General features: G+C 66.0%; 50 protein-coding genes and 1 pseudogene (2 of these 51 only partly in view). 22 read left to right on the top strand and 29 right to left on the bottom strand.

Annotation, left to right across the window (positions count from 1 at the left end):
* From NDN16_RS17670 to NDN16_RS17645, 6 genes are all read left to right on the top strand, one after another.
* Positions 1-811, top strand: partial view of a hypothetical protein gene (locus tag NDN16_RS17670; protein WP_251114779.1) — the 3' portion only. It extends 272 nt beyond the left edge of the window; the window shows 811 of its 1,083 coding nt (coding positions 273-1,083); the start codon falls outside the window, past its left edge; it ends in the stop codon at positions 809-811.
* Positions 808-1,581 carry a hypothetical protein gene (locus tag NDN16_RS17665; protein ID WP_251114778.1) on the top strand — a complete coding sequence of 258 codons (774 nt, stop codon included), beginning with the start codon at positions 808-810 and terminating at the stop codon, positions 1,579-1,581. Before NDN16_RS17670 ends, NDN16_RS17665 begins: the two co-directional genes overlap by 4 nt.
* Positions 1,578-2,243: a hypothetical protein gene (locus NDN16_RS17660; RefSeq protein ID WP_251114777.1), complete on the top strand. Its 666-nt coding sequence runs from the start codon at positions 1,578-1,580 to the stop codon at positions 2,241-2,243. The genes NDN16_RS17665 and NDN16_RS17660 overlap by 4 nt, the downstream gene beginning before the upstream one ends.
* Positions 2,244-2,681: 438 nt before the next feature.
* Positions 2,682-3,314, top strand: coding sequence for a tyrosine-type recombinase/integrase (locus NDN16_RS17655; protein ID WP_251114776.1), 633 nt, complete (start codon positions 2,682-2,684; stop codon positions 3,312-3,314).
* A gap of 304 nt (positions 3,315-3,618) precedes the next feature.
* Positions 3,619-4,365 carry a hypothetical protein gene (locus tag NDN16_RS17650; RefSeq protein ID WP_251114775.1) on the top strand — a complete coding sequence of 249 codons (747 nt, stop codon included), beginning with the start codon at positions 3,619-3,621 and terminating at the stop codon, positions 4,363-4,365.
* Positions 4,366-4,702: 337 nt separating this feature from the next.
* The gene (locus NDN16_RS17645; RefSeq protein ID WP_251114774.1) at positions 4,703-5,512 is read left to right on the top strand and encodes a hypothetical protein; all 810 of its coding nucleotides are present in this window, start codon (positions 4,703-4,705) and stop codon (positions 5,510-5,512) included.
* A gap of 414 nt (positions 5,513-5,926) precedes the next feature.
* On the opposite strand, the gene NDN16_RS17640 is transcribed toward NDN16_RS17645, so the two are convergent.
* The 7 genes from NDN16_RS17640 to NDN16_RS17610 form a co-directional block, all read right to left on the bottom strand.
* Positions 5,927-6,115, bottom strand: coding sequence for a helix-turn-helix transcriptional regulator (locus NDN16_RS17640; protein ID WP_251114773.1), 189 nt, complete (start codon positions 6,113-6,115; stop codon positions 5,927-5,929).
* The gene (locus NDN16_RS17635; protein ID WP_251114772.1) at positions 6,112-6,504 is read right to left on the bottom strand and encodes a hypothetical protein; all 393 of its coding nucleotides are present in this window, start codon (positions 6,502-6,504) and stop codon (positions 6,112-6,114) included. Before NDN16_RS17635 ends, NDN16_RS17640 begins: the two co-directional genes overlap by 4 nt.
* Positions 6,505-6,986: 482 nt before the next feature.
* Positions 6,987-8,555, bottom strand: coding sequence for a S8 family serine peptidase (locus tag NDN16_RS17630; RefSeq protein ID WP_251114771.1), 1,569 nt, complete (start codon positions 8,553-8,555; stop codon positions 6,987-6,989).
* A gap of 26 nt (positions 8,556-8,581) precedes the next feature.
* Positions 8,582-9,922: a hypothetical protein gene (locus tag NDN16_RS17625; protein ID WP_251114770.1), complete on the bottom strand. Its 1,341-nt coding sequence runs from the start codon at positions 9,920-9,922 to the stop codon at positions 8,582-8,584.
* A gap of 7 nt (positions 9,923-9,929) precedes the next feature.
* Positions 9,930-10,511 (bottom strand): SCO family protein, encoded by a 582-nt coding sequence (locus NDN16_RS17620; protein ID WP_251114769.1) that lies wholly within the window; start codon positions 10,509-10,511, stop codon positions 9,930-9,932.
* Positions 10,508-12,301 (bottom strand): hypothetical protein, encoded by a 1,794-nt coding sequence (locus NDN16_RS17615; RefSeq protein WP_251114768.1) that lies wholly within the window; start codon positions 12,299-12,301, stop codon positions 10,508-10,510. The genes NDN16_RS17620 and NDN16_RS17615 overlap by 4 nt, the downstream gene beginning before the upstream one ends.
* Positions 12,283-18,858: a hypothetical protein gene (locus tag NDN16_RS17610; RefSeq protein ID WP_251114767.1), complete on the bottom strand. Its 6,576-nt coding sequence runs from the start codon at positions 18,856-18,858 to the stop codon at positions 12,283-12,285. Before NDN16_RS17610 ends, NDN16_RS17615 begins: the two co-directional genes overlap by 19 nt.
* A 572-nt stretch (positions 18,859-19,430) precedes the next feature.
* On the opposite strand from NDN16_RS17610, the gene NDN16_RS17605 reads away from it, so the two are divergent.
* Complete coding sequence (locus tag NDN16_RS17605) at positions 19,431-20,960, top strand: aldehyde dehydrogenase (NADP(+)) (RefSeq protein WP_251114766.1); 1,530 nt, start codon at positions 19,431-19,433, stop codon at positions 20,958-20,960.
* 153 nt (positions 20,961-21,113) lie between these two features.
* Here the strand turns inward: NDN16_RS17605 and NDN16_RS17600 are convergent.
* Positions 21,114-21,506, bottom strand: a pseudogene (locus NDN16_RS17600) (cell wall hydrolase); the annotation flags it as partial.
* A 273-nt stretch (positions 21,507-21,779) separates the two neighbouring features.
* Here NDN16_RS17600 and NDN16_RS17595 point away from each other — a divergent pair.
* Complete coding sequence (locus tag NDN16_RS17595) at positions 21,780-23,021, top strand: serine hydrolase domain-containing protein (protein ID WP_251114765.1); 1,242 nt, start codon at positions 21,780-21,782, stop codon at positions 23,019-23,021.
* 52 nt (positions 23,022-23,073) lie between these two features.
* Entirely contained in the window at positions 23,074-23,877 is an 804-nt protein-coding gene (thiD, locus tag NDN16_RS17590) for a bifunctional hydroxymethylpyrimidine kinase/phosphomethylpyrimidine kinase (protein WP_251114764.1), read from the top strand.
* Between the two features lie 6 nt (positions 23,878-23,883).
* Here thiD and NDN16_RS17585 read toward each other — a convergent pair whose 3' ends face one another.
* A complete protein-coding gene (locus NDN16_RS17585) occupies positions 23,884-25,788 on the bottom strand; it encodes a potassium transporter Kup (protein WP_251114763.1) in 1,905 nt (634 codons plus the stop codon).
* A gap of 239 nt (positions 25,789-26,027) precedes the next feature.
* On the opposite strand from NDN16_RS17585, the gene NDN16_RS17580 reads away from it, so the two are divergent.
* Positions 26,028-27,680 (top strand): putative bifunctional diguanylate cyclase/phosphodiesterase, encoded by a 1,653-nt coding sequence (locus NDN16_RS17580; RefSeq protein WP_285292801.1) that lies wholly within the window; start codon positions 26,028-26,030, stop codon positions 27,678-27,680.
* Here the strand turns inward: NDN16_RS17580 and NDN16_RS17575 are convergent, their stop codons facing one another.
* The 5 genes from NDN16_RS17575 to NDN16_RS17555 form a co-directional block, all read right to left on the bottom strand.
* Entirely contained in the window at positions 27,681-28,262 is a 582-nt protein-coding gene (locus NDN16_RS17575) for a TetR/AcrR family transcriptional regulator (protein WP_251114761.1), read from the bottom strand.
* Positions 28,259-29,269, bottom strand: a complete 1,011-nt coding sequence (locus NDN16_RS17570; RefSeq protein ID WP_251114760.1) for an NAD(P)-dependent oxidoreductase — start codon at positions 29,267-29,269, stop codon at positions 28,259-28,261. Before NDN16_RS17570 ends, NDN16_RS17575 begins: the two co-directional genes overlap by 4 nt.
* 68 nt (positions 29,270-29,337) lie before the next feature.
* Positions 29,338-30,213 carry a shikimate dehydrogenase gene (locus NDN16_RS17565; RefSeq protein ID WP_251114759.1) on the bottom strand — a complete coding sequence of 292 codons (876 nt, stop codon included), beginning with the start codon at positions 30,211-30,213 and terminating at the stop codon, positions 29,338-29,340.
* Positions 30,210-30,869: a GntR family transcriptional regulator gene (locus NDN16_RS17560; RefSeq protein WP_251114786.1), complete on the bottom strand. Its 660-nt coding sequence runs from the start codon at positions 30,867-30,869 to the stop codon at positions 30,210-30,212. Before NDN16_RS17560 ends, NDN16_RS17565 begins: the two co-directional genes overlap by 4 nt.
* A 2-nt stretch (positions 30,870-30,871) precedes the next feature.
* Positions 30,872-31,528 carry a GntR family transcriptional regulator gene (locus tag NDN16_RS17555; RefSeq protein ID WP_285292808.1) on the bottom strand — a complete coding sequence of 219 codons (657 nt, stop codon included), beginning with the start codon at positions 31,526-31,528 and terminating at the stop codon, positions 30,872-30,874.
* Positions 31,529-31,707: 179 nt separating this feature from the next.
* Between NDN16_RS17555 and dctP the strand changes: the two genes are divergently transcribed.
* From dctP to NDN16_RS17490, 12 genes are read left to right on the top strand one after another with little or no spacing between them, the layout of a single operon-like run.
* Positions 31,708-32,694: a TRAP transporter substrate-binding protein DctP gene (gene dctP / locus NDN16_RS17550; protein ID WP_251114757.1), complete on the top strand. Its 987-nt coding sequence runs from the start codon at positions 31,708-31,710 to the stop codon at positions 32,692-32,694.
* A gap of 51 nt (positions 32,695-32,745) precedes the next feature.
* Complete coding sequence (locus tag NDN16_RS17545; protein ID WP_353050227.1) at positions 32,746-33,255, top strand: TRAP transporter small permease; 510 nt, start codon at positions 32,746-32,748, stop codon at positions 33,253-33,255.
* On the top strand, positions 33,252-34,553 hold the full coding sequence (locus NDN16_RS17540; protein ID WP_251114755.1) for a TRAP transporter large permease: 1,302 nt from the start codon (positions 33,252-33,254) through the stop codon (positions 34,551-34,553). The genes NDN16_RS17545 and NDN16_RS17540 overlap by 4 nt, the downstream gene beginning before the upstream one ends.
* Positions 34,554-34,572: 19 nt before the next feature.
* The gene (locus NDN16_RS17535) at positions 34,573-35,010 is read left to right on the top strand and encodes a type II 3-dehydroquinate dehydratase (RefSeq protein WP_251114754.1); all 438 of its coding nucleotides are present in this window, start codon (positions 34,573-34,575) and stop codon (positions 35,008-35,010) included.
* Complete coding sequence (locus tag NDN16_RS17530) at positions 35,007-36,899, top strand: bifunctional sugar phosphate isomerase/epimerase/4-hydroxyphenylpyruvate dioxygenase family protein (RefSeq protein WP_251114753.1); 1,893 nt, start codon at positions 35,007-35,009, stop codon at positions 36,897-36,899. The genes NDN16_RS17535 and NDN16_RS17530 overlap by 4 nt, the downstream gene beginning before the upstream one ends.
* Positions 36,900-36,909: 10 nt before the next feature.
* The gene (pcaDC, locus tag NDN16_RS17525) at positions 36,910-38,082 is read left to right on the top strand and encodes a bifunctional 3-oxoadipate enol-lactonase/4-carboxymuconolactone decarboxylase PcaDC (protein WP_353050226.1); all 1,173 of its coding nucleotides are present in this window, start codon (positions 36,910-36,912) and stop codon (positions 38,080-38,082) included.
* Positions 38,079-38,801, top strand: coding sequence for a protocatechuate 3,4-dioxygenase subunit beta (gene pcaH, locus NDN16_RS17515; RefSeq protein ID WP_251114752.1), 723 nt, complete (start codon positions 38,079-38,081; stop codon positions 38,799-38,801). The genes pcaDC and pcaH overlap by 4 nt, the downstream gene beginning before the upstream one ends.
* 1 nt (position 38,802) lies before the next feature.
* A complete protein-coding gene (gene pcaG, locus NDN16_RS17510; protein ID WP_251114751.1) occupies positions 38,803-39,429 on the top strand; it encodes a protocatechuate 3,4-dioxygenase subunit alpha in 627 nt (208 codons plus the stop codon).
* Positions 39,430-39,437: 8 nt separating this feature from the next.
* Positions 39,438-40,172, top strand: a complete 735-nt coding sequence (locus tag NDN16_RS17505; RefSeq protein ID WP_251114750.1) for a 3-oxoacid CoA-transferase subunit A — start codon at positions 39,438-39,440, stop codon at positions 40,170-40,172.
* Positions 40,169-40,840, top strand: a complete 672-nt coding sequence (locus NDN16_RS17500) for a 3-oxoacid CoA-transferase subunit B (RefSeq protein ID WP_251114749.1) — start codon at positions 40,169-40,171, stop codon at positions 40,838-40,840. The genes NDN16_RS17505 and NDN16_RS17500 overlap by 4 nt, the downstream gene beginning before the upstream one ends.
* A gap of 1 nt (position 40,841) precedes the next feature.
* Positions 40,842-42,044: a 3-oxoadipyl-CoA thiolase gene (pcaF, locus tag NDN16_RS17495; protein ID WP_251114748.1), complete on the top strand. Its 1,203-nt coding sequence runs from the start codon at positions 40,842-40,844 to the stop codon at positions 42,042-42,044.
* A gap of 3 nt (positions 42,045-42,047) precedes the next feature.
* Positions 42,048-43,085, top strand: coding sequence for a 3-carboxy-cis,cis-muconate cycloisomerase (locus NDN16_RS17490; protein ID WP_251114747.1), 1,038 nt, complete (start codon positions 42,048-42,050; stop codon positions 43,083-43,085).
* On the opposite strand, the gene argE is transcribed toward NDN16_RS17490, so the two are convergent.
* The 15 genes from argE to NDN16_RS17415 all read right to left on the bottom strand — a co-directional run.
* Positions 43,027-44,220: an acetylornithine deacetylase gene (argE, locus tag NDN16_RS17485; RefSeq protein WP_251114746.1), complete on the bottom strand. Its 1,194-nt coding sequence runs from the start codon at positions 44,218-44,220 to the stop codon at positions 43,027-43,029. The genes NDN16_RS17490 and argE overlap by 59 nt on opposite strands.
* A gap of 13 nt (positions 44,221-44,233) precedes the next feature.
* Positions 44,234-45,160 (bottom strand): LysR family transcriptional regulator, encoded by a 927-nt coding sequence (locus NDN16_RS17480; RefSeq protein ID WP_251114745.1) that lies wholly within the window; start codon positions 45,158-45,160, stop codon positions 44,234-44,236.
* A 42-nt stretch (positions 45,161-45,202) separates the two neighbouring features.
* Complete coding sequence (locus NDN16_RS17475) at positions 45,203-45,877, bottom strand: DUF1028 domain-containing protein (protein WP_251114744.1); 675 nt, start codon at positions 45,875-45,877, stop codon at positions 45,203-45,205.
* A gap of 44 nt (positions 45,878-45,921) precedes the next feature.
* Complete coding sequence (locus tag NDN16_RS17470) at positions 45,922-46,338, bottom strand: RidA family protein (RefSeq protein WP_251114743.1); 417 nt, start codon at positions 46,336-46,338, stop codon at positions 45,922-45,924.
* A gap of 3 nt (positions 46,339-46,341) precedes the next feature.
* Positions 46,342-47,340: an NAD(P)H-quinone oxidoreductase gene (locus NDN16_RS17465; protein ID WP_251114742.1), complete on the bottom strand. Its 999-nt coding sequence runs from the start codon at positions 47,338-47,340 to the stop codon at positions 46,342-46,344.
* Positions 47,337-48,458: an ABC transporter ATP-binding protein gene (locus tag NDN16_RS17460; RefSeq protein WP_251114741.1), complete on the bottom strand. Its 1,122-nt coding sequence runs from the start codon at positions 48,456-48,458 to the stop codon at positions 47,337-47,339. Before NDN16_RS17460 ends, NDN16_RS17465 begins: the two co-directional genes overlap by 4 nt.
* On the bottom strand, positions 48,448-49,257 hold the full coding sequence (locus NDN16_RS17455; RefSeq protein ID WP_251114740.1) for an ABC transporter permease: 810 nt from the start codon (positions 49,255-49,257) through the stop codon (positions 48,448-48,450). The genes NDN16_RS17460 and NDN16_RS17455 overlap by 11 nt, the downstream gene beginning before the upstream one ends.
* Before the next feature lie 2 nt (positions 49,258-49,259).
* Positions 49,260-50,111, bottom strand: coding sequence for an ABC transporter permease (locus NDN16_RS17450; protein WP_251114739.1), 852 nt, complete (start codon positions 50,109-50,111; stop codon positions 49,260-49,262).
* Positions 50,112-50,172: 61 nt separating this feature from the next.
* A complete protein-coding gene (locus tag NDN16_RS17445; RefSeq protein WP_251114738.1) occupies positions 50,173-51,198 on the bottom strand; it encodes an ABC transporter substrate-binding protein in 1,026 nt (341 codons plus the stop codon).
* 209 nt (positions 51,199-51,407) lie between these two features.
* Positions 51,408-52,343, bottom strand: coding sequence for a 2-hydroxyacid dehydrogenase (locus NDN16_RS17440; protein WP_251114737.1), 936 nt, complete (start codon positions 52,341-52,343; stop codon positions 51,408-51,410).
* Complete coding sequence (locus NDN16_RS17435; protein ID WP_251114736.1) at positions 52,340-52,786, bottom strand: type II 3-dehydroquinate dehydratase; 447 nt, start codon at positions 52,784-52,786, stop codon at positions 52,340-52,342. The genes NDN16_RS17440 and NDN16_RS17435 overlap by 4 nt, the downstream gene beginning before the upstream one ends.
* A 26-nt stretch (positions 52,787-52,812) precedes the next feature.
* The gene (locus tag NDN16_RS17430) at positions 52,813-54,105 is read right to left on the bottom strand and encodes a flavin-containing monooxygenase (RefSeq protein WP_251114735.1); all 1,293 of its coding nucleotides are present in this window, start codon (positions 54,103-54,105) and stop codon (positions 52,813-52,815) included.
* Between the two features lie 126 nt (positions 54,106-54,231).
* Positions 54,232-55,512 (bottom strand): TRAP transporter large permease, encoded by a 1,281-nt coding sequence (locus tag NDN16_RS17425; RefSeq protein WP_251114734.1) that lies wholly within the window; start codon positions 55,510-55,512, stop codon positions 54,232-54,234.
* A complete protein-coding gene (locus tag NDN16_RS17420) occupies positions 55,512-56,003 on the bottom strand; it encodes a TRAP transporter small permease (protein ID WP_251114733.1) in 492 nt (163 codons plus the stop codon). Before NDN16_RS17420 ends, NDN16_RS17425 begins: the two co-directional genes overlap by 1 nt.
* Positions 55,996-56,636: the 3' portion of a maleate cis-trans isomerase family protein gene (locus NDN16_RS17415; protein WP_251114732.1), read on the bottom strand. 103 nt of this gene lie beyond the right edge of the window; 641 of the gene's 744 nt are visible here — the last part of the coding sequence; its start codon lies beyond the right edge, outside the window; it ends in the stop codon at positions 55,996-55,998. The genes NDN16_RS17420 and NDN16_RS17415 overlap by 8 nt, the downstream gene beginning before the upstream one ends.

Genomic DNA, 56,636 nt, shown 5'->3' with positions numbered 1-56,636 from the left:
CCTTGTCGTACAGGGTGATGTTTTCGACGGCATTTTGGTGTTCGAGAAAGCATATGAACCGCGCAATCTATCAATTCTGAGGATCGCGCCTGAGGCTGCCCATGATGTCTTACATGATGAGAGCGGCGACATTGGCCCCATCGCGGCTGTGCGAATGCGGGCCACGGAGGTCCTTGCCGATCCCGTTCGCTACTATGGCGAATTCACCAAAGCAGAGGTCGGCGGCGCGAACGCCCTCTATGCGGCAGGCTTGGAAGCGGCTCAGGAACGCGGCCTGCCCGCTGGCGAGATCCTTGTGGGCGACCCTGCAGCATTCGGGTTCGAAGTTGACGCCGGCGAGAACTCGATCGTGAGATGGCGGCGCGACGGAGTGATCGCGGCCGAAGCGGCGGGTTTTGGGCTCGGGCACTGGGACGAGGCGATGCAGCTTTACGCTGCTCACGGGCAAGAACTGGACCTCCAAGACCTCCAGCTTCGGGCAGAAGAGTGGAGCCACCGTGGCCTCAGATATGGCATAGCCATAATTTTTAAGGGCCTCCAGGATCCGCCAGTGGCGATCCCCATGGGTGCGGTGTTCCAGCAGCCATCGATAGGTTCTCCGATGCAGACACTGGGCATCGCCCAGCCGGCAAATGTCGTGGTGCCGGCCGGCGCTACGGTCCCGCTGATTCTCCCGGCTTACTGCCTCAACCCCTCGTTCTTGCCGCCAAATGGGCCCGTTGCCCCGACGCCGCTCCTTGCGTCCGCAGTGTCAGGTCCACAAGGTGCTGTCTGGGACGGCATCAGCCGACGCTACAGGGGACAATCATGAGCGGCGGACGGCCAACGGTCTGCGACCCGCAGATCGAAGCCTGCATCGCAACGTCAACAGCGGCCGGCCTTGCTGCCGTCGCGGCGCCTTACCGGCCCCGCATCGAGAGCCAATATGTAATCAAATACACAAATGCGAAATTTGGTGGGGCGTATCCGCCGTCACCCAACGCGAAGTCCGTGCCTGGCCTGTTTGTATCGCCTAGCCCAGGCTTTACCTGGGGTGACGGCATTTACGCCTGTCCCGTCGCCTATCCGATTTCTGGTGCGATCTATGGCCGCTGCGGGATAGTCGCCGAACTGCCCTCCACCGCTGGTTGGCGAATTTTCGACGCGACCAACTCCCATAACGCATGGCTGTATGTTCAGTGGATCCAACTGCAGCCAATCTACCCGATGCTCACCCTGACAGCGCATGGGCTATTCGCGAACCAGCTACTCCGAAACCTCTTCAGGACCCGTTTCAGCATCGACGTGGTGGTGTTTCATCCGGACGAGTTCCACGCAACCTACACTCAAATCGCTAGCGATCGGTGGCTGGCCATCACGGAGTGGACGCCGTCGGGCCGGATTGCGTCAGGCGTACCTGCCCATCGGCCAATTAGTCCGCGCTTAACGGTGATCCTTGCTGAGGAGTTTGAGCTCAAGAAGCATGGGATCCGCCGCCAGGCTTTGATCGGTCCTACCCCGGCTATTGCATCGATGACGCCGACGGCCAGCGACGTAATTAACGCATACACGGCCTCCAACTTGCTGTGGGTGGGCGCATGACGCTGGAGATCCTGCTCGCACGTCGGCTGCTCGAGGCGGCGGTAGATCCGGAAGCGCCGCGTGCGCTCGCCGAGGAAGCTGGGGCCGAGCTTGCCGAGATCGCGTCGCGCAATGCTGAGGGGGCCTATGGCTCGTTGCCGCTCGGCAACCTTGAGGGCCTGAAGTCAGACGATCTCTCGCCCCTGGTCTGGCTGCTCTTGCTCGACGGGCGCCGGGCGGGCGACGCTGAGGTGCCGCCCGAAATATTGGAGACGTTGTTTCTCGATAGCCATGACCCGGCGATTAGATTCCGGCTCGTCAGCGGGGCACTGGCGCAGCCTGGTGCTACAGCGAGCTACGAAGGATCTTTGGGCGCGGATTTTGCTCCCGAGCGCATCGAGGGTCTGCCCGTCACCTGGCCGTGGAAGCGATTGGATCGCATCCGGCAGCTTGCCGAGAGCCCCATCGGCGCTGATACTGCGGCGGCTAGCCAGCTGCTAGCGGAATTCATGCTGTACCTGTTGCAGGACGGGTCTGACGCGGCCTTGGCCTTGGCGGCCGGCGCAATCGCGCCAGCGGATAGCTGGCGCCAGCCTGCCCACGAGCTTGTACGCAACGCCGTGCGGAGCGCTGATCCAGATCTTTCCGGCTACGGCCGGGTTTTTCGGCGGGCACGCATTTAGCGGTTCGCGCTCCCGCCGCGAGGCCCGCTGCGGCGCTGGTTCGTCATCACGAGGGACTAACGCCGGTCGTTAACGAGCTGCTCCATTGGTTAGATCGCAACGGAGGTCCAATAGTTGGGTGTTCGGGGGCATATCTCGCAGCGTTGCCGTTTACCTGATCCGAGACATCTTCAGGGGGCGGAGCCAGACGATCGAATGTCCAGTCTTCGGCCGGAACCCAATGTCAGCTCATGGCGCGGTGGCGCCGCAAGGCGATCATAGCGACAATGTGTGAGTTGGGGTCGCAAGCCGACGAGGCAAACCTTGCCCAACGACGCGAAGCTAGAATGGCAGCTTACCGCCGAGCCTTTCCTAAAACCAGACCGTCCGGAATCGGCCCCCGAGCGGTAGTGCCTGCACTGTTTCTCCTTTGGCCAATCAAGGCCAAGGAGAACTCACATGGGTCACTCTCAATACGATTATGCTGGCCGCGAACGCGCGGCTTGGAATGCTGGAAAGAAGGTAGGAACCAAACGGCCGCTCACTCAGAAACAGATCTGGGCTGTCCGCTTCTGCCTCGATCGCGAGCGCCGCATTCGTGACCGCGCCCTGTTCGATCTCGCGATCGACAGCAAGCTGCGCGGCTGCGACCTCGTCAAGATCAGGATCCGCGATGTGGTCTCGGGGCCGGAGATCAGGACTCGCGCAATGGTAGTTCAGCAAAAGACAGGGCGGCCGGTCCAGTTCGAGATTACCAATGATGTCAGAGCCAGCCTGCTGGCTTGGCTCGAACGGCGTGGCGGCACGGTCGAGGACTATGCCTTCCCCAGCCGGGTCGATCACGCACACCACATGAGCACAAGGCAGTACGCGCGCCTTGTTGACGAGTGGGTGACTGCGATCGGTCTGCGTTCAGAGGAGTATGGCACGCACTCGCTCCGTCGTACAAAGGCATCAATGATCTATAAGGCGACGGGCAATATCCGGGCCATCCAGATCTTGCTCGGTCACTCCAAAATTGAGAACACCGTCCGGTATCTTGGCGTCGACGTGGAGGACGCGCTGCTCCTAGCCGAGCGAACCGAAATCTGACATTGAGCGGCCATCCGACGGAGCTTGGATGGCCGCTTTGACGCGCGGGAAATCTTGCCGTCCCGCTCATCATGGGGTGGAAAGCGGAATGGCGGCTTTTAGCTGGGGACTTATAGAAGCGGACCTTCATCGAAAGCTACCCACCTTCAGCTTCGCGCCCTCACTTCGCCCATTGAGGAAACTTGCTATCGCGCGGGCGGGGGCATCGTGGGTGAAAGAATTACGTCGCTGTATCGGAGACTAGGGTCGACAGACCGCTAGTGATATCGGTGAAACAATCGGCGATGGAGGGACAGGAGGGGAAATGGCCGCGAAAGATCGACAGCCAAAAGGACTGGATATTAGGCGCTACACATCGATACCCAGTGTGATCGACACACTGCGCAGACGCCAACTTTCTCTCCTTGACCCCCAGTATTGGGATGACAAAAACGACAGCTACTTCATGCGGCTCTACAAGGAATATCGTGGCGTCAAGGGTCTATATGCGATGTGCGCGGCCATGTGTCCAGAGACTTACCACCACTGGCGGATATTCACTGGAACTGGAAATGGCGGAGCATGCATCGTTCTGCGGCGCAACCTTGTAGAGGCGTATCTCAGAGACGTCAAAATGCCGACAGGCGAAAAGGTAAGGTTCGACGAGGTCGAATACCTCAAGCTTCCCGAAGCAAAAAAGCTTGGTCCCAAGGATGTCAAAAGGTTGCCATTCCTCAAGAGGGTCGGATTCGTTGACGAGGACGAGTATAGGATCGTCATAGAGTCCTCGAAGGATCAGCGAGGGGCGTACCAAGTGGACTGCCCTTTGGAGTGGATCGAACGCGTCTACCTTAATCCATGGCTCCCGGAATCTGTTGCCGACAGCGTAATTAATACTCTTCTTGAGCTCCCTGGTTGCGCAGACTTGGACATCAAGCATTCGCGCCTGATCGATAGCACGACGTGGAAGAAAGCGGGGGACCGAGTAGCAGGCAAAAAGACGGGGCAGCAGCTCAAGCTGTCGGCGCAACCGCGGAAAAGAGCCACTGGAGGCCGTAGCAAAGCACGTTAGGCTGTAGCGCGAACCCGCGATGCCCGTTCCCTTAGGCCTCAGCGGCGCGTACACCGCGGCGGGGATCGGGTGGTTACGGTCACTGCTCCGTCCGAGAGGGGATTAGGCGACTTGACTTGCAGGTTTGAGGCAACACCGCCACGAGAGTACCCGTGGCATAGCAAGGAGCTTGGGCGGCAACGCAGCATCTGAGGACCGACGTCTTTAATTCGGAACGCGGACGGGCAGGCGCCGCGACGAGAGCTAAGAGGTGCAGAAAACGAGTGTGTCTCTGGCAACCGTGTCATCTGACGCATGGTGACGTAAGGGCTTGAGTTTGTGCGTAGGCGAATATCAAATGCCCGATGAAGAGGGGCGTTCGATGACACTATGTATTGTGTGGCGCACAGAGCGGAGTATTCGTTATGCATCCGATTCACGCCTAAGCTTCGGTTCGACTTATGTGGACGCGGGCATTAAGATCGCCCGAGTGCCTTACAACGTCTATTCAGTAGGTGGTCCTGGCGAGCCGGATCCACTGCTGGTGTCAGGCGACCTCGGAATGGCTTTTGCAGGCTCGTCCGTCGTGGCGCTGATGGCGAAGGAGGCGCTTGCGGAAATATTACTTAACGTCCAGGGGGTGCCCGGCCATCATAGCGGCAGCATGGATGAGATCGCAGCTCTGATCCGAGCCGGATTTGAGGTCATCGCAAAGAAGATAAGCTACGCACTGCTCGAGAATGCAAGGACATGCATTGTCTTCGCTGGATACTGTGTGGCGCGGCAGACTCTTCGAGCGTTTCGCTTAGAGCTGACTTCGTTGAACGCCGTCACTCTGATCGAGGTACTGACGAAACCCGGTGAGATCGAGATATTTGGCTCAGGCGAACAGGCAGCACGTGCTCGACTTCCAACATCTCCCGGGCTCCGCGCCGTAATGGATGCTCTCCAAAGCATCATAGAAGATGCCTCTGTAACTGACGTCGGAGGCAATATCCAATTTGGGGAATTCAAGGATCGACAGTTTCAGCCCATGGGGGTCGCAGTCCTAGGAAATTCTCAAGCGGGTGTGCACTATTGGCGCGGACCTATTGATTTGAACGCAGATGAATTCAATTCAGCGCAAGGGCCTCTGCCGCGCTTCCCGCTCTTGGACAGGATCAGCTGATAGGCGCTTAGATCGCCTTTACTGTTTCGGAGTTAACGACATTGCTCCCTTCTCCGCGAGTCTACTACGTATGAATAGCGCATCTCGGCAGGATGACCGATCTGCGGCCTTGCACTCTTGATAGATGCCCGTCCGTTTCGTGCAACGCCGCCTTCCGCCCTGTTTCCCGCGACTGTCGGGTTTCGGGCGACGACGGAAGTACTTTGAACGACGACAATGGGGACGTTTGCTGAACGGCGTCTTTCCCCTATTCTTCATTGAAACCGGTCGGTCCGCTGTCGGCCCCGAACCATACGAAACAGAAACTGGTTGAGTGGGGTGGAAAGCTTCCGATCCGCTTATGGGGCGGATGAGCGAAAAGCTGCCAGTTGCGACTGCAACGAAATCTTTACGAAGGTTCGTTTTGAGATACCTTCACGGCTGGAAGATTACCTCGATTGGAAGGGCGAAGGCGGCGGAAATCTGAAAGGCGAGCGGAAGGGATGGGTTGTATCGCCCTGCCTCGATTGCGTTGACAGTCTGGCGCGATACCCCAAGCCGTTCCCCTAGATCGCTCTGACTCCAACCACGCTCCGCACGCAGTTCTCGTAGCCGATTATTCATCGGTAGCGCCTACTGGAAACGAGCCCTCCTGCGAACCATAGTGCGGCCATGATCGGCCAAACGCCAAATGCAGGGAGCTTCGGCGCACCGACGCCTTCGGCAAACCCCCAAGCGAAGGTGAGGAAGGCTGTTCCCACGAAAGCGAAGGCGAGAGCCTCGAACTGAACCCGGCGCTCCAGCTCGTCCATGTGCTGCACCGCACGCATCACAGCCCACAGCACGGCACCGCAGCCGGCCATAGGCGTGAGGGCTAGAATGATGAGAAGCACTCCGGATGGCTCCCAGGTGACCTGAGCCCAGATCGAAGCAACGAGGAGGGCGGCGTACAAACCGAGCCCAGCCGTGAACTCGTATGCGAAGCGCGTACGCCAATGCATGAAAGCCTCCATGGAAAGTATCCTTTCCATTCCCTCCCATGGATAGCTTTGTAATACAAGCTTTACATTCCTGCCCTACACTCGAACGACCGCTTTAGCGACATCGCCGGGCTACGTTGTACGGCACTAATGGGGTCGTGAGCGGACCAGGCAAACTTCGCCCGATGATGCGAACCCAGACGTCAGCTTACCGCCAAGCGTTCACCAGAACCGGACGGTCGGGAATCGGCCCCAAAACCGCCGATCATAAGTCTTCGGCCGTAGTAGCGCCTTCGTCGACAGCTTGAGGCCTTGGCCCTTTTAATGCATCGAGAGTCAAGGGCTCTGGCTATCGCACCTTGGTAGCTGGCGATGGCTCGAAATGTCACCACCCCGCTGATGAGGTGAGACACCTATTATTCCAATGGTCTACCAGCAGAGACACTACTGGAATTTAGAGGGCTATAGCGTAGATGTACCTGTCATCTTCACCCGGCGCGGCGCGCCACCCCTACTCAGGCCTGCCCCACGAGCTTCAACGCCGCCTCGGCGTTGACCAGCCCATGGCCCGTCGCCTGGTTGGGCAGCGGGCCTGCCGCCTCGACGCCGAAGAAGTTGCGCCCGATCGATACGGGCGTGGCGGAGCGAGCCAGGATCGACTTGAGACCCCCATTGTCCAGCACCTTGCCGAGCCGCCGCGCCTCGGCCACCAGCAGGCTGGCGACGCCGGCGATCTGTGCCGTGGCGGCGCTCGTGCCGCTGGCGCCGGCCCAGCCGTCCGACCTGTCCGTTTCGTCCGAATCAGGAAAGGCCGGATCCGCCGGACCTGTCGCGGCGACGGCCTGGGCGGCATCCAGCCGCGAGCCGGGCGGGCAGGGCAGCATCAGGTAGATGCCGCGCGGCGTCTGGCCGCAAAGACCGCAGACATCCGGCACGATCCGCCCCGGATAGCGGATGCTGGCAAAGCCGCTGGCATAGTTGCTGGCTTCGAGCCGGCCAGCCGGGTCGGCGTAGACGCCGCCCACGGCGACGACCTCGTTCATCGACGCCGGCCAGGCGCGTACGCCGTTGCCGGCGGCAAACAGCACGATCTTGCCGTCGGCCACGAGCTTCTGGATCGTTGCCCGCACCACGCCGAAGACCTGCTCTTCCTCGAAACCCCACGAGCAGGAAACGATGTCGACACCCATGGCGGCCTGGCCAGCGCGCTGCAGCGGCACATGGGCGGGCAGGGACAGGTCGTGCTTGAAGCCCTTTACCCTTGCGCCCGGCGCGACCGCGAAGACGTTGAAAGCCATGGCGGTGCCGTGGCCGACCTCGTCGATCTCGGGCGTATCGCCCGGCCGGGTCGATACGCGCTCGATATCGAGCCCGTTGGCCGCGAAATAGGGGTGGGGATAGAAGCCGGTATCGATCATCCCGACAACGGCGCCGGCGCCGGTATGGCCGGCCGGAACGTTGAGATGGCGGCGCACCGTGGCGATGTCGATGGTCGGATAGGCGCAGGTCGGCGCCGTTGCGCTGACCGGCTGGAAATAGAGAGGCGGCGGCTCGAAGACGACATCGTCGGCATCGTCGCTGAAATCGGCCGGCAAGCTCAACGAGCGATGCGGCGCTACGAAAAGCTCCTCCGGCAGGGGCGGCCCTGGATTTTGCCGGAAAATCTGCGTCGAGCGCAGCCGTGCAAGGCCCGCGCGCGCCTGCAGCACGAGCTCGACACCCAGCACCGAGCGCGCCAGCTCGGCCGGGCCGCGGGCGACCACGCCGAACCAGCCCTCGTCCAGCACCTCGAATCCCAATGCACGCAAGCGCATCGCCGTGCGGCCCTTCTCGTCTTCGCGCGCCAGCAGACGGTCGATGGGAGGCAGGCGCAGACTGCCGCGATAGGCCTGGATCCGCTCGCGCGAGATGGTGCGGGTGGTGACGGTGAATGTGACGTTCTGCGACAGTTGCTCGACCCGACGCAGCAGCCGGGCGGAGCGGTTCAGCATGGGCGCAAGCCCCTCTGCGATCTCCAGCGCCTTGCGCTCGCTGGCGAAGGACCGGGCGCCAACGCGAAACAGCCTGGTCGGGGGTCGGGGCATGTCCGTCTCCTTCGTGATTGTCGCGTTCAGGGTCGAAGCAGGATCGATGCCTCCTCGACCCTGACCTCCCGCGTGCCGGTCAACGGGTTCTGCCTGTAGTCCAGCCTGGGCCAGACGCCGAAATCCTGCGGGCCGATCCGCTCCAGCGCCTCGACCAGCCGGCGCCGGGTCACCGAACGGCCGGCCTCGATGGCCGCCTTGACGGCAAGTTCGGCCGCCACATAGGCGGCGCGGTCGGTGTCGAGCGGCTCGCTGGTGCCGGCCAGCCGGGCCAGTCGGGCGGCGTCGGGCCCGGTCTCGTCGGGCATGAAGCGGGTATCGCCGACCACGGCTTTCCAGCCGCAGCGCCTGAGCTGCGCCCCATCCATGCCGGCCATCACATCGAGCGCCCCGGCGATGACGGTGAAGGACGCGTCGCAAGTCGGCGCATCGCCCCCGCCAAGCGCCAGGATGGCCGCGCCCCGATGCTCGCCCGCCTGTTCGGGGCGCTCGACCAGCGCGATATCGCGAACTCGCAGCTCCAATTCGGCCGAGCGGCGGACCGAGCGGGCGGCGGCGTCGGCGCCGGCCAGGATCATCACCGCCTCGACGTGCAACTGCCTGTCCAGATAGTCGATCAGGGCGCGAGCGACATCGGCTTCCCCGGCGGTGAACCCGCGCACGCGGCGGCTGTCCTCGGCCAGGCCGATCGGCCGGATGGGCATCAGCTCCGGGGTCGCCTCGGCGTCCAGCCCGGCGGATGCATCGCCCCGGTCGAAGGTCAAGAGGGCGGCCAGCACCGGGCGCTCGCCCCTGGCAAAATCGGCCCGGCCGTCGAACCGGGCCAGGACGAGGCGGCGGCCATAGACGCCGCCATCGGCGTTGACCTCCGCGAAGATCGATTCAACCAGCATGGCGGCGCGGCGATGATGCGGTGCGGCGCGATCCGGCCGCGGCAGGATCATGCCGAATTCGAGCCTGTCGGGGTAGACGCCCTGGCTCTCCGGGTCGCCGACCGTGGCAAGAAGCTGGACCAGCGCCGCAACCTGGCCAGACGACAGGTCGTAACGGGGCATCGGCGCGGAAATGGCGGCGCCATCGGGCCGGATGCCGGTGGCCAGCAGGCGGCCCAGCGCGGCAGCATCGTAGGGCGGCCGCTTGCCCGCCCGGCGCGCCAGGCTGCGCCACTGGATGGACGGCATCTCACGCCCCTCTTCACGCCCGCCGGCTGCGTCCATGCCGTGGCAGCCGCTGCAGCCGGGCCGGGCCGGGCCCGTGCCGAAAAAGAGTTCGGACGTTTCCGTGGACAGGGCGGCGGCCGGTTGCACCAGCATCGTTGCCATGGCCAGCGCGCCGAGACGGCAGAGCGTCGGTCCGGTCCGGGCCATTCCCCGCCTATCCCCCGACATTCCTGACCAGTTCCATCAGGCGTTCGGTTCCGGCATTGCCGACGACGATGCGGATGAACTCGCCGCTGCCCCGATGCCTGACGACGATCAGGCCGGGATGCTCTTCCAGATTGCCGGAGCCGATGCCGAACACCCGCAGCGCGTCGAAAATGTCGGCGGGCGCGCCGCTCAGGAAGCGGTCGTCGTCGCGGGCATCGAGATTGTCGGCATGCAGGGCCATTTCGGCCAGCCCGTCACGTTCGGGGTCGATGGTCATCACCACCAAAGCCGTTTCCTGCCCCGCATCGTCCAGCTCGTGGGCGATCTTCATGGCCTGCGGCACCACGACCGGGCACAGGGAAGTGCAGTTGGTATAGGTGAAGGTCAGCACCAGCGTCTCGTCGAGATTGCCCAGCAGCCGGTCGAGGGCCACCTCGCCGCCGGTCTGGTCACGCACCATCACATGCGGAATGGGCTGCTCGATGCGGCTGGTCGACTCGGCCTGCGTGGCGGCATGATGCGCCCCATGGCCAAGGGCCGGGGTCACGGCCAGCGACAGGGTGAAGGCAAGCGCAGCGGCTGGTTTCATGGTCGTATCTCGATCTGGTCGACCGCCCGGGCCGTTTCGGTTGCGCCATCGCGGAGGGTGGCGCTGACGATGAACATGCCATCATGGGGAAAGCGCAGTGAAAAGCTGGCCAGGCCATCGCTCGACAGGCCGGCCGAGCGCGCTTCCTGAAAATTGTCGCCGGCCGACAGGACATGCAGGTCGATGGCGCCCCGCGCTGCCGGTGGCGCGCTGACGACGGCCGTCACTGTCTGGCCCGACGCGGCGTCTTCGGGGATCGTCAGGGTCAGGCGCGGCGGCGGCGGCGGTGCTGCCTGCGGCGGGCCGACATCGAAGGCCAGGCACGCGGCGGCCCTGAACAGGCCGGCCGAAATGACGGCCTCGTAGCGGCCGGGACGGGGGATGGAGACGCTGGTGCGGTAGCTTTCCCCCTCCTGCACGAAGCTGCGGGCCTGAACGCCGATCGCCGCGATCTCGCCGCCGCGGATCGCCACCGAGTTGGTGGGCGCGCGCATGCCGGGCTCGTGCGGCATCACATAGACCTCACGTGTGGCCGGCTGGGCCACCAGCACCGGGCCGAGCTCGCCCACGGTCGCCATGAGGGGCCCAGGAAAGGCGGATGGCGGCCTGCCCTGGTCGGCCAACAGGATCTGCGTCACGTTGGGTGGCCGGCCGGCCTTCAGGCTGTCGGTCGAAATGCCGGCGACGGCCCAGCGGTCTGCCAGGAGCACGGCCAGCATGTCGAATGTCGTGGCGATGCCGGCGATCCCTTCCGGAAACTGCAGGCCTTGGACCAGCCGCTGGGACACCAGATCCACAACATTGATAAGGCCCGACGCCGGGTCGTAGGCGATTGCGGCCTTGCGGTCGGCCGACAGCGCCAGCCGGGTGGCATGGCCCGACAAGGCGGCCCGCTGCTCGATGGCGGGGGCGTCGGCGTGGATGATGGCGAGGCTTGGCCCCCCCGCCAGCAGGAAGGCCGCGGCCGGCGCGCTGTAGGCCAGGGCAGTGGCGGCCGGCTCCAGTTCGTGCGTGGCAAGGGCACGCCCGTCGGCGGCATCGAAGATGAACAGCCGCTTGCCGCCGGCGGCCAGAACCGCAAGCGCTCCGCCCCCTTCGGCCGTGGCCAGCGCGTCAGGCACCGTGTCGAAACGCTGCGCGACGCGGCGTGCGGCCAGGTCATAGGCCAGGAAGCCGCCATCCGACTCGGCCGCATAGGCGATCCGCCCTGCCGCCGCGAAAGCCAGCACCCTGGCGCCCGGCTCCAGCCCCGGCAGGTCGGTGAGGGCGCCATCGGCGGCGTCCAGAAGGCGCGCTCGCCCGGCGTCGACGATCATCGTGCCGGATGACGCGTCGATCAGCGGCGGGGCCTTGGCCCCGGCCGGGGCCAGCCAGCGTATATTGGCCGAGGCAAGGTTCATGCTCGGGTCGACCGAAGCCAGCATGCCGTCTGCCTGTACGACCAGAAGCGCCACGCCGGACAGGTCGATGTCGCCAAGGGCGACGCGCCCGGTGGCGCGATAGGCCTGGGCCGCTTCCCGGCAATCGGGGCGGCGCGCGTCGGCGCGGCGGATGAAGCCGGCGGGGTGCAGGCCCGGAACGGGCTGGTTCGACACGAGGTCGATCATCCGCACCTCGACCTGCACCGTCTCACCCGGCCGGATCCACCCCCCGGCGGGATCTCTCCCGCCGATGAGCCGTATGTCCACCCGTTGCCCCGCTGCGTCCGGCGCATCCTGCGCAAGCGTTCCATGGCCCGCAGTGGCCATGGTCGCGGCCAGCAGCAGATGCCTCAGCGTGGCGGCGCGCATGTCGGCTCCAGCGCGTTGCCGCCCGCCGGCAAAATGTCGACCAACCCCCAGGCGCCGCCCGCCCACATCGGGCCGGGTCCATCGCGGTACATGCTGCATCCGGCGACGCCCGGCCGAGACTCGGCGCTGACCACGTTGCCGGGAGCCACCAGTGCGCTGTGGCCCGAGCCATAGCCGTGGCGGCCGAACTCGTCATAGGCGTGGCCGGCCAGCACGAAGGAGCGCTGGCGCGCCCGCCCTTGCGGCAACAGCACATAGGTGTCCATGCGTTCGCCCGCCCGGCCCTTGAGGAACGGCGTCGATACGCCGATGAAGGCCGGGTCGAAAAGCCGGCGAGGCATGATGACGGCATTGAGATTGCCGGGGCTGGCATCGTCATCGCCAGAGGGGCGCAGCGGGCCGCTTCCCCCGCCATCGATCCATTCCTGGCGCTCCCGGGTGTAGCGCAGCGGGTTGCCCAGCGGCGCGATGCGCGTAAACAGCGGCGCCGAGCGGTAGCCGATGGCCTTTTCGCCCCGGTCGTAGCTGTCGTCGCAGACATGGCAGTCGCCGACCGGGCGGGGCGTGCCGAAGCCGCGGTTCCAGTGCCAGAGATTGAGCCCGTCCTGATAGAAAAGAATGTTCTCGTGAACTGGCTCCAACGCGGCTTGGGGCAGTTCGGCCAAAGGCGCGTCGGGCACGCGGGCCAGGGTGATGCCGGCCAGCGCCCTGTTTACAGCGGCGTCATCGGGCAGGCGCATGGCCTGGAGCGCCGCAGCGGGACGCATGAGCACGCTGTCGTCCGGTGTCGAGGCCGGCCCGGCAAAGCCGGCGCGCACGCAATGGACCGGCGCGCTTTCGGGCGTCCGGGGCTCGAAGTCCCATTCGGTCGGCGGGTCGGCCAGCATGCCCAGGTCGTCCTCCGCCGACGCGTCGGCGATGCAGGGCGGATCCCACGGCATTGTCGAGCTTTCACCGAACTGCTCGGTCTGCGGGATGACGGTTCCGGCGGTTTCGACCAGGATGGAGCCGACCAGCCCATGCGAGGCATGGCCGATCGGATCGCTGACCGACTTGATCGGCGTCGCGCCGAAGGCATAGGGCGCCAGCGAGCAGGTTTCGACCGAAGACACGGTCCGCCCGTCCGGCAGCGTCAGCGCGCCAAGCGCGGCGTTGGGTCGGAAACGGCAGAAATCCAGATCCTTCGGCAGGTTGGGCCACTGGCCCGTCGTTTCCGAATCGGCCTTCAACTGCAGCGCCTTGGCCCGCAGGATGGCCTCTTCGTCATGCGCGACGGAGCCGATCCTCGTGCCGGCATAGAGCCAGGTGGCGGTGAGGCCGGTCGTTCCCTGGCCGACATCGCCGGGCGCAAGGGAAGCCTCCTTGCTGGCAAGCAGCGCCGGGTCGGCGGTGATGTTATGGCCGAAGGGGTAACTTTCGCGGCGCGCGTCCACCAGGCGGGGCAGGGCAGGCATCAGGGCCAGATGCGGCGTCGGCGCGACGCGCCCATTGGCGCTTTCATCGCGCTCGTCGACGTTCAGCCGCGCGATCTTGGGCAGGATGGCATCGCCCGGCGCATCGTGCATCGTCGCCGGCAGGCCGTTGAACACCGTCCACCGGATGCAGTCGCCGGCATTGACCCGCAGGACATAAGGTTCGACGCCAAAGCGCACCCATTGCCGGTTGACCCGCGCGCGGAAGCGCGCGGTGTCGACCCCGAGCCGCGCCGGTGTATCCAGCACCTTGACCTCCGACGGGTCGACGTGAACCAGCACCAGCGCGTCAGGGTCGTAGACGCCATTGTTGAGATCGTAGAACAGGCCTTCCTGCCCATTGCCCCAACGGCGATAGACCGCCCCGCCCGTGGCGGCGCCCGGCCATGCGCCGGCCCCGGCCAACGTGCCATCGGCATAGTCGCGCAAGGTGAGCGCCATCGCATAGGCATAGACGAGGGGCGCCCCTGCGGGGCACAGGCTGGCGACGTTGCGGCTGAACGGCCCGGACGGCGCCTGCGACAAGCGTGCCAGCGGCGCCAGCGGAAGCTGGTCCAGCGGCGCCTGCGCATCGCCTTTCATTTTTTCATGCGTGCGCGTCAGGCCCCAGGCGCCGTTCCACAGGGCGTCCATCGTGCCGAAATGGTAGAGCCCGTCCGCGCTGCCGCGCTCGGTCGCGGCCTGCGTGCCCGCAGGCGAAGGAGCGTTGATAAAGGGCAGCGCGGTGCTGGCCCCGGCCAGCCGCGCGGTCAGGCTGGCCTCGAAATGCTCGGATATGCCCACCTCCTGCGCATGCACCATCGCCCAGGGATTGATGCTTTGCTTCAGGATTTCGCGGCGGGTCAGGCGGTCCAGCCCGGCGTGGCGGTAGGCTTCGTCGACATTGCGCGGCCATGCCACGCCATCCACCGTGAATGTGTGCTGCACCTCCTGCGCGCCCTGGATCAGCCGCACCTGCACCGGGTCGTTCTCATAGGCCTCGATCAGCGGCGTGCAGGGGTCGCCATGCAGGTCGGAGCGGAAAACGCCGTCGATGCGGCCGGCCGCGCCGGGCTTCAATTCACTGATGCCGTCACCCGGCGCGACGGCCGGCAGCACCATCTCTCCCGCCGGGCAGCGGTCGTCCGGGCCGGTGCCCGGCCTGTCGCCCAGCCGCAGCGGGAAGGGCTCATGCTTGTAGTTGACCAGATAGGGATCGTGGTGGGTCTGCGAGATCGCCTCCGGCCGGAACGGCGGATAGACCGGCTGGCCATGGGCGTCGTGCCAGGCGGTCGTGGCCGCCGCCAGGGCGTCGCGGTCGGCGGCGACCAGCGTGTCCATCGTCACCGCGCCGCCGCCTGCCTCCGGCGTGAAGCGCAGCGGCCCGGCGGCCCCGGATTGCAACTGCCGCTGGCGCGCGGCGTCGGCAAGCCCTTGCACCGGCTCGTGGCAGGCACCGTCGATGGTGCAATCGGCCTGGCGCACCAACCGGCCCAGCCCCTTGCCATCCTGTCGCTCGCCCGTAGGGTCGTAGATCAGGGCAAAATCGGCAATGGCCAGCGCCGCCTCACGGGTGTCGCGATGGCGGATCCGCTCATCGATGCCGCTTTCGAGCGCCGATGCGTTCAACTGCTTCTGCGCATCGCTGAAGCTGGGCGCGGGCTCGTTGGCGATGATCGAGGCGATGGCCCCCACCGCGCCCGACGGGGGCACCCGCGTGTCCGGGCCGGCGCTGGAATCGGCGTCCGAACCGGCAAGGCCGGCACGCGCCAGCGGCGCGCCGCTATGGCTGTCGAACCAGGCGCTGCGCCACACCGAACGGTCGGGACCGACGCCGGCAGGCTCGACCAGAAGCGCGTTGTAGAAGCCATGCTGCTGGATCGAAGACGGACCGAAGTGATCATGTGTGAAAACGGTCCGCAGGGTGCGGTCGTGCCAGACGGTGCGGGCGTCCTGGCCGGGCTTCTGCTCATGATAGGCGGCGGTAAAGGGGTCGGCGAACCAGCGCTGGACGGTTGTCTGGTAACGGTCCCGCCGGGGGTCGAGATGGGCGCCGACAAAGGCCGCCTCCATCGCATGCGCGTCGTCGGTGCACTGGCGGTCGAGCATGCGGATGCCCATCGCGTCGACCGCGCCCTGGCCGCTGGCCTTGACCGCCGCGCAGATGCGTTCGTGGATCGCGCCCGGCGCCAGGGTGCCATCCTCGTAGTTCCAGCCATTGCCCGACCCGTCGGCGGCCATCACGTCGAATTTGACGAGGTGGATATGCTGGCCGATCGTGTCGGTGGGCGTCTTCACCTGAAAATCGTCGCGCTCAAGATTGTAGGGCGTCTCGTTGGTGTGGCGAAACTCGATGCAGTCGCCCGAATGGGCGCGGAAGAAGAACGGCTCGGCATCGCCCCGCACCTTGTTCTTGAAGGTGTCGACCTCGGCCGTCAGCACGTTGATCCGGCTTTGCGGATCGTGCCAGCCCGCCTTGTTGACGACCAGGTCCAGCTCGACGACCGACGCCTCGTAGCGGCGAAAGCCCGCCAGCATCGGGTCGGGCTGGAACAGGTTGGCGGCAGGGTCGAGCGTCAGCCGGTCGGGAATCTGCCTGAGCGCGCCATTGTCCAGCAGCGCGCCGGGGCTCAGCGGCGGCGCATAATGGCTGAGCACCCTCGGCCCGCCGCAGGGGTCGGCAAACGGGGCTCCCGCCTTGGGCGGTGCGCCATTGACCAGGAAGGGCGCGTTGCCGGCCAGGGCGGCAAGCTGATCTTCCGTCGGGTCGGGATCCAGATCGGCCACCGATGCGGTCGGGGCCAACTGCGCCGGCGCCGCGCCCGCCTGGCGGCCGATGCGCAGGCTGGCATAGGTGCCCTCCACGGCCGTCATCGGGTTGCCGCGCGCATCGCTGAGCAAGGGCATCTCGTCGACACCCTCCCCGCCGGAGTGGAATGCCATGGCGCGCCGTTCGAGCGGCGTGCCATCGGGAGCCTTGGTTTCGATGAAAGCCTTGTCGATATGCACGCTGAAATCGGCCAGCGCCAGCGCTCGGCGCACCAGCAGCTTGCCGGCGGCCTCCTTGCCGATGTCGGCGACCAACTCGGCCACCGGCTTGCCGGTCATCGAGCGCTCACCCGATTTGACGATATGGCGCGGCAAGCCCCCATCCATCGCCGTTCCATCGGCCGCCCGCGCCATGTCCATGGGTGGCTGCGATACGCGGTGGCCCGGCTCGGCGTCGATATAGAACGGATAGCCGGGAAAGCCCTTCTGGCCATAGGTGGGCAGCGGCGGCAGCGCATACTCGGGCAGGGGCACGAGCCCGGGCACCGGCGTGCCGGGGCCGGGGGCCCCGGTGGCGATGTCGGTGCCGCGCCGCGCCGGGCCGACATCGCCAAGGCGCAGCGAAAGGCCCTCGTGCGCCTGGCCGTCCGGCAACCTGCGCGACCCATCCTCGATCACGTCATGGACGCGCCACAACGCCCACATGCCCTGCGCGAAATGCGGGTAGAGATGGCAGTGGAAGATCGAATCGCCGGGTGTGCGGTTGCGATTGCCGGAGCCCAGGGCCGACCACCAGCCAAGGCGCTCGCGCGCCTGCGCGCCGGCCCCGTCCAGGCTGCGCCGGTAGGCCGCCGCCGGATTGTAGATCTTGTAGGTCATGCCCTGCTGGGGGCCGATGGTCTGCGAGTCGAGATAGGACCCGTATTCCTGGTTGCTGGCCATCGTGCCGTCGCCCGCCAGCCATTGATGGGCGTGCAGGTGGAAGACGTGGGTTTCCTTGCCGACATGGAAATTGCGAAACACCACCCGGTCATTGAGGTAGGAGTGGTGCACGTTGGACGGGTCGTCCGGAAAGCTCTCGCGCAAGGCCGGGTCGCCATTGGCCCAGGATTGCAGGAAGAACTCCTCATACACGCATTCGACGCAGTCGGCGGCCGGTCCCATGCCCTTGCGGTTGGCCAAGAGCAGCGAGCCCATGCCGCTGGCGCCGTAATTGATGGCGAAGCCGTCGCCGACGCCGGAGAACTGCGAATAATCCTCCAACTCCTTGAAGTTACGGCTGTAATAGGTCTTCAACTCGTCATGGAAAATGACGGTGAACTCGCGATAGGCTTTTCCGGCGCCGTCATACATGGCGGTTTCATCCAGCCCGCCGGCCACGTGCGGGGCATCCTGGGGTGGCACCACCACGGCGTTGAGATCGCCATGGACGATGCGGAACCCGCCCGCCCCTTCCTGCAGCAGGTTGAGAACCGGCACGCCCGCGACGCTTGCCTCATAGTCGAAGCTGGCGATGCGCGCGCCGTTGCCCCGGCCGGCATCCTTGCCCCATACGGCGTCGAAGGCGGTTTGCGTCACCTGGCTGCGGTACCAGCGGCTGCCCTCCGGCTCGACGATCAGCGCGCCGAAAAGACCGTGGATCGCCGATCCGGCATCGCCCTCGCCACCCGACGGTGCGGCAAAGCTGGAAAAGAGATGCGTACCCTCGCGCTCGATGGCGTAGCGGCAGACGAAGCTGCCGCCGGGCGTCACGGCGTCCAGCCCCCGGCAGGCCGGATGCGACCCTTCGGCAAGCTCGAGCCCCGGAATGACGAATGAAAGATTGCGCGTCGCCGGCCAGTCATAGTTCAGGCCGCCCTCGGGCGGCTCCGGCGGCTCGGGCGCGGCCTCGGGGTCGGCGATCTCGGCGCCCAGCGGGTCATGCTCGCCATCACCGGCGCACAGATAGGCGTATGGGGCGGTCGGCGCGCCCGGCTGCACGGCAAAGGCCGGGTTGCCCTGGCGGCAGAAATCCCTGGTCAGGCCGGGCAGGCGCGGGCGCAGCAGGTTTGTGACGGTGATTTCCAGCGTGTCGCCCACATTGGCGCGCAGCACCAGCGGGCGGGCGCGCTTGCAATCCTTGAGGCGGACTTTGCCGGGCACCAGCGCCTGGCCGCCGCTGCCGGCCCGCACCCGGTCGGCCACCGGTGTGTCGATGCCCTCGGCCCCGGTCAGGCCGGCGCAGGCCTCTGCCGTGTGGGCACGCACCGGCGCCACCCCTTGCTCGGATGAAGCAACGTCGCGGCCAAGCGCAAAGATCATCCCGAACGGGTTGAAGGAGCCGAAGCGATTATACACGAGCGGTTGGTCGAAGGCGACAATATCCGCCCTCAGAATACGACCGGCCGTAGTAGACGACTGTTGCTGAGACTGCGGATGCGCTTGCAACGTAAGCACAAGTGACGCCAGGGCGGTCAGGAGCCCGGTTCGTATAAGACGAGCGCGCATGCCATCCTCATCGACAATGAGAAAACAGGCAGAGTGTTTACGCTATGAACCGTTCCGACAGCAGCCGCGTAGTCGCGGGAAAGGTCTGTCACGCCTCAAACTAAATCCATTCCCGCTGAACGTCAATCTGTGGTGATAAGATGGCAACAAGGGACCATTTTTTGCACGTGGTGTCGGATCGCGGACTGGTATTCAACCGACGATGCAAAGTGAGATAAGCGTTTGTTGCCGACATCGCCGACAATTCTTGGTACGGGGGACGTGCCGCTTTCGCCGACCGCCCACGAACCGCCCACTCGCCCGGCGCCTTGACGCCGACCTTCCCTTGCGAAAGGTATGCGCCGTGGATTTGCACATTGTCTGCAAAATCCATTGTTTCGCCGCTTCCTGGCGAAAAGGATCGATTTCAAGGGAGAGCCCATATGCCGATTACCGGCGAAAACCTCATTGGCGGCAAGGCCGTGCGCGGCGCCAATGGCGAAGCCCGCGCCTTCGACCCCACCAACGGCACGACGCTCGAGCCTGCTTTCGGCGGCGCCACGCAGGCCGACCTGGAGCAAGCCTGCGCGCTGGCCGAGGCCGCCTTCGACGATTACCGCGGCCGCCCGCTGGAAGAGCGCGCCGCCTTCCTGGAAGCCATCGCCGACAACATCATGGCCCTCGGCGACGAACTGATCGAGCGCTGCGTGGCCGAAAGCGGCCTTGCGCGCGGGCGCATCGAAGGCGAGCGCGGCCGCACCGTCGGCCAGCTACGCTTCTTCGCAGACATCGTCCGCAAGGGAGACTTCCTGCGGAAGGTCAAGGATGCGGCGGACGAGACGCGCAAGCCCGCGCGCCGGCCGGAACTGCGTGCGCATATGATCGGCCTCGGCCCCGTGGCCGTCTTCTCCGCCTCGAATTTTCCGCTGGCGTTCTCGATCGCGGGCGGCGACACCGCCTCGGCTCTGGCCGCAGGCTGCCCGGTCGTGACCAAGGCCCATTCCGCGCATCTCGGCACGTCTGAACTGGTGGGACGTGCCGTGCAGAAGGCCGTGGCCGACAAGGGCATGCCGGCCGGCACCTTCGCGCTTCTGTTCGATACCGGCCGCACGATCGGCCAGGGCCTCGTGGCCGATGCCCGCATCAAGGCCGTCGGCTTCACCGGGTCTCGCGGGGGCGGCACCGCCTTCATGAAGATCGCGCAGGAAAGGCCGGTGCCGATCCCCGTCTATGCCGAGATGAGCTCGATCAATCCCGTGCTGCTGATGCCGGGCGCGCTGGCGGAACGGGGTGAGGCCATCGCCACAGCCTTTGCCCAGTCGGTCACGCTCGGCTCCGGACAGTTCTGCACCAACCCCGGCCTCATCCTGGCCGTCGAAGGCGCGGAGCTGACGGCGTTCGAGACGGCGGCAGCCGCCGCGCTCGCCGGCATCGCGGCGCAGACGATGCTGACGCCCGGCATCCACAAGGCGTTCGCGGAGGGCGTTTCGAAACTTGCCGGCAACGCGGCCGTCACGGAACTCGGCCGCGGGCAGCCGGGGCAGGGATGCCAGGGGCAGCCCGCGCTGTTCGCCGTTTCGGGTGCGGATTTCAAGGCCGATCCGTCGCTGCATGACGAGGTGTTCGGCGCCGCATCGCTGGTCGTTCGCTGCAGGGATGAAGGCGAACTGCGCGAAATCCTGGAGACGATCGAGGGCCAGCTGACCATCGCGCTGCATATCGCGCAGTCCGATGGGGAGCGGGTCAAGGCGCTGCTGCCGCTGCTCGAGCGCAGGGCCGGCCGGCTTCTTGTCAACGGCTTCGGAACGGGTGTCGAGGTGTCCGCCGCCATGGTGCATGGCGGGCCTTTCCCCTCGACATCGGACGGGCGCTCCACCTCGGTCGGCGGCATGGCCATCGACCGCTTCCTGCGCCCGGTCTCTTACCAGGACTTCCCGGAAGAGCTACTTCCGGTCGACCTGCGCGGCCTGTAGGGCCTGGAGAATGCCGAAGCCGGCGCCATTCCGGTTGGCCGGCTCCGGTTCGGGCGCAATCGACGTCACGATGGGGTTGCCGGCGGCCATGTGCGCCGCCTGCGCCTTGCGCGCCTCGCTCTGCGAGGTCATCCGCCGCCCTTCGCGCAACTGGCGCGACAGCCGCTGGTAAAAGGCGTTTCCACCCGCCACCGCCACGTAGTTCATGTTCGGATACCCGAAGCTGAGACCCGCGGTGTGGAAATACATGGCGTTGCCGACCAGCGTATGGCGCTCGCCCTCCAGAACCGCCTGCGCCACCCGCTCCGCGCGCTCCTTGCCGGCGGACATGGGGCGCGTCATCACGCCGCTCGCGAACTGGTTCTTCTGCCCGACGACGCCGCAGACCGATTCCGGATAGTTGCCGGATTCGACCCGGTTCATCACAACCGTTCCGACTGCCAGCATGCCCTCGTCACTGGACCGGTTGGACTCGAAATACATGGCGCGTGCCAAGCATTCCTTGTCTTTCGGATCGACTTGTTTCTTGGGTGCAAGATCAGCCATATCCGTGGATTGGCAGGCGGCGAGTGTGCATAGAGCAAGCATCGACAGGGCCCTGACGGCCTTGCTGGCAGCGACGTCCGATATGTTCATCTTATCCGTGAAAGCAATTGTCCCCACGTCAAGCGCTATTGGCCCCTTGCGGCGAGAACTGGGCAGGGGAACCCCGATTCTATCCTGTGCGACAATGGATCGCACACGCGACGCCTCTTGCAATGCCTGTGGCTTTGGTCTGGAAGAGGACAACCGATGGTTGATCTGCAGGAGGGGAGGCCGATGCCCGGACATCGATGCACATATCAGGGGCCGTCGCGGCGGATCGCCTTTGCCGGCCTGTTGGCCCTCGCCTGCGTCGTCTCTCCTGCATTCGCACAGGAGCGGGGCGAGGGTGCGCTCGACATCGGCACGGTGCAGGAAATCTATGACGGCAGGCTGATGCCGGACCGACAGGTCCGCACCTTCCGCAACATAGACCGGCTGTTTCCGACCCGCATCGTGGCGGCCGGCGGCCCGGTGCGCGACTTCGCGCGGTCGCAGCGCAGCCTCGACGGCCTCGTCATACCGTCCGGCGGCAAGAACTACGATCTCTACGACTACATGTCGATGAACCGCGTTGCCGGACTGATGGTGCTGAAGAACGGCGAAACCGTCTTCGAGGATTACGAGCTCGGCAACGACGCGCAGACGCGATGGATGTCGATGTCGATCGCCAAGTCGATCACCTCGACCCTCGTGGGGGCCGCCATCCGGGACGGGAAGATCGAGCGGATAGACGACCGCGTTGACACGTACCTGCCGGCGCTCAGGGGAACCGTCTATGACGGGGTGACGATCCGCCAGATCCTGCTGATGTCGTCCGGCGTCAAATGGAACGAGCGCTATACGGACCCGGCTTCCGACCGCCGCCGCATGCTGGACCTGCAGATCGGGCAGAAGCCGCATACCATCCTGCAATTCATGGGCTCTCTCGACCGGCTGGGCGAGCCGGGCACGGTCTGGACCTACTCGACGGGCGAGACGCATATATTGGGGGAGCTGGTCGCCGCGGCCACGGGCAAGCCGCTGGCCGAATACCTTTCGGAGAAGATCTGGTCGCGCGCCGGCATGGAGCAGGACGCGACATGGTGGCTGGAAGCCCCGGACGGGCTCGAGGTCGGCGGCAGTGGCCTGTCCGCGACGCTGCGCGATTACGCGCGCTTCGGCCAGTTCATCCTGGAAGACGGCACGATCGGCGGCGAACGCATCCTGCCGGAAGGCTGGGTGCGGCAGGCCGGCGCCCCGCACGAGATCGGCGGGCGCATGGTAGACTACGGCTACATGTGGTGGCCGGTTTCGCAGAATGACGGGTTCGAACAGGACGGCGCTTTCGCGGCCATCGGAATCTTCGGGCAGTATGTCTATATCAATCCGCGCCGGCAGGTTGTCATCGCCATGTGGGGCGCCCAATCCAAGCCCGAAGGCTCCTGGCCGGTGGACGAGTACGACTTCCTGGAGGCGGTGGCGCGGCATCTGGATTGACAGGCGTGGGCGGCCCCGCCATCCACGGCGTTCGAGTATCGCGGGAGGCCGAATGACTATCATCGCCATGACCATCGCAGGCTCCGATTCCGGCGGCGGCGCCGGTATCCAGGCCGACCTGAAGACCTTCTCGGCGCTCGGCGTCTTCGGCACGAGCGTGCTGACGGCGGTGACGGCGCAGAACACGCAGGGTGTGATGGCGATCGAGACGCTGTCGCCCGCCATCGTGGCGGCCCAGATAGATGCCGTCCTGGCCGACATGGATGTCGGCGCGATCAAGATCGGCATGGTCTCTTCCGCCGCGACGGCGGAGGCGATCGCCGACCGCCTGGCTGCACATGGGCGGCGTGCGGTGCTGGACCCCGTGATGGTCGCAACGTCGGGCGACACCCTGCTGGAGCCGGGCGCTGTCGACAGCCTGAAGCGCATGTTGCTGCCGCTGGCCGAGATCGTCACGCCCAATCTTCCGGAGGCGGCACTCCTGACGGGCCGCGAGCCGGCAGGGGACGACGAGGAACTGGCGCGTCAGGCGGACGGCATCCTGGCGATGGGCGCCGGGGCGGTGTTGATCAAGGGCGGCCACGGCAAGGGCGCCGAGTGCCGGGACATGTTGTTCCGGCCGGGCAGCGAGCCGCTGGCGCTGACGACGCCGAGGCTCCACACCACCAACGACCATGGCACGGGGTGCACCTTGTCGGCGGCGATCGCCGCGGGCCGCGCCAGGGGCGAGAGCCTGGTCGAGGCGACGGCCTCGGCGAAAGCCTATCTGCATGCCGCGCTGGCGGCCGCCGAGGGGCTCGGGGTCGGCAGGGGGCACGGGCCGGTCCATCACTTCCACCGCTGGTGGCCCGCCTGACTGCCGTCACAGGGTGACGTAGGTGCCCAGCTCTACTACGCGGTTGACCGGAATACGGAAATAGTCGATCGCGTCGTAGGAATAGCGCGACATCTTCTTGAAGAGCTTGCCCTGCCACCGGGGCATCTCGCTTTTCTGCGCAAGGCGGATCGACCGCCTTCCGACGAAGAAGGTCGTCGACATCACGTCGAACTTCATGCCCAGCGTCCGAAGCCGGATCATCGCATGAACGAGGTTCGGCTCTTCCAGGAACCCGTAATGCAGGGTGATCCGTTCGAAGGAGGGCGACAGGCATTCATAGACCAGCCGGTCGGCCTCGGCGACGTAGGGCGAGTTCGCCGTCTTCACCGTCACGATCACGTTGTGCTCGTGCAGGACCCGATTGTGCTTCAAATTGTGCAGCAGCGCGGTGGGCACGATCTCCGGCGTGCCGGTCAGGTACATGGCGGTGCCGGGCACCCGCGTAACCGATGTCGAGCCGGCCATGCTCTTGATGAAGCTGTGCATCGGCAGGCTGTCGCGCCGCGCCTTTTCCGTCAGAAGGCTGGTGCCGCGAACCCATGTGGTCATCAGAAGCACGATCAGCCCCCCGACGACCAGCGGCAGGTAGCCGCCATCGGCGAGCTTGAGCAGATTGGCGGCAAGGAAGGCGGAATCGATGATGAGGAACGGAACCATCGTCGCCACCGCGAGGCCGAGACCCCATTTCCAGCCATAGGCGAGAACGACGATGGCCAGGAGGCTGGTGACGATCATCGTGCCGGTGACGGCGATGCCGTAGGCAGATGCCAGCGACGATGAATCCTGGAAGAAGAGGATGAGCGCCAGGACGCCCGCCAGCATGAGCCAGTTGACGGTCGGAACATAGATCTGACCATGCTCGGTTTCCGAGGTGTGCTCGATCTGCAGTCGCGGCAGCAACCCAAGCTGAATAGCCTGCTGCGACAGGGAGAATGCGCCTGTGATGACGGCTTGCCCGGCGATGATCGTGGCCAGCGTGGCCAGCAGCACGAGCGGCAGCCGCGCCCATTCGGGCGCCGACAGGAAGAACAGGTTGGGCAGGGCGGTCGGATCGCTGAGGGCGAAGGCGCCCTGGCCGAGATAGTTGATGAGCAGCGCAGGGCCGACCAGCCACAGCCAGGCCAGCCGGATCGGCCGCTTGCCGAAATGGCCCATATCCGCATACAGCGCCTCGGCGCCGGTGACCGACAGGAAGACCGAGCCGAGAACGGTAAAGCCGACGATGCCGTGGCTCGTCATGAACCACAGGGCATGCAGTGGGTTCAACGCCTGCAGGATGGCCGGCGCGTCGCCGATGTGCAGCAGCCCAATGGCCGCCAGGGTGACGAACCACAGCGTCATGATGGGTCCGAAGAATACGGCGACGCGGCCCGTGCCGGAACTCTGGACGAAGTAGAGCGCGATGATGATGGCGATGGAAATCGGAACGATGAAGGGATCGAGCGCCGGAACCGTGACCTTGAGCCCCTCCACCGCGGACAGCACGGAGACGGCCGGCGTCAGGATCGCGTCGCCGTAAAACAGCGCCGCGCCGACCATGCCGAGGGCCATGACGATGCGGCTCGGACGGACCAGCGCCTTTTGCGCCAAAGCCATCAGGGAGAGGGCGCCGCCTTCCCCCTCATTGTCGGCACGCAGGATGAGGACGACGTATTTCACCGTCACCACGAAGATGAGGGACCAGACCAGCAGCGAGACGATACCCAGGATTTCCGCCTGCGACGGCGCATGGCCGACATGCAGGAGAGATTCCTTCATGGCGTAGAGGGGGCTCGTGCCGATATCGCCGTAGACGACCCCGATGCTGCCGAGGGTCGTGGCCATCAGGCTCTTCTTCCGCAGCGCGCGCGGATGCTCGCGCGGCGGTTTCGCGACGGTGGCTTCGCTCATTCGGAGGAATGCGCCTTCTGCACGGTTGCTATGGCGGCCCGGACGCCGGAACGGGCCCGTATACTCCTGTGGCGAGATTATGAAAAGAAGTCCTTTGCGACACGTTGCCGCAAACGTGGCGGACTGCTTCGGCGCTTATTGGAACTCTTCCAGAAAACGACAGATATGCGTGGAGGCTGCCAGCCATTTTCCGGCCGCCATCCCGGTCTGGTAGGCAATGAATGGAACCGTCGAGCGGAATGATGCCGGTGATCGAGCGCCAGGACAGGCAATTCCGGCTGCTCGTCGAGGGCATCACGGACTACGCCATCTACATGCTCAGTCCGGACGGGACGATCGTCAGCTGGAACACAGGTGCGGAGCGCGCCAAGGGCTATCGTTCGGGCGAGATACTTGGCCGGCACTTCTCGATCTTCTATCGCGACGAGGACCGCCAGGCAGGCGTGCCGGAGACGGCCCTGCGCGCAGCCTTGGTGGATGGCCGGTTCGAGGCCTTCGGATGGCGAGTGCGCAAGGACGGCACCGAGTTCTGGGCCGATGTCGTCATCACGCCGGTCTTCGACGCCAGACGCCGGCATGTCGGCTTCGCCAAGATCACGCGGGACCGGACGGAGCACAACCGCGTCATGCAGCAACTGGCGCATCTTGCGCGACACGACGTCCTGACCGGCCTGCCCAACCGGCTGGCGCTTGCCGCGTGCCTAGACGATGCGCTGACCCGGGCGCAGGGCGATGGCGGCCTGGTCGCGGTCGTGACCTTCGATCTCGACGGGTTCAAGGTCATCAACGACCTGCAGGGCCATGATGCCGGCGACATGCTGCTGAGTGCGATCGCATTCCGCATCGGCCAATGCCTCCGGGAAGGGGAACTCGTCGCGCGTTATGGCGGCGACGAGTTCGTCGGTTTTACGCCTTGTCGCTCCTGCGAAGAAGCGCAGGACTTCGTGCGCAGGCTACAGACCGCCATATCGAGCCCGGTCACCCTGCCTCATGGCCGCATAAACCCCTCCGCAAGCTTCGGGATCGCGCTGTATCCGACCCATGCCGACAACAGGGAAAGCCTGATCAGCAATGCCGATCTTGCGATGTACCGCGCCAAGAGCGCCACCAAGACGCGCGTCAGGATCTATGAGGCGGAGATGGACCAGGTGGCGCGGCGCCGGCGTACGCTGGGCCTCGACTTGCGCATGGGGGTCGGGCGCGGCCAGTTCGTCCTGCATTACCAGAAGCAACTCGATCTGAAGAGCGGGGGGCATCGGGCCTGCGAGGCGCTGCTGCGCTGGAACCACCCGACATTCGGCATGATCTCGCCGGCGACCTTCATCCCGATCGCCGAGGAGAACGGAGAGATCGCCAGGATCGGAGCCTGGGTCCTGCGGCAGGCCTGCCGCGATGCGCACCGCACGGATATGGCGAGGGTCGCCGTAAATCTTTCGGCGCGCGAGGTACAGGATCCGCAGTTTCCGGACCTTGTCGAGCGCATCATCGAGCGGGAGCGGATCGAGCCCGGCCGGCTCGAGCTCGAGATCACCGAATCGATGACGATCCAGGATATCGCCGTCGCGTCGAAGAACTGTCGCAGGCTGAAGGACATCGGGGTCAGCTTTGCCCTCGACGATTTCGGCGCCGGCTACTCCACCTTCGATGCGCTGCGGGCGCTACCCCTCGATGTGATCAAGCTGGACAGGAGCCTCCTGCAGGATCTGGGCGTCGACATGCGCGCGGGGGCATTCGTCCGGGGTATCCTGGCGATGGCGCGGGCCGTCGGGCTGAAGGTGCTGGCGGAGGGGGTGGAAACCGAGCAGCAGCTGGGTTTCCTGCGCGCGGAGGGCTGCGACTATGCCCAGGGCTATTTCATCGGCCGGCCGGAACCGTTGACCGGCTCGGGCTGATCATTCCAGGGCTCCGCCGATCAATGCCGCGAAGCCTGAAATGGCCTTGCTCTCGTCGCATCGCCCTTGCACCATCGCTCCAGCCAGGGCCTCCCCGGCGCCGACGAGGCCTATGCACCGACGCTCGAGCTCTTCGGCATCCAGCGTCGTATGGGGTTTCAGCACAGCGACGAACATGCGGACGCAGTTGCCGAGCAGTTCCTGGAAAACCTCCGCCTTCTCGTCGCTGCCGGCAAGGGCCGCGCCGACGGCGTGGAACGCGTCGGTCACGTTTCCGGCGCAGAGTATGTAGGCCCTGGCCAAGGCCTGCACGGTTTCCAACCGCGTGCGCGTACCACCCGACATCGATGCCTGGAAGGACGCCACCCGTTCGGTATCGATCATGCGATAGAGCGCGATCAGAAGGTGCGAACGCGTGCCGAAATGATCGTAGACGACCGGTTTGGAAACACCCGAGCGTTCCGCCAGATGCCCCAGCGTCAAAGTGTCGGCCCCTTCCGTCTGCACGATGACGAGCGCGGTTTCAAGCAACTGCCGACGGCGGGCTTCCTTCGGCAGGCGCTTCATGGCGATCTCCGTCATGCGATGGGCTCGAGTTCGACGATCCGGCCGCCGGCGTCGTTCAGCCGCTTCAGATAGACGTCTTCGTCGAGCAACTGGTACGGGAAATAGAGCCCGGGCGCGGCCGGCGCCTGGCCGTCGAGGCCGGCCAGCCGCTCCAGGATCATGGACGTACCCAGCGCCGTCAGCGGCGCGGCGCCCCCCGGATGAAACACGCCATGTCGGGTTCGAAGCGGGTTTCCGCGCGTGTCCCGACCCTCCAGCTCGATGATGATCTCGGTGGATCTGGCATCGCCGCGTCGGCGCGAGGAGCTCACCCCCTTTGCCAGGTCGAAGCTGACGTTCCGCGCTCCGGTCGCGGTCGCAAGGCCGGCGACGTCGATGGACGAGAAGCCCGTCGCTTCGACGGCCGTGCCGTCGATCGCATGGAACCGGGATCGGGCCTCGTCGCCGCTGCGCCAGATATAGGCGCCGTCCCGCCGCGTCAGCGCGGCCGGCATCATACGGGCGAGACGCTCGAAATCCTCCGCCACCGCCGGGCCGCCGCCATCCTCCTCGTCGACGAGGGCGCCGATCGAGATGGTGTCGACCCGCGCGAAGCGCCTGGCGCAGGCAAGCGTGGCGATGGTGGTCGCCCCGACGAGCCATTCGTAGCCGAGCACGATGGCGGCAGCCTGCGGCGCGTTCATGTAGGTCGCGACCTCGGGCGCGATCTCATAGATGCCGGACGAGATGCCGAGATGGGGAATGCCGCGCGCATGCGCGTAAGACAAGCCGGCGAGCCGCTCGTCCGAATAGAACACCGCGACCGCGCCGATCTTCCGTTCGCCGAGGCCGAGATCCTCGGCACGGGAGTCGATCGCCACGCCCTGCGCATTGCCGAGTTCATGCGCCGTCGCTTGGCTTTTCCCGGAATCGCGCCCGCCGATCAGCAATGGAGCTTCGGGATGGGACGCACGCAGCGCCTGCGCCGTCAGTCTGCCGATGGCGCCGGAGCCGCCCATGAGAAGAATCGGGTAATGCGTCATGATATGGAACCTCTGCCTGCCGAAATAACCTACGATTGGTAGCTTAAGTAAGCTACCATCAGTAGGTTTCAAGTGGCGGGCACATTTCCGGTCAGCTCGGCAAAATGCGCCTGCATCCGGCGGCTATCGGGAGCGATCGCAGTGAACAGCTCGAAAGCCTCGACCGCCTGGAAGACGGCCATTCCGCCTCCGTCGCAGACCCGGCATCCCATGGCGCGGGCGGCCTGGAGCAGTTCCGTATCGAGCGGAACATAGACGACATCGGCTACCCACAGGCTCGGCCTCAGCAGCTCCTGTCGAAGCGGAATGCCGGGATAGGCGGCCATGCCCACGGGTGTGGCGTTGACCAGGCCGTCGGCCGTGGCGAGCGCTTCGGCGGGGTCGTCCGCAACCTGGATCCGGCTTTTGCCGAAGCGTTCTGCAAGTGCGCGCCCGGCGGCGGCGCTGCGTGTCGGCTGACGGTCCACCAGGGTCAGACGTTCGGTGCCGAGCGTCAGCAACGCGTGCGCGACGGCCAGGCCTGCGCCGCCTGCGCCCAGTTGCACCACCTCGTGCAGCGCCGCGTCCGACAGTTGCCCGGAAAAGCCGCGTGCGAAGCCCGTGCAGTCGGTGTTGTGTCCGGTGCGCCGGCCATGGCCGAAGACGACGGTGTTGACCGCGCCCAATGCCTGGGCTTCGGGTGACAACGCATGGAGATGGTCGATCACCGCCTGCTTGAACGGGTGGGTGACGTTGACGCCCGCGAAGCCGCGCCCCTCCGCTTCATCCAGCGACGCCTTCAATGCCGCGTCCGGGTCTGCCGCGCCGGCGAGGTCGAAGCGCTCGTAGCTGTAGTCGAGGCCGTTGGCGGCGCCTGCGGCTTCGTGCATCGCCGGAGAGAGGGAGCCGCCGATGCCGGTTCCGATCAGTCCGACCCTGACCCGGCGTCTTTCGGTTGCGCTCATGCGCTTATCGTCCCGGTTCCGAGGGCATGGGCGACACCGCCGCGAACGTGGACCTGCAGGATATCGCAGGCGCGCCGCCAGTCGCGCTCGAGCGCGCAGTCCAGCATCTCCCGGTGCTCGGCGGCGGCGACATCGCCGCGGAAGCTGAGCGCGATCATCTGGTAGCGAAGATACTTGTCGAAAACGAGGGCATGAGTGTCCTGCAGGATCCGCGATGCGCAGGCCGAGATCAGCGCCTGATGGAACTCCCAGTCACGCTGCTTCCAAAGGTAGACACTGTCGTCCTGTCCGTCGGCCACGGCGTCCTCGGTGCGGGCAAGCATGTGATGGGCGGCCACGACGCGGCTTTCCCAGGCGGTATCGCCATTGGTGAAGGATTGCTCGATGGCGCTGCATTCCAGCAGCAGGCGCAGGTCGGCGATCTCGTGAAGATTGGCGATGGATACGGCCGCCACCTCGAATCCGCGCTGGCCTTCCGCGACGACGAAACGCTGGGAGGCCAGGCGGCCGAGAACCTCGCGCAGATGGCCGGTGCCGACCCCGTACCTGTCCTTCAGCGCATCGAGCCGAAGGCGCTCGCCGGGGGCGAGGACGCCGCGTATGATGTCGTCGCGCAGTCGGTCGTAAAGGGGTTTGGGCACCCCGCCGGAAGCCATGTTCACCGCAGCACCCCCAGGCCCAGCGTATGGGCGACGCAACCATCCACGTGGCGTTCGATCAGGGCGACGCCGCGCCCGGCGTCGCGCGCCAACGCGGCTTCCATCAACTCCCTGTGCTCGCCGGACGCGACCGACCCCCGGAAGACGAAAGCCACCATCTGGTAGCGCAGGTAATGATCGTAGACCCCGGCATAGGAGTCGATGAGCTCCTGCGAGCCGCAGGCCGAGATGAGAGCCAAATGGAAAGAGCGGTCGTAATGCTTCCATACCGTCCGCTCCACCGCCTCGCCCGCCATCATGCGCCGTTCGATCACGGCAAGCTTATGATGAGCCGATACGATTTCGCCCTCCCATTCGAGGTCGCCTTTTGCGAATGAGCGTTCCAGTGCATGACGCTCGAGCAGAAGGCGAAGCGCCGCGACATCCGCCAGATGCCTGGCCGATACGGCCGCGACTTCGAAGCCGCGCTGGCTCTCGGACCGGATGAACCCCTCCGAGACAAGGCGTTGCAGGATCTCCCGGAGGGTCGAGACGCTGGTGCCGTAAAGCGCGACGAGCTCGTCCAGCTTCAGCCGGCGCCCGGGCTCCAGCACGCCGAAGACGATGTCGCCCCGGATCGTATCGTAGCGGCTGTCAGCGACGGCCGGTGCCGTCATGGCGATTGTCACGGTCCAACTCCCTGCTCCTGCCCCGGATCGATACCACGCTTCCGACGGTCAAAGTAGGATATTTTCAAAAATCTCCTACAAAATGCATTTCGCCCATTGATTATTGAAACATCCGATCGGATAGTTGGGCCAACGACCTGTGGGAGCGGGTCGATGGGAGGAACGACATGACCATCACTCGACGTGCGGCCCTGGCCGCAACAGCGCTGGCTGCATTCGCCGTCCTTATTCCCGGAGCCGCGTCGGCACAGGATGGCACGACGCTACGCTTTTCCGCCGTGTTCTCCGAGCAGGACATACGGGCCGAAATGACGAAACGGCTGGCCGAGGCCGTCGCGCCGGATTTCACGCTGCAGCCCTACTATGGCGGCAACCTCTTCAAGCAGGGTACCGAGCTGGTCGCCATTCAGCGCGGCAATCTAGAGATGGGCAATATCGCGCCCCAGGATATCGCCAACCAGGTGCCGGAATGGTCTCTCCTGACCTCGGCATACCTGTTCCGCGACGCGGATCATCTGCAGGCTTTCTTCGACAGCGAGGCAGGCGCCGAGATGAAGCAGCTCGTGGAGGACAAGCTCGGCGTACATATCCTGGCGCCCACCTATTTCGGGGCGCGGCAGGTGGGTCTGCGGCTGGACCGGGAGATCAACACCCCCCAGGACATGGCCGGCGTCAAGCTGCGCATGCCGGGCGGCGATTCCTGGCAATTCCTCGGCCAGGCCATCGGCGCCAATCCGACGCCGATGGCCTATGCCGAGGTTTATACCGGCCTCCAGACCGGCGCGATCGACGGGCAGGACAACCCCCTGCCGAATGTCGAGAACATGAAATTCTACGAGGTGATGTCGCAGATCGTCATGACGTCGCATCTCGTCGGCTTCGACGTGCTCGCCATATCGAGCAAGGTGTGGAACGAGATGAGCGAAGAGCAGCGCACCGCGTTCCAGGCTGCCGTCGACGAGGCGGTCGGCTGGAGCACGCAGCAGCACGTCGATCAGGAAGCGGCGCTCGCCAAGGGGTTCGAGGAGCGTGGATTGAAGATCCATACGCCCGATATCGACGCCTTCCGCGCCTATGCGCAGGAGCAGTATCGCAATTCCAGCCTGTCGCAGGACTGGCCTGACGGAATGCTCGAGACGATCAACGCGATGTAAGCCGAGCCGGGCGGCCCGGCGCCGCCCGTCCGAACCCGTGCGGAGATGGCCATGCGACTGACCGGCATCGCCCGATGGCTCTATGCGCGTGCCGAAAACATCCTGGCCCTCATGCTGGCCGTCATGTTTTTCGGCTTCGTCGCGCAGATCGTCTTTCGGTACTTCCTGAACTTCCCAATCGGCTGGACCTCGGAGCTCACCGTCATCATGTGGCTGTGGCTGGTGCTCTGGGGCGCGGCCTTCGTTGCCCGCGAGGACGAGGAGATCCGGTTCGACCTCCTGTTCGATTCCGTGGGGCCGGCCCTCCGCCGCCTCATGGCGGTCGTCGGCGGACTGGCCGTCGTCGGGCTCTATACGTTCTCGCTGCCGGCCACGGTGGACTACGTCACCTTCATGAAGGTGCAAGAAACCGCCTATCTCGACATCCGCTACGATTATCTCTTCTCGATCTACGTCGTGTTCGCGGTCGCCGTGATCTGCCGATATGCGTGGCTGGTCTGGAGAGCAATGCGCAGGGCGCCGAAGCAGATCGACCCCACGCACAAGAGTTCCGGCCTATGAGTTTCTCCGATCCCTTCACGCTGTGCATCGTGACGCTGGTCGCGATGAGTATTCTGGGCGTGCCCATCGGCCACTCGATGATCTGCGCATCGATCCTCTATCTGTTCGCCGCCGGGCTCGACATGGGCACCGCTGCGGAGCAGCTGTTGAATTCGATGATGACCAGCTACACCATGCTGGCCGTGCCGCTGTTCATCCTGGCCGCCGAGCTGATGAATTCCGGCTCGATGACCATACGGCTGCTCAACTTCTGCAATGCGATCGTCGGCCGGTTCCGCGGCGGGCTGGCGCAGGTCAACGTGCTGCAGAGCCTCATCTTCGCGGGGATGTCGGGATCGGCCATTGCCGATGCCGCCGGCATGGGCAAGATGATGCAGAAGATGATGACGCAGGACGGCAAGTATACGCCAAGCTACGCGGCCTCGCTGACGGCCGTCTCCGCCGTCATCGCGCCGATCCTGCCGCCGTCGATCCCCCTGGTGATCTATTCGCTGGTCTCGAACGCTTCCATCGGTTTCCTCTTTCTCGGCGGCATCCTGCCGGGCCTGCTCATCTGCGTGTCGCAGATGGGGATCGTCGCCTGGACCGCGCGGCGGAAGAACTTCCCGACGGAGGAACCCGTACCGCTTCGCCGAATCCCCGGCATCACGATCCGCGCTTTGCCGGCTCTGATGCTGCCGGTGGTGCTGTTGGTCGGGTTGCGCGGTGGCGTCATGACGCCGACGGAAGCCGCTGCCGTCGCCGCGCTCTATGCGCTGCTCGTCTCCGTCGTCATCCACCGCGACGTCGGCCTGCGGCAGTTCTACGGCTCCCTGCTTGCGGCAGGTCGCATGACGACGTCGGTGGGCATGCTGATCGCCGGCGCGATGGTGTTCAACTACGTCATCACCGTCGAGAACATCCCCGCATCCATCAGCGCGTTCCTCCTGTCCTTCGAGCTGACGCCGCTGACATTCCTGCTGATCGTCAACGTCGTCCTCCTGCTGCTCGGCTGCATCCTGGAAGGCACGACGATCATCCTCGTCGTCGTACCAGTGCTGGTGCCGACCGCGCAAGCGCTCGGAATCGACATGGTGCATTTCGGCGTCGTCGTCGTCTTCAACGTCATGCTGGGGCTCATCACGCCGCCATATGGCCTGCTGCTCTTCATCGTCGCCCGCGTATCCGGCGAACCCTTGCGGGCAATCGTAAAGGACACGCTGCCCTTCCTTGCCGGGATGATCGTCGCCCTCATGCTCATCACCTTCTTCCCCTCGCTCGTCCTCGGCGTGCCGCGCATGTTCGGCTACACGGGCTGAGGCTTTCAGGATTATGGCCATGCCTGCACCGATCCACGTCCTCAACGGCCCCAACCTCAATCGCCTGGGCAAGCGCGAGCCCGAAATCTACGGTACGGCGACGCTTGCCGACGTCGAGGCGCTGTGCCGGGATGCGGCGGGCGACCACCCGCTCGTCTTCCGGCAGACCAACGCAGAGCATCAGCTGGTGGATTGGGTGCATGAGGCGATCGACGCCGACGCGGGGATCGTCATCAACCCGGCCGGCCTGTCCTTCCGCTCGATCCCGCTTCTCGACGCGCTGAAGATGGCGCGGATGCCGATCCTGGAGCTGCATATCTCCAACATCCACCGCCGGGAGGAAATCTACCAGACCTCGCTGGTCTCCCGCGCGGCGCGGGCCGTGATCGCGGGGCTCGGCCCGGCCGGCTACGCGACGGCCGTCGCGACCATGCGCGGCTGGCTGGCCCAGCCATGAAGACGTCCATCGCCACGGTCTCGATTTCCGGAAGCCTTCCGGAGAAGTTGGAAGCCATAGCGGCGGCCGGATTCGACGGGATCGAGATCTTCGAGCAGGATTTCATCGCCAACGACGCCGCCCCGCGCGACGTCGGACGCGCGATCCGCGACATGGGGCTGGAGATCACCCTGTTCCAGCCGTTCCGGGATTTCGAAGGATTGCCGGAGCCGCTCCGCCGCAAGGCCTTCGAGCGTGCCGAGCGCAAGTTCGACCTGATGGGGGAGCTCGGCACGGACCTGATGCTCGTCTGTTCCTCCGTGCATCCCGACGCGCTCGGCGGCATCGACCGCATGGCCGCCGACTTCGCGGAACTCGGGGAGCGCGCTGCGCGGCGCGGCCTGCGGGTCGGCTACGAGGCGCTGGCCTGGGGGCGCCATGTCAACGATCACCGCGATGCATGGGAGGTCGTGCGCCGCGCCGACCATCCATCCATCGGCCTTATCGTCGACAGCTTCCATACGCTGGCGCGGAAGATAGATCCGGACACGATCAGGCGCATTCCCGGCGACCGCATCTTCTTCGTGCAGCTTGCCGATGCGCCGCAGATCGACATGGACCTGCTGTACTGGTCCCGCCATTTCCGCAACATGCCGGGCGAGGGCGACCTCGATGTCACGCGCTTCATGGCCGCGGTGGCCGCGACCGGATATGGCGGCCCCGTCTCGCTGGAGATTTTCAACGACCAGTTCCGCTCGGCCAGCCCGCGCACCATCGCGGCCGACGGATACCGCTCCCTCGTCGCGCTGGTCGACGACGTGCGCAGGCTCGAGGATGCGACCGCGCTGGAGCCGGCCGCCATGCCGCCCCGGTCGATCGTATCCGGCGTCTCCTTCGTGGAATTCGCAAGTGCCGGCGGCGAGGCGCACGCGCTCGGCCGGACGCTGGGGACGCTCGGCTTCTCGGCCGTCGCGCGCCATATCGGCAAGAAGCTTACCCTGTTCCAGCAGGGCGATATCCGTATCGTGCTCAACGAGGAGGGCGAGGGCCACGCCCACAGCGCCTGGCTCGTCCACGGGACCTCTGTCTGCGACGTCGGCTTGTCGGTCGCCGATGCGGCGGCGACGCTGGAGCGGGCCGGGCATCTGGGCGAAACGCCGTTCTCGCAGCCGCTCAGCCCCGGAGAGCTCGACATTCCGGCCATCAGGGGGCTTGGCGGCAGCGTGCTGCATTTCCTGGACGATGGCTCGGGCCTGGCGCGCGTCTGGGACGTCGAGTTCGAGCCGCTGGCGCCGGATCTGCCCCGACGCGACTGCGGCCTGACCCGCGTCGATCATCTGGCCCAGACCATGAGCTACGACGAGATGCTGAGCTGGTCGCTGTTCTATACGACGCTCTTTGACATGGGGAAGTCGGCGATGGTGGATGTCGTCGACCCGGACGGGCTGGTGCGCAGCCAGGCGCTGGCGACGGCCGACGGCAGCTTCCGCATGACGCTGAACGGCGCCGAAACGCATCGCACCATGGCCGGCCATTTCCTGCGGGACAATCTTGGGGCGGCCATCCAGCATATCGCCTTCGCCTGCGACGACATCTTCGCCACTGCCGCGGCCTTCGCGGCAAACGGCTTCCGGCCGCTCCCGATCCCGTCCAACTATTACGACGACCTGGCTGCCCGGCTCGACGTCGAGCCGGCGCTCCTGGCGCGGATGAAGGCTGCCCAGATCTTCTATGACCGCGACGGCGAGGCGGAATTCTTTCAGATGTACTCTCGCCTCGAAAGCAGCGGGTTCTTTTTCGAGATCGTGGAGCGGCGTGGCGGATATTCGGGCTACGGCGCGCCGAACGCGCCATTCCGCATCGCCGCCCAGAAGCGGCTGATGCCACCCAAGGGCATTCCGAAACTGTAGGAGAAACCGGATGCAGTTCGCGCAAGTCGGCGACCTGACCCTGCACTGCGAATTCCGGCCGGGGCCGGGGCCGGCGCTCGTCTTCATAAACTCGCTCGGGACCGATTTTCGCATATGGGACGGCGTCGTGGCCGCGCTGGGCGCCGGGCAGGCGCTGCTGCGCTACGACAAGCGCGGCCATGGACTTACCGGAGATGGGATCGGGCCCGGAAGCATCGATGCCCATGTGCGCGACCTTGCCGGGCTGATGGAGCATCACGCGGTCACCGGCGCGGTCGTCGTCGGCCTCTCGGTCGGCGGCATGATCGCCCAGGGGCTGGCGCTCGCACGGCCGGACCTCGTCTCGGCCCTCGTCCTGTCGAACACCGCGCACAGGATCGGAACGCCGCAGAGCTGGTCCGAGCGGATCGACGCCGTTCGTGCCGGGGGGCTGGAAGCCATTGCCGACGGCGTCATGGAAAAGTGGTTCACCGCAGGTTTCCGGCAGGCCGGCAACCCGCCGTACCGGCTGTGCCGGACCATGTTCGAGCGGTGCTCGCCCGCCGGTTACATCGCGACCTGCGAGGCCATCGCGGCCGCGGACTTCACCGAGCGGGCCCCGGCCATCACGGTGCCGGCCCTGTGCATCGCCGGCAGCGACGACGGATCGACACCGCCGCAACTGGTGCATGCGCTGGCATCGCTGATCCCGGGCGCCCGCACGACGGTGATCGATAATGCCGGCCATCTGCCGAACGTCGAACGGCCGCAGGCCTACGCCGATACCCTGCGGGGCTTCCTGGCGGAGCTCGCGCCCGAAGCGGGCGCGTTCGAGGCCGGCATGGCCACCCGCCGCCAGGTCTTGGGCGACGCGCATGTGGACAGGGCGAGCGCGGCGATCACCGACTTCGACCGCGCCTTCCAGACCTTCATCACGGAAGGGGCCTGGGGGACGGTCTGGACGGGGGCGCAGCTGACCCGGCGCGAGCGCTCCCTCGTCACCATCGCGCTGCTGGCGGCGCTCGGCCATGGCGAGGAGGTGGCCATGCATGTGCGCGCCACCCGCAACACCGGCGCCAGCGAGGCCGATATCGCCGAGGCGCTCATGCATGTGGCCGTCTATGCCGGCGTGCCCGCCGCCAACAGCGCGTTCAGGATCGCCAAGGCGACCATCGGCGAGATGAGGAAGGAGCCGACCGCATGACCGGTTCGTATTTCCAGCGCGATCATGCCTGGCACCCGCCGGCCCTGACGCCGGGCTACAAGACGTCCGTGTTGCGGTCGCCGCGCCACGCGCTCCTGTCGCTGCCGACGACGCTTTCGGAGGAGACTGGCCCGATGTTCGGGCACGACAGGCTGGGTCCGCTCGACGACGACCTGATCCGCAACTTTTCCACCGATGGCGGCGAGGCCATCGGCCAGCGCATCATCGTCCAGGGCCGCGTGCTGGACGAGGCGGCCCGGCCGGTTCGCGGCGCGCTGGTGGAATTCTGGCAGGCGAATGCCGGCGGGCGCTATCGGCACCGCAGGGAAACCTACCTGGCTGCGCTGGACCCCAATTTCGGGGGGTGCGGCCGCTGCATCACCGACGAGGACGGGCGTTATGCCTTCCGCACGGTCAAGCCGGGCGCCTATCCATGGCCGAACGGCGCCAACGACTGGCGGCCCGCGCATATCCACTTCTCGATCTTCGGGCATGCCTTCGCGCAGCGCCTGATCACCCAGATGTATTTCGAGGGCGATCCGATGATCCGCCAATGCCCCATCGTGCGGACCATTCCCGACGAAGCCGCCATCGACCAGCTTGTGGCGGCGCTGGACCGCAACGCCACAATCCCGATGGATGCCCTGGCCTACAGGTTCGACATCGTGTTGCGCGGCCGCCGTTCCACGATATTCGAGAACCGCCCGGAGGGAAACTGACATGGCCCAGCCTCTCGGCTATCTGAAGGAGTCGCCGTCGCAGACGGCCGGCCCCTATGTCCATATCGGCACCAACCCGAACTGGGTGGAGATCACCGGCGTCTGGCAGGAGGATCTCGGCCTCGTCCTTGTCGGACCCGAGGCGACGGGCGAGCGGATCGTGCTGGAGGGGCGGATTCTCGACGGTGGCGGCAGCCCGGTGCGCGATGCGCTGGTGGAGATCTGGCAGGCCGACGCGGCCGGGCTCTACAACGCGCCGTCCGAGACGCGCGGCAAGGCGGACCCGCATTTTTCTGGTTGGGGCCGGCAACCGATTTCGGAGGCCGATGGCGCATTCCGCTTCGAGACGGTGCGCCCCGGGCGCGTTCCCTTTCCGGACGGCCGCCTGCAGGCGCCGCACGTGACGTTCTGGATCGTCGCGCGGGGCATCAATCTGGGCCTGCATACGCGAGCCTATCTCGGCGACGAGGCGGAGGCCAATGCACAGGACCCCCTTCTCTTGCGCATTGCGGAACCGGCGCGCCGGGCCACATTGGTGGCGGCCCGCTCCGACCGCGACGGGATCGCCGTCTTCACCTTCGATATTCGCCTGCAGGGCGAAGGCGAAACCGTTTTTCTGGATATGTGATGGGACCGATGGACAAGACCGTTTCCAGCCTGGCCGATGCCGTAGCGTACATTCCGGACGGCGCTACCGTGATGATCGGCGGATTCGGCGGTTCCGGCGCGCCGATCGAGCTGATCCATGCGCTAATCGACCGGTTCGTCGCGACCGGCCACCCGACCGGGCTGACCGTCGTCAACAACAATGCAGGCAACGGCCATGTCGGACTGGCGGCGCTGATCGAGCAGGGCATGGTGGCGCGGCTGATATGCTCGTTCCCGCGTTCGGCAGACCCCCGTGTCTTTACCGAACTGTATCGGGCCGGCCGGATCGAACTGGAACTCGTGCCGCAGGGTACGCTGGCCGAACGGATACGTGCGGGCGGAGCCGGCATCCCAGCATTCTACACGCCGACCGGCTATGGCACCGCGCTGGCCGAGGGCAAGCCCGTCACGCAATTCGATGGCCGGCCCTATGTCCAGGAGCGATGGCTGAAAGCCGATTACGCACTGGTGAAGGCGCACCGGGGCGATACGCTGGGCAACCTCGTCTTCAACAAGGCGGCCCGCAACTTCAATCCGCTGATGTGCATGGCCGCCGGAGTAAGCATCGCCCAGGTATCCGAGATCGTCCTGCCCGGTGCAATCGACCCGGAGCATGTGGTGACGCCCGGCATCTTCGTGCAGCGGGTCGTGGAGGTGGCCATGCCTGCACAGGAAGAGGCGCTCAATCGTCAGGACGCGCGCTACCCGGAGGCGGTTGTATGAGCGCCCGGCTCACCCCGGCGCAGATCGCCTGGCGCGCGGCGCAGGACATCGAGGATGGCGCTTATGTCAATCTCGGCATCGGCCTTCCGGAGATGGTGGCGCGGTTCCAGCCTCCGGGCCGACAGGCGATCTTCCACACCGAGAACGGCATCCTCGGTTTCGGAGAGGCGCCGCCGGACGGAGAGGAGGACTGGGACCTCATCAATGCCGGCAAGAAGGCTGTCACCATAAAGCCGGGCACCGCATTCTTCCATCATGCCGACAGCTTCGCGATGGTGCGCGGCGGCCATCTCGACGTCGCGATCCTCGGGGCCTACGAGGTCGCCGAGACGGGAGACCTTGCCAACTGGTCGACCGGGCCAGGGGGCGTGCCGGCGGTCGGGGGAGCGATGGACCTCGTCCATGGGGCAAAACGCGTGGCGGTCATCACGGATCACATGACGAAGGACGGCAAGCCGAAACTGGTGACGGCGTGCTCGCTGCCGCTGACCGGCGTCGCCTGCGTCACGCGGGTCTATACCAGCCTCGCCGTCGTCGATATCGAGGGGGGACGCTTCATCCTGCGGGAAAAGCTTCCCGCCGTGTCCCTGGAAGACCTGCAGGCGGCAACGGGCGCGACGCTTATCCTGCCGCCGACGATCGCCGACCTTACCGCTCCGGAGCTCTGACATGGCCGAAGCCTTTATCTGCGCCTATGTGCGTACGCCCGTCGGTCGCTTCGGCGGCGCGCTTTCGGCCGTCCGGGCCGACGATCTGGGTGCGGTGCCGCTGAAGTCGCTTATGGAAAGCCATGGCGGGGTGGACTGGGCGGCGGTGGACGATGTCGTCTACGGCTGCGCCAACCAGGCCGGCGAGGACAACCGCAATGTCGCGCGGATGTCGGCCCTGCTGGCCGGCCTGCCGGAAGGCGTACCGGGTACGACCATCAACCGGTTGTGCGGCTCGGGGCTGGATGCGGTCCTGACGGCCGCCCGCGCCGTCCGCGCCGGCGAAGCCGAACTGGTGGTCGCCGGCGGCGTCGAATCCATGAGCCGCGCGCCCTTCGTGATGCCGAAAGCGGATGCGGCCTTCTCGCGCCACGCCGAGATCCACGACACGACGATCGGCTGGCGCTTCGTCAACCCCGTCATGAGGGCGCAATACGGCGTCGATGCCATGCCGGAGACCGCCGAGAACGTGGCGGAGGCGTTCGGCGTCGAACGCGCCGACCAGGACGCGTTCGCGTTTCTTAGCCAGCAAAAGGCTGCGGCTGCGCAGGCAAGTGGCCGGCTGGCACGGGAGATCGTCCCAGTCACCGTGCCGCAGAAGCGGGGCCTGTCGAAGACGGTCGATCGTGACGAGCATCCGAGGGAGACGACCATGGATGCGCTGTCGACACTGCCGACGCCCTTCCGCAAGGGCGGCACGGTGACTGCCGGCAATGCATCCGGCGTCAACGACGGGGCCGCGGCGCTGATCCTTGCCTCGGAGGCGGCGGCGCGCCGCCACGGCCTGACGCCGATGGCACGGGTTCTCGGCGGCGCGGCGGCCGGCGTCGCGCCGCGCGTCATGGGTATCGGCCCGGTACCCGCCACACGGAAACTGCTGGCCCGGCTTGGCCTTTCGACTACGGATTTCGACGTGATCGAGTTGAACGAGGCGTTCGCCAGCCAGGGGCTGGCGTGCCTGCGCGAACTCGGCATCCACGATGACGACGACCGCGTGAACCCCAATGGCGGGGCGATCGCATTGGGGCACCCGCTCGGCATGTCCGGCGCGCGGATCGCCGGCACCGCGGCGCTGGAACTGGCGCTTGCGCGGAAGCGGCGGGCGCTTGCCACGATGTGCATCGGCGTCGGGCAGGGCATCGCCGTAGCGCTGGAAAGGGTCTGACGCATGCGCTCCCTGCTGGATGTCCTGACGGGCGATGCGGAGATCGCCGGCTTCCTTGCACCCGAAGCCGAGATCCAGGCGATCCTGCGGTTCGAATCGGCGCTTGCGCAGGCGACGGCGGAGGCGGGGCTGATCGAGCCCGCCGCCGCCGCCGCCATCGAAAGCGCCGTCGCGGCATTCGTTGCGGACAGCGACAGGCTGTCGGCGGGGCTCCGGCGAGACGGCGTCATCGTGCCCGAACTCGTTCGGCAGGTGCGCGCGTCCATCCGCGACCCGCATGGCGTTGCGCTTCACCTGGGTGCGACCAGCCAGGACGCGATCGACACCGGGCTGATGCTGCGGCTGAGCGGTATTCTCGACGTGCTGGGCAAGCGGCTGGACCGCCTGATCGACGCCGTCGACGCGGCAAAGCGCACTGACGGGCAAAAATCGTTGATGGCCCATACCCGCATGCAGGCGGCGCTGCCGATCACCGTTGCGGACAAGCTGGAAGGCTGGAGCAGGCCGCTTATCCATCACCGCGAACGGCTTGCAGACCTCAAAGCGGACCTTGCCATCCAGCTCGGCGGGCCGGTCGGCGACGGAAGGGGGTTCGGGGGCAAGGCCCCGGAGGTCCGGCGCCACCTTGCCCGGCAGCTCGGCCTTGCGGACGCCGCGCCCTGGCATACGGACCGTACCCGCATCCTCGATGCGGCGCAGGGGGTTGCGCTTCTCACCGGCACGCTCGGCAAGGTCGGCCAGGACATCGCATCGATGGCCGAGCGCGGAGCGGTCACCCTGTCGGGCGGGGGCGCGTCATCCGCGATGGCGCACAAGAACAACCCCGTCGGCGCCGAGTTGCTGGTTGCGATCGGCCGGCTGAACGCCGGTCTGATGGGCACGCTCCACCAATCCATGATCCACGAGAACGAGCGCTCCGGCGCTGCCTGGACACTGGAATGGATGATCCTGCCGCAGATGGCCGAAGCGGCAGGCGCCGCGCTCAACCATGCCGCAACCTTGCTGAAGGGTGCGCGCCTCGGTCAGCAAGCATCGCCGTGATGGCGCCCAGAAGTCGTTCGCATTCGGCGAGCTGGTCTTCGTCGACGAACTCGTCCGGCCTGTGGCCCTGGGCCATGTGGCCCGGGCCGCAGATCAGCGTCGGTATACCCAGCGCTTCGTGGAACAGCCCGCCCTCGGTGCCGAAGGCCACCTTGATCGGGGGATCGCCGCTGTCGAGCATCGATTGCAGCAACCCGACCGCCGGCGTATCGGCGGGCGTATCCAGCCCCGGATAGCCCGAGACCTCCTCGACATCGATCCGGGCATGCGGAAACCGCCCGCGATGCCTGGCGGCGATCGCCTCGGCATCGGCCACGACGCCGGCGATGATCGCGTCGGGATCGTCGGCGGCGACATTGCGCAGCTCGAACTCGAGGTCGCAGCGCCGAGGCACGATATTGAGCGCCGTGCCGCCATGCATCGTGCCGACATGCAGCGTCGAATAGGGAATGTCATAGGCATCGTCGCGCGCGCCGGCTGCCTCCAGCGCCGCCTGCCGGGCCTGCAGGCGGGTCACGAACTCGGCGCCGAGATGCAGCGCGTTCAACGCCTCGGGCGCCAGCGCCGAATGGCCTTCCTGGCCAAGGCAACAGGCGCGCAGGGCGCGCTTGCCCTTGTGCCCGGTAGCGATGCGCATTCCCGTCGGCTCGCCGATCAGGCAAAGGGCCGGCCGGGCCGGGTGCATCCGGCGCATGTCCAGCATGCCGCGCACGCCGAGACAGCCGATCTCCTCATCATAGGAAATGGCGAGATGCAGGGGCAGGCTCAACGTCTCGCCGGCGGCGTGCAGCATCGCCCGGATCGCCACCGCGAGAAAGCCCTTCATGTCGGCGGTTCCGCGCCCGTAGAGACGCCCTCCTTCGAGCCGAAGGAGGAACGGATCGCCGGACCAGTCCTGCCCCTCCACCGGCACCACGTCGCAATGCCCGGACAGCACCACGCCGCCGGCGATGTCTGGCCCGACGCTGGCCCACAGGTTGGCGCGGGTGCCGTCGTCGCTGGCATAGCGCTCGAGACGGATGCCGGCCGGGGCCAGCAATCCCTCGACGTAGTCGAGAAGCGCCAGGTTCGATTGCCGCGACAGGGTCGGGAAGGCCACCAGCCGGGCAAGGATATCGGTTGTCTCGGGTATCATGAGGGCATGTCCGTCAGGCCAGCAGGCCGGGCAGGCTGCCCGAATCCGCGGCTTCGTGGCAGTGGTCGATGAAGGCCTGGATGGTGCGCGACACGTGGGCGGCGCGCGAAATGGCGATGCCCAGTTGCAGCGGCGGCACCGGCGTATGCAGCGGTATGAACTTCAACTGCTTGCCGTCCATCGAGATGTCGGAGACCGTGCGCATGTTCGATATGCCGAAACCGAACCCGTTGGCGACCAGGCTGCGCTGGATCGAAATCTCGCAGGTGCGTTCGGCGATGCGCGGACGCTGTCCGAAGCCCCGGAACAGCGACAGGAAGTAGTCGGAGCTGTGCGGCATATCCAGAAGCACCATGCCGTGCCCCAGCAATTCGTCGGCCGTCAGGCTGGTGCGGCCGGCCAGCGGATGATCCACATCCACCATGACGTAAGGAGGCAGGGTGCGCAGCGGCTGGAAGTCGATGTCGCTGGGCAGCGCGATGTCGTAGGTCAGCGCCACGTCGATCCGGGCCGACCCGAGTGCATCGAAGATCTGCGCCTGGTCCAGTTCGACCTGGCTGAACTCCACGCTGGGATAACGGCTTTCGAAGGTGCGGCGCAATTGCGGTACCATGAGCTGCACGAAGGTTCGCAGGCAGCCGATCCGCAGCGAGCCGAGGACGCTTCCGGTATAGATGTTGGCCAGATCGTTCAACTTGGCCGCGTTTTCCAGGACCACCCGCGCCTGCTCCATGAAGCGTTCTCCCGTCGGCGTCAGGGCCGAGCCCTGAGCGTGGCGACGCGTGAAGAGCTGGACGCCGAACCCCGCTTCGAGCTGCGCGATGGCGGACGACATGGACGGCGCGGTGACGTTCACCTTCTCGGCGGCCAGCGCGATGCTGCCGGCTTCACCCACGGCAATGAAATATTCCAGTTGTCGCAGGGTGAAGCGAAGCGGCATGGCAATCCCTCGAAGAACCTCGTCCGGACGCGGCGAGGTTAGTCACTCATCTCCCGGAACGCCATAAGACGGCGCCTGGCGCGGGTCCAGCGCGCGGGTGACATAGGCGGCCATCTGGGGCTGGTAGACCGACCAGGCCTGTTCCAGCGCCGCGATCGGGCACGCGTCGCTCCAGTCGATCCGAAGCTCGGCCAGCGGCCAGCTTTGCGCGTCGACGAGCAGCAGCCCGGCCGAGTGAACGGGTCCTGCCTCGCCGCCGGCATCCAGGCCGGCGCGCAACGCGCCCAACAGGCGCTGCCCGAGATGGCCCTCGGAGTTGCTGAAATGCTGGACCATGACTTCGGGCACGCCGGCATCGGCAAGTAGATTGCCGGCCGCGGCGGTATCGCGGCCCTGGGCTTCGGACCACATGCCGAGCACCTCGGTGCCCGAATAGATGGCGCTTTCGCCCGAGCGTCCGACCGCCAGGACCTGCCGGAACGCCATATGCGCGCCGCTGCGTTCCAGGATCGCCAGGGCTTCGCGCGGGCTGGCCCCCCGCTCCATGAGGTCCAGCGCATGCGGGCCGAGCCGCGGGTCGGTCACGTTCTGCGTGGCGACGGCGCCCACGCCGGCCCGTGCAAAGGAGCAGCGCGCGGCGACGGCCGGCGACGAGGAGGATATGGCGACACCGAACATTCCCGTTTCCGGGCAGTGGCCGACGATCGAAAAAGTCATGGAAACTCCCTGGGCATCCGCCCTTTCCGTCTTCTGGGGTGCGCTCAATCGGGGATGACGGCGGTCGCGTCGATCTCGACCAGCCATTCTGGACGGGCCAGGGCCACCACGGTCAAACCCGTGCAGACCGGAAAGACGCCCCTGATGTATTCGCCCATGGTCCGATAGACGGCCTCGCGGTGGCGCACGTCGGTCAGATAGACGACGAGCTTGGTCACATGCTCCATCTCGCCGCCGCACTCCTGCACCAGCTGGCGGATGTTCTGCATCACCTTGTGGGTCTGCTCCACCGGGTCGCTGCTGGCGATGTTTTCGGCGGTGTCGAGATCCTGCGGGCACTGGCCGCGCAGGAAGATGGTGGTTCCTCCCCGGGCCACGACGGCCTGCGACAGGTCGTTATCGAGCTTCTGCTCGGGATAGGTGTCGCGCGTGTTGAACTTGCGATGTCGCAAATGAGCCATGGTTCAGCTTCTTTCCCTCGTGGTCAGTACGATCTTTCCGAAATTGTCGCCGCCCTCCAGCAGCGCATGGGCCCGCGCCGCGTCGGCAAGCGGGAAGGTGCTCGACAGGACGGGCCGGACCTTGCCGGGCCCCAGCAGTGGCAGCAGCGTTTCACGGACGTCGGCGGCGATCGCGGCCTTTTCTCCGTCGCTTTTGGGCCGGAGCGTCGACGAGGTGAGCCAGAGCCCCTTGCGCATCAGCAGGCCGAGGTCGACCGGCGCGATCATGCCGGTCATGAAGGACAGGCCGACATGGCGTCCGCCGGGCGCCATGCAGGCAAGATGGCTGTTGACTGCATCGCCGCCCAGGATGTCGAGCACCACGTCCACGCCGCGCCCGTCGGTCAGGTGCAGCACTTCCGCGGCCAGATCCGCCTTGCGGTAGTCGATCGCATCGGCCCCCATGGCGGCGAGGCGCGCGCATTTTTCCGATCCGCCGGCCGTGACGATCACCTTGGCGCCCATCGCCTGCGCCAGTTGCGAGGCAAGGGTGCCGATGCCGCTGGCGCCGCCTTCGATCAGTACGGTTTCGCCGGGCCGCAGCGCTCCACGCTCGAACAGATTGTGCCGGATCGTGAAAAGCCCTTCGGGCAGCACGGCGGCCTCCTCGAGGCTCAAGCCGTCCGGTACGGGCAGGCAATGGGCGGCCCGAGCCACGGCAAGTTCGGCGTATCCGCCGGCCTTCAGCAGCGCCATCACCGTCGTGCCGAGGGCGGCAGGATCGACATCGGCGCCGATGGCGACGACTTCCCCCGCAACCTCCAGCCCCAGCACGTCGGAGACGCCGGGCGGCGCGGGCAGAGCACCGGAGCGCTGCATGATGTCGGGGCGGTTCACCCCGGCGGCGGCAACTTCGATCAGCACCTCGCCGTCACCGGGCGCAGGAACGGGGCGGTCCACCAGCGTCAGCACGTCCGGTCCGCCGGGCCGTGCGGCGATCACGGCTTTCATCGTGCGGGTCAAAGGGCATCCTCCCGGGCGTAGATCGCGGCGCCCTGTTCCGGCAGGGCGATCCCGACCGCGACACCCGGCGCGAATGCCCCGGCCGCCGGAACGCGCAGCATCACGCGTCCGGACGTCGCGGCCGGACAGTCGAGGTAAAGTTCGGCGTAGCTGCCCTGATAGACGGACAAGGCGACGCGCGCCGGGATGGACAAGGGGTCGCCCGGCTCGGTCAGGCGGCACTGCTCCGGACGGACGAACACCGTCACCGGACCCACGGCGGGCACTTCATCCTGGTAGAGCGTCAGCTTCAGGGGCGTATCGCCGATCTCGACTTCGGCGGTGGAGTCGAATCTCTTGCGCAACGTCGCCGAAAACAGGTTGGCGTCGCCCACGAAGGTGGAGACGAAGAGGCTCTGCGGCCTGTCGTAGATGTCGGCCGGGCTGCCGATCTGGCGGATATGCCCGCGCGACATGACGGCGATGCGGTCCGACATGCTGAGCGCCTCGTTCTGGTCGTGCGTCACGAAGACCGTGGTCAGCCCGAGCCGCGTCTGGATCTCGCGCAGTTCCACCTGCATCGCGCCCCGAAGGTTGCGATCGAGGGCCGAGAACGGTTCGTCCAGCAGCAGGACGCGCGGGCGGATCACCAGTGCCCGGGCCAGCGCGACACGCTGCTGCTGGCCGCCGGACAATTGTCGGGGGCGCCTGTCGGCGAAATCCTGGAGCTTCACCAGCGCAAGCGCCTCTCGGACGCGCTCGGCGATCTCCGCCTTGGCGACACGGCGGGTCCGCAAGCCATAGGCGACGTTCTGCGCGACGCTCATATGCGGAAACAGCGCGTAGTTCTGGAAGACGATGCCGATTTCGCGCTTGTGCGGCGGAACCTGGGTGACGAGCTCGCGCTCGATGAAGAGTTCGCCTGCGTCGGCTTCGAGGAAGCCGGCGATCAGGTTCAGCAGCGTGGTCTTTCCGCAGCCGGACGGCCCCAGCAGCGTCATGAACTCGCCGCGCCGCATCTTCAGCCAGATCGGGTCGAGCGCCATGATGCCGGAGAAGGACTTGGCCACGCCATCCAATTGGACGGCGGCGTCCGGCATGTCCGAAGACGCTGCGGGAATGGGCATCTCACTCGACATTGAGAACCTTTTCGAGGCGGAAGATCTTGTGGACGATCAGGAGGATGGCGGCGACGACGACCACGTAGACCACGGACAGCGCGGCCAGCGTCGGGTCCGCATACTCCCGAACGTAGTTGTACATGGCGACCGGCAGGGTCTGCGTGCTCTGGTTGACGACGAAGAGCGAGGCGGTGAACTCGTTGAACGACAGGATCGCGGCGAACAGGCCGCCCGAAACGAGGCCCGGCACCAGAAGCGGCAGGGTGATCGTCAGGAGGACGTGCAGCGGTCCGCCGCCGAGGCTTTCGGCCGCCTGTTCGTAGCGCCGCTCGAAATTGCGCAGCGACACGTAGACCGAGCGTACGACGAAGGGGAAGACGATGATGACGTGCACCGCCACGACGAGCCAGATCGAACGGGGCAGGGAGGCAGCGGCCGACAGGATCAGCAGGCCGAGGCCGATGGTGAAGTTGGGGATGATCAGCGGCGACATCAGGATCGCGTTCAGGATGCTCCTGCCCCTGAACTCGTATCGGTCCAGCACATAGGCGAAGCCGGCGCCTGCAACCATCGCGATGGTTGCGCCGACCGCCGCCACCTTCAGGGAATTGACGAGGCCCGCCCCGAAATCCCGGTACTGGAAGGCGTTCGCATACCAGCGGAAAGACCAGCTCCGGGGCGGAAAGGACAGGATCGCGCCATCGTTGAACGAGGCGATCGCAACCACCAGGAACGGCATCAGCACGAAGCACAGGATCGACGTGACGAGGATCGCCCCACCCCAGTCCAGAATGCGGTCGGACACGCTTTTCTTCATGGTCAGTGCGCTCCGATCCGTTCGAGCCGGCCGAGTCCGGCATTGAAGAAGGCGAGGACGGCGAGGGTGAAGAGCAGTCCGACGAGCGACAGCGAGGCAGCCAGCGGGAAGTTGAAGGACGCGAAGCCGACCTGATAGACCAGCGTCGAGATGGTCTGTACCTGGCCGCCGCCGATCATCTGCGGGGTGGCGAAGGCGGAGAACGTCCATGCGAAGGCCGTCGATGTCGCGGCGACGATGCCGGGCACCGACAAGGGCAGCGTCACCGTCAGGAAGCTGCGTATGCGGCCCGCGCCGAGGGAGCGCGCCGCACGCTCGAGGTTGCGGTCGATGTGCGACAGGGCGGCGGCCAGCATCACGACCACGATCGGCAGGGTGAAGTGGACAAGCGCGATCACCACGCCCGTCATGGTGAACATCAGGTTCAACGGTCGGTCGATCAGGCCGATCTGCAGCAGGAAGGCGTTGAGGAAGCCCCGGTTGCCAAGCACGATCATCCACGAATAGGTGCGTACGATCTCGCCCAGGAAGAGCGGCGTCAGCGAGATCAGCAGGATCGCGCTGCGTAACCTGGCGGATTTGGCCCGGATCATCGCGTAGGCCAGCGGATATCCGATCAGCAGGGTAAACAGCGCCGTCCAGAGACACAGCAGAACCGTGTTCAGGAAGGCCTGGCCGTAGACCGCCTTCAGGAGCGTCGTGAAATTGTCGAGCGTCAGGCCGCCGGGATCCAGAGATCCTGGGATATGGGCGCGGAAACTGTACTGGACGATGGCCAGGAACGATGCCGTGATGCCGAACGCGATGAGGATCGACGGAGAGGCGAACCAGCGAAGGAATGGGCGCTTCGACATGCGGCGGACCAGATCGGGAAGGGAAGAGGCCCCGCCGCCGATGCGGCGGGGCGATACGGGCTCAGTTGCCGGCGGTCATGTTTTCCGAGAACCACCGACGCCATTCTCCGGTCTTCTCGGCGCGCAACTCGTGCGGGATTATCAGCGTCTGGCTTTCCCACTGTTCGGGCGTCGTGAAGATGCCGGGCAGGGACGCCAGCTCTTCCGGCAGCTGGACGTTCGATACGACCGGGCTGCCCTTCTTGATTTCGGCGATCCGGGCCTGGACCTCAGGGTCGAGGGCCGTGTCGATGAACTTGTAGGCCAGGTCCTGCTTGGTGCTGCCCTTCGTGATGCCCATCGTATCGATGCCGAGCACGGCGCCTTCCTTCGGGATGGCCAGCCTCACGTCCAGCCCTTCGGACTGCATGTGGTAGGCGTTCATCGACAGGAGCACCTGCACCGGCGTCTCGCCCGTCGACAGAAGCTGCTGGGAGTTGGCATCGTTGGTATAGAACGCCTTCAGGTTCGGCTGCAGCGCCCGAAGCTTGTCCTCGGCCTGCTGCCAGTTCTCGATATCGACACCTTCCAGCTTTGCGGCGACGGCGATTATGTGAGAGGGGTCGAAGTCCGGAACGGCGATCATCCCCTTCAGCTCGGGAGACCACAGATCGTTCCAGCTTTCGAAGGTCACGTCCTGCGGGACGAGGTCGGGAAGATATCCGATCGTGTAGACATAGGCCCAGGCGCCGATATGCGACGGGCTGATCTTCGCCTGTTCGACGAGATTGGCCGCGTTCGGGATCTTCGACATATCCAGATCCTCGAAGAGGCCCTGGTTCCGGTACAGCCAGCCGACATGGGACGTGGTGAAGGTCACGTCGCTCTCCGGGTTGTCCTTGCTGAGGTTCGCCTGGTTCAGCCTGTCGATGGTGCCGCCGGTGATGAACTCGACTTCGACGCCGGTTTCCTCGGTGAATTTCGTCGCGATCGCTTCGGCGATCAGGTCGCGGAAGCTTCCGCCCCAACTGCTGACCACGAGTGTCTCGGCGAAGGCCGACGAGGTCAGGAAAGCAAATGCCGATGCGGTCAGGAGAAGGCGTCTCATGGTTGTTCCCATCTGTTGAGGCATGCGCCGTTGCCGGGTGAGCTGTCGGGGCAATATTGCGGGGAGACGGAAGGGGAAGCCTAACTGGAAATACCTATCCAGTGCGAAGCTTTTGCTGCCTCATTCGTCTAATCGTCTGTAAGGAAATACGTTTTCGAAGGACACGCTCGGGCCTCCGCAGGCAAGTGTTCAATAGGGCGGCATCCTGCCTAGTAGCCGCGCACCCGCGAAACTTCGTTTGCAAGCGGCTGCCCGGCCTGGACTGCACGGATATTGGCGGCGATCTGCGGTGCGGCACTTTTAGGCAGTGCGACGGAAGCAAGATGCGGGGTTATCAATACGCCCGGCATATCCCAGAGCGGGCTGTCGGACGGCAGCGGCTCGGTCTCGAAGACGTCGAGCGTCGCCCCGGACAAGCTGCCTGCCTGCAGGGCCGCCACCAGCGCCCCCTGGTCCACGACCTCCCCGCGCGAGACGTTGACGAAGGCCGCACCGGCTTTCAACCGCGCGAAGAAGGAGGCGTCCAGACGCCTCCGGGTACCGGGCGTCAGCGGCAGCATGCACACCACGATGTCGGCCTTGGCGCAAAGGCCGGGCAGGGCCTCCTCACCGCAGTGGACGGTAACGCCGGGCAGGTCGCGCGGCCGTGTCGCCCAGCCATGCGTATCGAAGCCCTGGCGGGCGACTTCGATCGCGGCCGGGGCGCCGAGCTCGCCGAGGCCGAGAACCGCGACGGTGATGTCCTGCGCGGCCCGCGGGTGCCGGTAGCTCCACTCGCGACGGGCCTGCGCCGCCTGGAAATGCGGTATCTCGCGGGCGTGGCGGAGCACCGAGAACAGGACGAATCCGGCCATCATCCGGCCCATGTCCGGGTCGGACAGCCGGGTTATCGGAACGTCCGGCAAGTCCTTGCGGGCAACCAGCCGGTCTACCCCGGCGCCCAGGTTGATCACCAGCTCGAGATTGGGAAAGCGATCGAAGAAGCCTTCGGGCGGCATCCAGACCAGCGCGAACCGGACCGCTTCCGGGTCGGTGACGGCGTGGGACTCCTCGATCAGGACATCCTTGCCCAGATGCGGGGCAAGCGCATCGCGCCAGGGCCCGAACGGGTCCGGGCCGCTGTGGAAGACCAGCGTGTCCGTCATGCCGCATCTCCGGCGATCATGTCGCGCATCGCGGAAAGGCCGAGCAGGTAGCCTCGTACGCCCAGCCCGGCGATAACGCCGGTCGCCGCCTTGGATATGAAGGAATGGTGGCGGAACGGCTCCCTCTTCCAGATATTGCTCATGTGGCATTCGATGATCGGGCCATCGAATGCCAGGAGCGCATCGAGGATCGCGATCGAGGTGTAGGTAAGCCCGGCGGCGTTGATGAGCAGGCCATCGCAGCTCCGGCGTGCCTCCTGGATCCAGTCGATGAGCACGCCTTCATGGTTGGACTGGCGGAAATGGAGATGGAACCCGAGCTGCTCCGCCCGGGCCATGCAGGCGGCTTCGATCTTGGGAAAGCTGTCCGTGCCGTACGTACCCTTCGGGTCGAGCCCGTAGAGATTGGCATTCGGCCCGTTGAGAAACATGACGGTCTTCATTGGCAATCCCCCTGAAAGTGCCCCGCTCAGTCCTGCGTCGCCATGGCCGGCGCGGCGATCGGCGCGGCGGCTGGCGCGCGGTACGCGTCGTAGTTGCGCTGAACGCCGATATGCGTCGCGATGTACTTGGCGTCGTACCAGCAGCCGTAGATGAAGGACGAGGCCCGATTGGTGAGGTCAGGCAGGCCAAGGAAGTAGATCCCCTGCTCGACCGAGATGCCGCGCTTGTGGAAGGGCATGCCATCCGGATGGAAGGCGTCGACCTGGAGCCAGCTGAAATCGAACTTGAAGCCGGTCGCCCAGACGATCGTCGTGATGCCCGCCGCGGCGAGATCCAGCCGGCGGATCGGGTCGGTGACGCAGGCGGGGTCTGGCTGGATCGTCCATGCCTCGGGCTCGGGTGGCAGCTCTATCCCGTTCCGCTCGACATAGGCGTCCGCCTCGGCCAGGACCTCCAGATAGGCGCGGTCGCCCTCGGCCAGGTTGCGGGCCAGATCGTCCGCGATGGCCAGCACCCCGTCCTCGTAGCCCTCGGTCATGCCGAGAACCGTGATGCCGGCGCTGCCGAGGCGACGGAAGTCGATGGTCTTGCCGCCGTCGTAGCCGCTGACCGCGAAGGCGACGTGCTTTTTCTTGGCGTTGATCTTGATCTCGTCCCACTTGCCGAGCACGCCGAGCCACCAGACATAGTCGCGGCCGCGATAGGAACGCGGCGGGCGGTAATGCTCGCCGATGGACAGGAAGACCTTGCGACCGGCCTTGTTCAGCTCTTCCGCGATCTGCGAGCCGGAAGCGCCGCCGCCGACCACCAGTACGGCGCCGTCGGCCAATGCCTGCGGGTTCCTGTAGGCCGACGAATGGATCTGCGCGATGCCGCCGTCCTCCGGCACGATGCGGGGAAAGGACGGAACCTGAAACGGGCCGGTTGCGACGACGACCCGCCGCGCCTCGATGTCGCCCGTCGACGTCGTGGCGAGGAAGCCCGGGCGTCCTTCGCAGCGGCGCACGCGCTTCACCTCGACATTGGTGCGGATCGGCGCGTCGAACATCGCCGCATAGTCTTCGAAGTAGCGCGCCATCCGCTCCTTCGGCGGGAAGGTGTCGGGCGGCAGGTCGGTGAATTCCATGTTGGGAAACCGATCGTGCCAGGCCGGTCCGTTGGCCACCAGGGAGTCCCACCGTTCCGAGCGCCAGCGCTCCGCGACGCGGCTGCGCTCCAGCACCAGATGGGGAATGCCCATCCCTGTCAGATGCTCGCTCATCGCGATGCCGGATTGCCCGGCCCCTACGACCAGCGTGTCGGTCTTCTCGACGATCATGTTCACTTCCTGGGGATTGTTGTTCGTGTCAAGAACTGCGCGCTCGCCGGCACGGAGGAAAGAAGTAACTTCCGTCGCAGGACGTAGGAAAATCCGATCCCGTGCGGCGTCGCCGGTTCTGCAATTTCAGTTCATCAGCGCGGGCAGGGTCGTGGACAGTGCCGGAAACAGCGTCAGGATGACGAGCGCCACGAACAGGCCGTAAAGGAACGGCATGTTCGCACGGGTTACGTCCCAGACGTCTTCCTTGCCGATCTTCGCCGCCACCAGGAGGGCGATGGCGACGGGCGGCGTGACCTGTCCGATCACGACTGTCATGACGATCAGGACGCCGAAATGCACTAGGTCCACGTTCATCGCCAGAAGCGCGGGCAACAGTACCGGCATGATCATCGGAATGAGCGGATCCAGCACCATCCCCGCGATCAGCGCCAGAAGCAGCAGGGCGAAGATGCGCACGGTCACGCTTTCGAACGGAACCAGCGTATCTATCGCCGACGAGAGCGCCGCGGGCACACCGCTTTGCGACAGGGCCCAGCCGAGTGCCGTCGAGAAGCCCACCACCATCAGGACTTCGCCCGTCAGGATCACCGAATCCACCAGCGCCTGCCGCAGCTTCGGCAGGGTCAGGGTCCGGTATACGAGCCCGGCGAGGACAAGCGCATAGGCGACGGCGAATGCGCCTGCCTCCGTTGCGGTGAATATGCCGAAGACGAGCCCGCCGAGGATCATGGCCGGCATCCCCAGCGGCAGGATCGCGTGGACGCCTGTCCGCATGACCCGCGACCATTCGAAGGAGTTCATCGGCTGCCAGCCGTTGCGGCGGGCGAGGATCGAGATGGTGATCATCAGCACGGCGGCCAGCAGCAGGCCGGGCACGACGCCGGCCAGGAAGAGCGCGCCCAGCGAGGTGCCCGTCACCACGGAATAGAGGATCATCGGGGAACTGGGCGGAATCAGCACGCCGATGCCGGAGGAGGTGGCGGTAACGGCCGCCGCGAACGGGCCTGGATAGCCGTGCGCCTTCAGCTTCGGGATGGTGACGGAGCCGGTGCCGGCAAGGTCGGCGACGGATGTGCCGATCATGCCGCCGAACATGACGCTGGCGGCCACGTCGACATGCGCGAGGCCGCCGCGCATCCAGCCCACCAGGGCCGCGCCGAAGTCGAACAGCCGGTCGGCGATGCCGGTGGCATTCATGATCCCGCCCGCCAGGATGAACAGCGGCAGCGTGATCAGCAGGTAGTCTCCGACGCCCGCCAGAACCTGTTGCGGGAGAGCCAGCGCCCAGCCGCCGGAGAATGCCAGGAACATCAACACCGAAGCGACCAGCGAGATCACCACGGGGATTCCGAGCAGCACCAGCGCGCAAAGGGCGCCCAGCGTTATGGCGGCAAGGCCGAGCATTACAGATCCTCCGGCGCGATCAGGTCGATGATGAAGGCGAGCGACATGCCTGCCGCGCAGCCGATGATGCCGCTGATCGGCACCGCCTTGGGAATGCCGAGCAGCGGCGAGCGGTCGGCGCCGAAGATGCCCAGATACTGCCAGGTAAACCAGGCCAGCGCGGCCATGGTGAGGATGCCGAACACGTTCTGGACCACGCGAAGCCGTCGCTGCGCCGTCGCCCCCAGCCGCGAGGTCCAGATGGCGCAGGAGATTAGCCCGTTGCGCAGGGCCGCGACCGTGATGCCGAGACCGCCGAGCCACATCAGCAGCGATCTGACGATCTCCTCGCTCCATGGCAGGGGGCGCGACAGCAGATAGCGCCCGAGGGAATTGGCGAGCACCAGGACGACGAGTGCGACCAGCAGGGCGATCGCCGCGATCTCCACCACCATCAGGGCATTGCGGCGCAGGGCGCCGCGCGGAGCCGCCATGGCGACGCTGTCAGACATCGGCTTCGAGCCCCGCGAACAATCGGCCGTAGCCGGGCCGCGCGCCCTTGACGCCGACGAGATGCAGGCAATGCCAGAACGAGGCCTGGATGGCCGAGATGACGGGCTTGCCGAGCCGCTCTTCCAGTGCGGCGATGGCGCCGACGGTGCGGAAGTTGGTGCAGGACACGAAGATGGCGGTCGCTTCCGGATGGTCGACCGACAGCACATGGTCGTAGACGCGCTCCAGCGGCACTTCGGCCAGCGCATGGTCGTCGGTGATGTCCAGATGCGCGCCCTTGACGACCTCATGTCCGTTCTCGGACAGGAAGCGTATGGCGCGATCATGGATCGCACCGACATAGGGCGTCGCCAGCGCCACCTTGCCGGCCTTCATATGCCGCAGGGCGGCAAGCGTTGCCGTCGAGGCGGTGGTGACGAGCGGGCCCGGCGTCCAGGCCTCGATCTTCCGGATCAGGGCCTGGTCGTATGCCGTTCCATGCAGGAACGAGGCGCTGGTGCCGCCGAAGCACAGGACGTCGATGGGCGGCGCGGCCGCATGGCGGGCCGCCGTCTCGAGCTCCGGCGCGCTCATCATCTCCTCTATTCCCTCGACGGTCACCTTCGGCAGGCGGATGCGCGCGGTGTGGGTGG

This window comes from Aureimonas altamirensis, from assembly GCF_023702225.1.
Lineage (GTDB): Bacteria > Pseudomonadota > Alphaproteobacteria > Rhizobiales > Rhizobiaceae > Aureimonas > Aureimonas altamirensis_B.
Note: the sequence above shows the minus strand (reverse complement) of the source record. Positions and strands in the feature narration are given on the sequence as shown.

What these genes read in the sequence shown, in the direction of transcription:
- NDN16_RS17665 (WP_251114778.1), top strand. Translation starts at nt 808, where the DNA reads ATGAGCGGCGGACGGCCAACGGTCTGCGACCCGCAGATCGAAGCCTGC.
- NDN16_RS17660 (WP_251114777.1), top strand. Translation starts at nt 1,578, where the DNA reads ATGACGCTGGAGATCCTGCTCGCACGTCGGCTGCTCGAGGCGGCGGTA.
- NDN16_RS17655 (WP_251114776.1), top strand. Translation starts at nt 2,682, where the DNA reads ATGGGTCACTCTCAATACGATTATGCTGGCCGCGAACGCGCGGCTTGG.
- NDN16_RS17650 (WP_251114775.1), top strand. Translation starts at nt 3,619, where the DNA reads ATGGCCGCGAAAGATCGACAGCCAAAAGGACTGGATATTAGGCGCTAC.
- NDN16_RS17645 (WP_251114774.1), top strand. Translation starts at nt 4,703, where the DNA reads ATGCCCGATGAAGAGGGGCGTTCGATGACACTATGTATTGTGTGGCGC.
- NDN16_RS17640 (WP_251114773.1), bottom strand. Translation starts at nt 6,115, where the DNA reads ATGAATAATCGGCTACGAGAACTGCGTGCGGAGCGTGGTTGGAGTCAG.
- NDN16_RS17635 (WP_251114772.1), bottom strand. Translation starts at nt 6,504, where the DNA reads ATGGAGGCTTTCATGCATTGGCGTACGCGCTTCGCATACGAGTTCACG.
- NDN16_RS17630 (WP_251114771.1), bottom strand. Translation starts at nt 8,555, where the DNA reads ATGCCCCGACCCCCGACCAGGCTGTTTCGCGTTGGCGCCCGGTCCTTC.
- NDN16_RS17625 (WP_251114770.1), bottom strand. Translation starts at nt 9,922, where the DNA reads ATGGCCCGGACCGGACCGACGCTCTGCCGTCTCGGCGCGCTGGCCATG.
- NDN16_RS17620 (WP_251114769.1), bottom strand. Translation starts at nt 10,511, where the DNA reads ATGAAACCAGCCGCTGCGCTTGCCTTCACCCTGTCGCTGGCCGTGACC.
- NDN16_RS17615 (WP_251114768.1), bottom strand. Translation starts at nt 12,301, where the DNA reads ATGCGCGCCGCCACGCTGAGGCATCTGCTGCTGGCCGCGACCATGGCC.
- NDN16_RS17605 (WP_251114766.1), top strand. Translation starts at nt 19,431, where the DNA reads ATGCCGATTACCGGCGAAAACCTCATTGGCGGCAAGGCCGTGCGCGGC.
- NDN16_RS17595 (WP_251114765.1), top strand. Translation starts at nt 21,780, where the DNA reads ATGCCCGGACATCGATGCACATATCAGGGGCCGTCGCGGCGGATCGCC.
- thiD (WP_251114764.1), top strand. Translation starts at nt 23,074, where the DNA reads ATGACTATCATCGCCATGACCATCGCAGGCTCCGATTCCGGCGGCGGC.
- NDN16_RS17585 (WP_251114763.1), bottom strand. Translation starts at nt 25,788, where the DNA reads ATGAGCGAAGCCACCGTCGCGAAACCGCCGCGCGAGCATCCGCGCGCG.
- NDN16_RS17580 (WP_285292801.1), top strand. Translation starts at nt 26,028, where the DNA reads ATGATGCCGGTGATCGAGCGCCAGGACAGGCAATTCCGGCTGCTCGTC.
- NDN16_RS17575 (WP_251114761.1), bottom strand. Translation starts at nt 28,262, where the DNA reads ATGACGGAGATCGCCATGAAGCGCCTGCCGAAGGAAGCCCGCCGTCGG.
- NDN16_RS17570 (WP_251114760.1), bottom strand. Translation starts at nt 29,269, where the DNA reads ATGACGCATTACCCGATTCTTCTCATGGGCGGCTCCGGCGCCATCGGC.
- NDN16_RS17565 (WP_251114759.1), bottom strand. Translation starts at nt 30,213, where the DNA reads ATGAGCGCAACCGAAAGACGCCGGGTCAGGGTCGGACTGATCGGAACC.
- NDN16_RS17560 (WP_251114786.1), bottom strand. Translation starts at nt 30,869, where the DNA reads ATGGCTTCCGGCGGGGTGCCCAAACCCCTTTACGACCGACTGCGCGAC.
- NDN16_RS17555 (WP_285292808.1), bottom strand. Translation starts at nt 31,528, where the DNA reads ATGACGGCACCGGCCGTCGCTGACAGCCGCTACGATACGATCCGGGGC.
- dctP (WP_251114757.1), top strand. Translation starts at nt 31,708, where the DNA reads ATGACCATCACTCGACGTGCGGCCCTGGCCGCAACAGCGCTGGCTGCA.
- NDN16_RS17545 (WP_353050227.1), top strand. Translation starts at nt 32,746, where the DNA reads ATGCGACTGACCGGCATCGCCCGATGGCTCTATGCGCGTGCCGAAAAC.
- NDN16_RS17540 (WP_251114755.1), top strand. Translation starts at nt 33,252, where the DNA reads ATGAGTTTCTCCGATCCCTTCACGCTGTGCATCGTGACGCTGGTCGCG.
- NDN16_RS17535 (WP_251114754.1), top strand. Translation starts at nt 34,573, where the DNA reads ATGCCTGCACCGATCCACGTCCTCAACGGCCCCAACCTCAATCGCCTG.
- NDN16_RS17530 (WP_251114753.1), top strand. Translation starts at nt 35,007, where the DNA reads ATGAAGACGTCCATCGCCACGGTCTCGATTTCCGGAAGCCTTCCGGAG.
- pcaDC (WP_353050226.1), top strand. Translation starts at nt 36,910, where the DNA reads ATGCAGTTCGCGCAAGTCGGCGACCTGACCCTGCACTGCGAATTCCGG.
- pcaH (WP_251114752.1), top strand. Translation starts at nt 38,079, where the DNA reads ATGACCGGTTCGTATTTCCAGCGCGATCATGCCTGGCACCCGCCGGCC.
- pcaG (WP_251114751.1), top strand. Translation starts at nt 38,803, where the DNA reads ATGGCCCAGCCTCTCGGCTATCTGAAGGAGTCGCCGTCGCAGACGGCC.
- NDN16_RS17505 (WP_251114750.1), top strand. Translation starts at nt 39,438, where the DNA reads ATGGACAAGACCGTTTCCAGCCTGGCCGATGCCGTAGCGTACATTCCG.
- NDN16_RS17500 (WP_251114749.1), top strand. Translation starts at nt 40,169, where the DNA reads ATGAGCGCCCGGCTCACCCCGGCGCAGATCGCCTGGCGCGCGGCGCAG.
- pcaF (WP_251114748.1), top strand. Translation starts at nt 40,842, where the DNA reads ATGGCCGAAGCCTTTATCTGCGCCTATGTGCGTACGCCCGTCGGTCGC.
- NDN16_RS17490 (WP_251114747.1), top strand. Translation starts at nt 42,048, where the DNA reads ATGCGCTCCCTGCTGGATGTCCTGACGGGCGATGCGGAGATCGCCGGC.
- argE (WP_251114746.1), bottom strand. Translation starts at nt 44,220, where the DNA reads ATGATACCCGAGACAACCGATATCCTTGCCCGGCTGGTGGCCTTCCCG.
- NDN16_RS17480 (WP_251114745.1), bottom strand. Translation starts at nt 45,160, where the DNA reads ATGCCGCTTCGCTTCACCCTGCGACAACTGGAATATTTCATTGCCGTG.
- NDN16_RS17475 (WP_251114744.1), bottom strand. Translation starts at nt 45,877, where the DNA reads ATGACTTTTTCGATCGTCGGCCACTGCCCGGAAACGGGAATGTTCGGT.
- NDN16_RS17470 (WP_251114743.1), bottom strand. Translation starts at nt 46,338, where the DNA reads ATGGCTCATTTGCGACATCGCAAGTTCAACACGCGCGACACCTATCCC.
- NDN16_RS17460 (WP_251114741.1), bottom strand. Translation starts at nt 48,458, where the DNA reads ATGTCGAGTGAGATGCCCATTCCCGCAGCGTCTTCGGACATGCCGGAC.
- NDN16_RS17455 (WP_251114740.1), bottom strand. Translation starts at nt 49,257, where the DNA reads ATGAAGAAAAGCGTGTCCGACCGCATTCTGGACTGGGGTGGGGCGATC.
- NDN16_RS17450 (WP_251114739.1), bottom strand. Translation starts at nt 50,111, where the DNA reads ATGTCGAAGCGCCCATTCCTTCGCTGGTTCGCCTCTCCGTCGATCCTC.
- NDN16_RS17445 (WP_251114738.1), bottom strand. Translation starts at nt 51,198, where the DNA reads ATGAGACGCCTTCTCCTGACCGCATCGGCATTTGCTTTCCTGACCTCG.
- NDN16_RS17440 (WP_251114737.1), bottom strand. Translation starts at nt 52,343, where the DNA reads ATGACGGACACGCTGGTCTTCCACAGCGGCCCGGACCCGTTCGGGCCC.
- NDN16_RS17435 (WP_251114736.1), bottom strand. Translation starts at nt 52,786, where the DNA reads ATGAAGACCGTCATGTTTCTCAACGGGCCGAATGCCAATCTCTACGGG.
- NDN16_RS17430 (WP_251114735.1), bottom strand. Translation starts at nt 54,105, where the DNA reads ATGATCGTCGAGAAGACCGACACGCTGGTCGTAGGGGCCGGGCAATCC.
- NDN16_RS17425 (WP_251114734.1), bottom strand. Translation starts at nt 55,512, where the DNA reads ATGCTCGGCCTTGCCGCCATAACGCTGGGCGCCCTTTGCGCGCTGGTG.
- NDN16_RS17420 (WP_251114733.1), bottom strand. Translation starts at nt 56,003, where the DNA reads ATGTCTGACAGCGTCGCCATGGCGGCTCCGCGCGGCGCCCTGCGCCGC.